The organism is Pseudomonas sp. Pseusp88, from assembly GCF_047303955.1.
Taxonomy (GTDB): Bacteria; Pseudomonadota; Gammaproteobacteria; order Pseudomonadales; family Pseudomonadaceae; genus Aquipseudomonas.
Genome location: NZ_JBGLYM010000003.1, coordinates 172,090 through 228,403, shown reverse-complemented (window position 1 = coordinate 228,403; position 56,314 = coordinate 172,090). Strand labels below are relative to the sequence as shown.

Annotated in this window: 52 protein-coding genes and 2 tRNA genes (2 of these 54 running past the window's edge); 22 read left to right on the top strand and 32 right to left on the bottom strand. The window is 60.0% G+C overall.

Features of this window, described 5'->3' with window-relative positions:
* The 8 genes from ACCD02_RS05570 to ACCD02_RS05535 form a co-directional block, all read right to left on the bottom strand.
* Nucleotides 1-1,169, bottom strand: the 5' portion of a protein-coding gene (locus tag ACCD02_RS05570; protein ID WP_413299231.1) for an APC family permease. Its footprint begins 511 nt before the window's first position; 1,169 of the gene's 1,680 nt are visible here — the first part of the coding sequence; the start codon lies at nt 1,167-1,169; its stop codon lies off the left edge, out of view.
* Nucleotides 1,170-1,355: 186 nt separating this feature from the next.
* Nucleotides 1,356-3,698, bottom strand: a complete 2,343-nt coding sequence (locus ACCD02_RS05565; RefSeq protein WP_413299229.1) for a DUF1989 domain-containing protein — start codon at nt 3,696-3,698, stop codon at nt 1,356-1,358.
* Nucleotides 3,699-3,702: 4 nt separating this feature from the next.
* Nucleotides 3,703-5,064 carry an NAD(P)-binding domain-containing protein gene (locus tag ACCD02_RS05560; protein WP_413299227.1) on the bottom strand — a complete coding sequence of 454 codons (1,362 nt, stop codon included), beginning with the start codon at nt 5,062-5,064 and terminating at the stop codon, nt 3,703-3,705.
* Nucleotides 5,065-5,190: 126 nt separating this feature from the next.
* Nucleotides 5,191-6,054 (bottom strand): formyltetrahydrofolate deformylase, encoded by an 864-nt coding sequence (purU, locus tag ACCD02_RS05555; RefSeq protein WP_413299225.1) that lies wholly within the window; start codon nt 6,052-6,054, stop codon nt 5,191-5,193.
* Nucleotides 6,055-6,084: 30 nt separating this feature from the next.
* Nucleotides 6,085-7,215 carry an aminomethyltransferase family protein gene (locus ACCD02_RS05550; RefSeq protein ID WP_413299223.1) on the bottom strand — a complete coding sequence of 377 codons (1,131 nt, stop codon included), beginning with the start codon at nt 7,213-7,215 and terminating at the stop codon, nt 6,085-6,087.
* Between the two features lie 34 nt (nt 7,216-7,249).
* Nucleotides 7,250-8,266: a heme-dependent oxidative N-demethylase family protein gene (locus ACCD02_RS05545; protein ID WP_413299221.1), complete on the bottom strand. Its 1,017-nt coding sequence runs from the start codon at nt 8,264-8,266 to the stop codon at nt 7,250-7,252.
* 139 nt (nt 8,267-8,405) lie between these two features.
* Entirely contained in the window at nt 8,406-9,338 is a 933-nt protein-coding gene (locus ACCD02_RS05540) for a PDR/VanB family oxidoreductase (RefSeq protein WP_413299219.1), read from the bottom strand.
* Nucleotides 9,335-9,892 carry a dimethylamine monooxygenase subunit DmmA family protein gene (locus ACCD02_RS05535; protein ID WP_413299217.1) on the bottom strand — a complete coding sequence of 186 codons (558 nt, stop codon included), beginning with the start codon at nt 9,890-9,892 and terminating at the stop codon, nt 9,335-9,337. Before ACCD02_RS05535 ends, ACCD02_RS05540 begins: the two co-directional genes overlap by 4 nt.
* A 214-nt stretch (nt 9,893-10,106) precedes the next feature.
* Between ACCD02_RS05535 and ACCD02_RS05530 the strand changes: the two genes are divergently transcribed.
* Genes ACCD02_RS05530 through ACCD02_RS05520 form a run of 3 tightly spaced genes read left to right on the top strand, consistent with a single transcriptional unit; the run spans nt 10,107 to nt 12,590 of the window.
* Entirely contained in the window at nt 10,107-11,222 is a 1,116-nt protein-coding gene (locus ACCD02_RS05530) for a sensor histidine kinase (RefSeq protein WP_413299215.1), read from the top strand.
* Entirely contained in the window at nt 11,191-11,841 is a 651-nt protein-coding gene (locus ACCD02_RS05525; protein ID WP_413299213.1) for a response regulator, read from the top strand. The genes ACCD02_RS05530 and ACCD02_RS05525 overlap by 32 nt, the downstream gene beginning before the upstream one ends.
* Nucleotides 11,841-12,590, top strand: a complete 750-nt coding sequence (locus tag ACCD02_RS05520; RefSeq protein ID WP_413299211.1) for a PAS domain-containing protein — start codon at nt 11,841-11,843, stop codon at nt 12,588-12,590. The genes ACCD02_RS05525 and ACCD02_RS05520 overlap by 1 nt, the downstream gene beginning before the upstream one ends.
* 186 nt (nt 12,591-12,776) lie before the next feature.
* On the opposite strand, the gene ACCD02_RS05515 is transcribed toward ACCD02_RS05520, so the two are convergent.
* The 6 genes from ACCD02_RS05515 to pbpG form a co-directional block, all read right to left on the bottom strand.
* Entirely contained in the window at nt 12,777-13,931 is a 1,155-nt protein-coding gene (locus ACCD02_RS05515; RefSeq protein WP_413299209.1) for an ABC transporter ATP-binding protein, read from the bottom strand.
* A 19-nt stretch (nt 13,932-13,950) separates the two neighbouring features.
* A complete protein-coding gene (locus ACCD02_RS05510; protein ID WP_413299207.1) occupies nt 13,951-14,760 on the bottom strand; it encodes an ABC transporter permease in 810 nt (269 codons plus the stop codon).
* Between the two features lie 5 nt (nt 14,761-14,765).
* Nucleotides 14,766-15,680: an ABC transporter permease gene (locus ACCD02_RS05505; RefSeq protein WP_413299205.1), complete on the bottom strand. Its 915-nt coding sequence runs from the start codon at nt 15,678-15,680 to the stop codon at nt 14,766-14,768.
* Nucleotides 15,665-16,690: an ABC transporter substrate-binding protein gene (locus tag ACCD02_RS05500; protein ID WP_413299203.1), complete on the bottom strand. Its 1,026-nt coding sequence runs from the start codon at nt 16,688-16,690 to the stop codon at nt 15,665-15,667. The genes ACCD02_RS05505 and ACCD02_RS05500 overlap by 16 nt, the downstream gene beginning before the upstream one ends.
* A 300-nt stretch (nt 16,691-16,990) precedes the next feature.
* Nucleotides 16,991-17,449 (bottom strand): DUF2214 family protein, encoded by a 459-nt coding sequence (locus ACCD02_RS05495; RefSeq protein ID WP_413299201.1) that lies wholly within the window; start codon nt 17,447-17,449, stop codon nt 16,991-16,993.
* Nucleotides 17,450-17,688: 239 nt separating this feature from the next.
* On the bottom strand, nt 17,689-18,624 hold the full coding sequence (pbpG, locus tag ACCD02_RS05490; protein WP_413299199.1) for a D-alanyl-D-alanine endopeptidase: 936 nt from the start codon (nt 18,622-18,624) through the stop codon (nt 17,689-17,691).
* A gap of 311 nt (nt 18,625-18,935) precedes the next feature.
* Here pbpG and ACCD02_RS05485 point away from each other — a divergent pair, with 311 nt between their 5' ends.
* Nucleotides 18,936-19,496: a hypothetical protein gene (locus tag ACCD02_RS05485; RefSeq protein WP_413299197.1), complete on the top strand. Its 561-nt coding sequence runs from the start codon at nt 18,936-18,938 to the stop codon at nt 19,494-19,496.
* A 114-nt stretch (nt 19,497-19,610) separates the two neighbouring features.
* On the opposite strand, the gene ACCD02_RS05480 is transcribed toward ACCD02_RS05485, so the two are convergent.
* From ACCD02_RS05480 to ACCD02_RS05470, 3 genes are all read right to left on the bottom strand, one after another.
* Nucleotides 19,611-19,793, bottom strand: a complete 183-nt coding sequence (locus ACCD02_RS05480) for a hypothetical protein (protein ID WP_413299195.1) — start codon at nt 19,791-19,793, stop codon at nt 19,611-19,613.
* Between the two features lie 153 nt (nt 19,794-19,946).
* Nucleotides 19,947-20,141 carry a hypothetical protein gene (locus tag ACCD02_RS05475; RefSeq protein ID WP_413299193.1) on the bottom strand — a complete coding sequence of 65 codons (195 nt, stop codon included), beginning with the start codon at nt 20,139-20,141 and terminating at the stop codon, nt 19,947-19,949.
* A gap of 163 nt (nt 20,142-20,304) precedes the next feature.
* Nucleotides 20,305-20,649, bottom strand: coding sequence for a hypothetical protein (locus tag ACCD02_RS05470; RefSeq protein WP_413299191.1), 345 nt, complete (start codon nt 20,647-20,649; stop codon nt 20,305-20,307).
* 224 nt (nt 20,650-20,873) lie between these two features.
* On the opposite strand from ACCD02_RS05470, the gene ACCD02_RS05465 reads away from it, so the two are divergent.
* Entirely contained in the window at nt 20,874-21,686 is an 813-nt protein-coding gene (locus tag ACCD02_RS05465; protein ID WP_413299189.1) for a shikimate 5-dehydrogenase, read from the top strand.
* Nucleotides 21,687-21,746: 60 nt separating this feature from the next.
* Here the strand turns inward: ACCD02_RS05465 and ACCD02_RS05460 are convergent, their stop codons facing one another.
* Entirely contained in the window at nt 21,747-22,394 is a 648-nt protein-coding gene (locus tag ACCD02_RS05460; protein ID WP_413299187.1) for a YceH family protein, read from the bottom strand.
* A 118-nt stretch (nt 22,395-22,512) separates the two neighbouring features.
* On the opposite strand from ACCD02_RS05460, the gene ACCD02_RS05455 reads away from it, so the two are divergent.
* Both ACCD02_RS05455 and ACCD02_RS05450 read left to right on the top strand, forming a co-directional pair.
* A complete protein-coding gene (locus tag ACCD02_RS05455; RefSeq protein WP_413299185.1) occupies nt 22,513-23,022 on the top strand; it encodes a DUF1993 domain-containing protein in 510 nt (169 codons plus the stop codon).
* 146 nt (nt 23,023-23,168) lie between these two features.
* On the top strand, nt 23,169-24,320 hold the full coding sequence (locus tag ACCD02_RS05450; RefSeq protein ID WP_413299183.1) for an MFS transporter: 1,152 nt from the start codon (nt 23,169-23,171) through the stop codon (nt 24,318-24,320).
* On the opposite strand, the gene nhaR is transcribed toward ACCD02_RS05450, so the two are convergent.
* Entirely contained in the window at nt 24,302-25,219 is a 918-nt protein-coding gene (nhaR, locus tag ACCD02_RS05445) for a transcriptional activator NhaR (protein ID WP_413299181.1), read from the bottom strand. The two genes, ACCD02_RS05450 and nhaR, sit on opposite strands and share 19 nt — an antisense overlap.
* 133 nt (nt 25,220-25,352) lie before the next feature.
* Between nhaR and ACCD02_RS05440 the strand changes: the two genes are divergently transcribed.
* Nucleotides 25,353-26,114 (top strand): TerC family protein, encoded by a 762-nt coding sequence (locus ACCD02_RS05440; protein WP_413299179.1) that lies wholly within the window; start codon nt 25,353-25,355, stop codon nt 26,112-26,114.
* A gap of 58 nt (nt 26,115-26,172) precedes the next feature.
* Here ACCD02_RS05440 and ACCD02_RS05435 read toward each other — a convergent pair whose 3' ends face one another.
* Nucleotides 26,173-26,349, bottom strand: coding sequence for a hypothetical protein (locus ACCD02_RS05435; RefSeq protein ID WP_413299177.1), 177 nt, complete (start codon nt 26,347-26,349; stop codon nt 26,173-26,175).
* 217 nt (nt 26,350-26,566) lie between these two features.
* On the opposite strand from ACCD02_RS05435, the gene ACCD02_RS05430 reads away from it, so the two are divergent.
* A complete protein-coding gene (locus tag ACCD02_RS05430) occupies nt 26,567-27,256 on the top strand; it encodes a peptidase C39 family protein (RefSeq protein WP_413299175.1) in 690 nt (229 codons plus the stop codon).
* Nucleotides 27,257-27,435: 179 nt separating this feature from the next.
* Here the strand turns inward: ACCD02_RS05430 and ACCD02_RS05425 are convergent, their stop codons facing one another.
* A complete protein-coding gene (locus ACCD02_RS05425; RefSeq protein ID WP_413299173.1) occupies nt 27,436-28,719 on the bottom strand; it encodes an NAD(P)/FAD-dependent oxidoreductase in 1,284 nt (427 codons plus the stop codon).
* Nucleotides 28,720-28,902: 183 nt separating this feature from the next.
* Here ACCD02_RS05425 and ACCD02_RS05420 point away from each other — a divergent pair.
* Nucleotides 28,903-28,979, top strand: a tRNA-Val gene (locus ACCD02_RS05420).
* 288 nt (nt 28,980-29,267) lie between these two features.
* Here the strand turns inward: ACCD02_RS05420 and ACCD02_RS05415 are convergent.
* Nucleotides 29,268-29,726 carry a hypothetical protein gene (locus ACCD02_RS05415; RefSeq protein WP_413299171.1) on the bottom strand — a complete coding sequence of 153 codons (459 nt, stop codon included), beginning with the start codon at nt 29,724-29,726 and terminating at the stop codon, nt 29,268-29,270.
* Nucleotides 29,727-30,344: 618 nt separating this feature from the next.
* Between ACCD02_RS05415 and ACCD02_RS05410 the strand changes: the two genes are divergently transcribed.
* Nucleotides 30,345-30,421: transfer RNA gene (locus tag ACCD02_RS05410), tRNA-Val, on the top strand.
* 144 nt (nt 30,422-30,565) lie between these two features.
* Nucleotides 30,566-30,814, top strand: coding sequence for a hypothetical protein (locus ACCD02_RS05405; protein WP_413299169.1), 249 nt, complete (start codon nt 30,566-30,568; stop codon nt 30,812-30,814).
* Nucleotides 30,815-31,293: 479 nt separating this feature from the next.
* Here the strand turns inward: ACCD02_RS05405 and ACCD02_RS05400 are convergent, their stop codons facing one another.
* From ACCD02_RS05400 to ACCD02_RS05390, 3 genes are all read right to left on the bottom strand, one after another.
* Complete coding sequence (locus ACCD02_RS05400; protein WP_413299167.1) at nt 31,294-31,650, bottom strand: NUDIX hydrolase; 357 nt, start codon at nt 31,648-31,650, stop codon at nt 31,294-31,296.
* A 196-nt stretch (nt 31,651-31,846) separates the two neighbouring features.
* Nucleotides 31,847-32,215, bottom strand: coding sequence for a hypothetical protein (locus ACCD02_RS05395; RefSeq protein WP_413299165.1), 369 nt, complete (start codon nt 32,213-32,215; stop codon nt 31,847-31,849).
* Nucleotides 32,216-32,340: 125 nt separating this feature from the next.
* The gene (locus ACCD02_RS05390) at nt 32,341-32,964 is read right to left on the bottom strand and encodes a DUF5666 domain-containing protein (RefSeq protein ID WP_413299164.1); all 624 of its coding nucleotides are present in this window, start codon (nt 32,962-32,964) and stop codon (nt 32,341-32,343) included.
* Nucleotides 32,965-33,215: 251 nt separating this feature from the next.
* Here ACCD02_RS05390 and ACCD02_RS05385 point away from each other — a divergent pair, with 251 nt between their 5' ends.
* The 3 genes from ACCD02_RS05385 to ACCD02_RS05375 all read left to right on the top strand — a co-directional run bounded on the left by ACCD02_RS05385 (nt 33,216) and on the right by ACCD02_RS05375 (nt 37,928).
* Nucleotides 33,216-36,101 (top strand): EAL domain-containing protein, encoded by a 2,886-nt coding sequence (locus tag ACCD02_RS05385; protein ID WP_413299162.1) that lies wholly within the window; start codon nt 33,216-33,218, stop codon nt 36,099-36,101.
* Nucleotides 36,102-36,268: 167 nt separating this feature from the next.
* Complete coding sequence (locus tag ACCD02_RS05380; RefSeq protein ID WP_413299160.1) at nt 36,269-37,165, top strand: alpha/beta fold hydrolase; 897 nt, start codon at nt 36,269-36,271, stop codon at nt 37,163-37,165.
* A 169-nt stretch (nt 37,166-37,334) separates the two neighbouring features.
* Nucleotides 37,335-37,928, top strand: coding sequence for a hypothetical protein (locus ACCD02_RS05375; protein WP_413299158.1), 594 nt, complete (start codon nt 37,335-37,337; stop codon nt 37,926-37,928).
* Nucleotides 37,929-37,978: 50 nt separating this feature from the next.
* On the opposite strand, the gene ACCD02_RS05370 is transcribed toward ACCD02_RS05375, so the two are convergent.
* The 3 genes from ACCD02_RS05370 to ACCD02_RS05360 all read right to left on the bottom strand — a co-directional run bounded on the left by ACCD02_RS05370 (nt 37,979) and on the right by ACCD02_RS05360 (nt 40,817).
* Nucleotides 37,979-38,932, bottom strand: coding sequence for a 2-hydroxyacid dehydrogenase (locus tag ACCD02_RS05370; RefSeq protein ID WP_413299156.1), 954 nt, complete (start codon nt 38,930-38,932; stop codon nt 37,979-37,981).
* 149 nt (nt 38,933-39,081) lie between these two features.
* The gene (locus ACCD02_RS05365; RefSeq protein ID WP_413299154.1) at nt 39,082-39,915 is read right to left on the bottom strand and encodes an NAD-dependent protein deacetylase; all 834 of its coding nucleotides are present in this window, start codon (nt 39,913-39,915) and stop codon (nt 39,082-39,084) included.
* Nucleotides 39,916-40,094: 179 nt separating this feature from the next.
* Nucleotides 40,095-40,817: a pirin family protein gene (locus tag ACCD02_RS05360; RefSeq protein WP_413299152.1), complete on the bottom strand. Its 723-nt coding sequence runs from the start codon at nt 40,815-40,817 to the stop codon at nt 40,095-40,097.
* 379 nt (nt 40,818-41,196) lie between these two features.
* On the opposite strand from ACCD02_RS05360, the gene ACCD02_RS05355 reads away from it, so the two are divergent.
* From ACCD02_RS05355 to ACCD02_RS05345, 3 genes are all read left to right on the top strand, one after another.
* On the top strand, nt 41,197-41,559 hold the full coding sequence (locus tag ACCD02_RS05355) for a response regulator (RefSeq protein ID WP_413299150.1): 363 nt from the start codon (nt 41,197-41,199) through the stop codon (nt 41,557-41,559).
* A 4-nt stretch (nt 41,560-41,563) separates the two neighbouring features.
* Nucleotides 41,564-47,113 (top strand): AAA family ATPase, encoded by a 5,550-nt coding sequence (locus tag ACCD02_RS05350; protein WP_413299148.1) that lies wholly within the window; start codon nt 41,564-41,566, stop codon nt 47,111-47,113.
* Between the two features lie 127 nt (nt 47,114-47,240).
* A complete protein-coding gene (locus ACCD02_RS05345) occupies nt 47,241-47,507 on the top strand; it encodes a hypothetical protein (protein WP_413299146.1) in 267 nt (88 codons plus the stop codon).
* 131 nt (nt 47,508-47,638) lie between these two features.
* On the opposite strand, the gene ACCD02_RS05340 is transcribed toward ACCD02_RS05345, so the two are convergent.
* Nucleotides 47,639-48,268 (bottom strand): LysE family translocator, encoded by a 630-nt coding sequence (locus ACCD02_RS05340; protein WP_413299144.1) that lies wholly within the window; start codon nt 48,266-48,268, stop codon nt 47,639-47,641.
* Nucleotides 48,269-48,442: 174 nt separating this feature from the next.
* Here ACCD02_RS05340 and ACCD02_RS05335 point away from each other — a divergent pair, with 174 nt between their 5' ends.
* The gene (locus ACCD02_RS05335) at nt 48,443-49,288 is read left to right on the top strand and encodes a PhzF family phenazine biosynthesis protein (RefSeq protein ID WP_413299142.1); all 846 of its coding nucleotides are present in this window, start codon (nt 48,443-48,445) and stop codon (nt 49,286-49,288) included.
* A gap of 49 nt (nt 49,289-49,337) precedes the next feature.
* Here the strand turns inward: ACCD02_RS05335 and ACCD02_RS05330 are convergent, their stop codons facing one another.
* Nucleotides 49,338-50,924: an aldehyde dehydrogenase (NADP(+)) gene (locus ACCD02_RS05330; protein WP_413299140.1), complete on the bottom strand. Its 1,587-nt coding sequence runs from the start codon at nt 50,922-50,924 to the stop codon at nt 49,338-49,340.
* Between the two features lie 552 nt (nt 50,925-51,476).
* Between ACCD02_RS05330 and ACCD02_RS05325 the strand changes: the two genes are divergently transcribed.
* Entirely contained in the window at nt 51,477-52,481 is a 1,005-nt protein-coding gene (locus tag ACCD02_RS05325; protein WP_413299138.1) for a hypothetical protein, read from the top strand.
* A 143-nt stretch (nt 52,482-52,624) separates the two neighbouring features.
* Here ACCD02_RS05325 and ACCD02_RS05320 read toward each other — a convergent pair whose 3' ends face one another.
* Together ACCD02_RS05320 and ACCD02_RS05315 are read right to left on the bottom strand one after the other, a co-directional pair.
* Nucleotides 52,625-53,464: a TIGR03915 family putative DNA repair protein gene (locus ACCD02_RS05320; RefSeq protein WP_413299136.1), complete on the bottom strand. Its 840-nt coding sequence runs from the start codon at nt 53,462-53,464 to the stop codon at nt 52,625-52,627.
* Nucleotides 53,461-54,681 (bottom strand): putative DNA modification/repair radical SAM protein, encoded by a 1,221-nt coding sequence (locus tag ACCD02_RS05315; protein ID WP_413299134.1) that lies wholly within the window; start codon nt 54,679-54,681, stop codon nt 53,461-53,463. Before ACCD02_RS05315 ends, ACCD02_RS05320 begins: the two co-directional genes overlap by 4 nt.
* A gap of 216 nt (nt 54,682-54,897) precedes the next feature.
* On the opposite strand from ACCD02_RS05315, the gene ACCD02_RS05310 reads away from it, so the two are divergent.
* Entirely contained in the window at nt 54,898-55,821 is a 924-nt protein-coding gene (locus ACCD02_RS05310) for a LysR family transcriptional regulator (RefSeq protein ID WP_413299132.1), read from the top strand.
* Between the two features lie 210 nt (nt 55,822-56,031).
* On the top strand, nt 56,032-56,314 hold the start of the coding sequence (locus ACCD02_RS05305) for an MFS transporter (RefSeq protein ID WP_413299130.1). Its footprint extends 1,028 nt past the window's final position; only the first 283 of its 1,311 coding nucleotides appear in the window; it begins with the start codon at nt 56,032-56,034; the stop codon falls past the right edge of the window.

Sequence of the window (56,314 nt, the reverse complement as noted above, 5' to 3'; positions counted from 1 at the left end):
GGCAGCCAGCCATCGACCGAGGCCTGATACAGGGTACGGGATGAACCGGACATCGAAGTCATGATCGCCAGCAGGGTCGCCAGTACCAGCATGATCAGGACGATATTGCCCACCACCTTGCCGCCGCCGATACTTGCTGCCATGGCCTGGCCAACGCCCATGCCGCTGTAGATCGCCGGGTCGAGCAGGCCGCTGTACACCGCAGGTGTAGTAATGACGCCACTGGCATCGACCACCGCCGGGGTAACCAGTTGGCCGAGGCCAAGACTGGCCTGGAAGGCCATGGGTACCAGGGTGAAGACCACGATGCACAACAGGCCGGCGAAGAAGATCGCTTTGAAGGTGTCGCGTTTCGGATCCTTGAATTCCCGGGTGTAGCACACGGCGGTTTCGAAGCCGTAGGTCGACCACGCAGCGATAAACAGCCCGCCCGCCATCAGCGACCAGCCGGAGATATCCCATTTGCCGTCGATCACGGCGCCTTGGGCGTCATGGGCCAGTGGCGCCAGCGGAAAAAAGTTGGCTTGTGTCGCATCGCCTGTCAGCAGCGGCACGACGCCCACCAATAGCAGCGGGATCAGCGAAGTGACGCCGAGGATCAGGGTCAGCCGCGCCGAACGCAGGATGCCGCCATGCTGTACGGCAAACACCCCGAGCAGGATCAGCACGCCGAGTACGAACGTGGCGTTGAGGCGCAGGGACAGGCCGCTCTTGATCCAGCCCAGGTCCAGCAAAGTGAGTTGCCAGGTGTTGATCACGGCATCAGCGGGGAATAACGCAGTCAGCACATAGCCCGCCGCCAGGCCGGAGCCGATGGATAGCACCGGCGACCAAGCCAGCCAGTTGCACCAGACCGACACCGGGGCGATCAGCTTGCTGTAGCGCACCCAGGCAATGGCGCCGTACACCGAAGCGCCGCCGGATTTGTGCGGGAACAGCCCGGCGATTTCAGCGTAGGTAAAGGCCTGGATAAAGCCGAACAGGATCGACACGATCCAGACGATCCACGCCGGTTTACCCACAGTGGCGGCAATGGCGCCGATGGAAAACAGCACCAGCGCAGGCACGCCGCTGGCCACCCAGAACGCACCCCGCCAATCAATCTTGCGATGCAGGCCCTCGGTTGCCGGGCTTGCTGGCGATACGCTGTCGAACGAAGTCGCTTCCATTTCGGTAGTCCCATGGTTGAGTGAGAGGTAGTGCGGTGTGACATGGGCAGGCTGAAAACAGCGTGTGGGAGCGAATCCATTCGCGAAGAGGCTGGTACATCCGGGCCATTTTCTTTGCCTGAAATACCGTTTTTGCGAATGAATTCGCTCCCACCAAACAAATCAATTCATATGGTTTTTGTTAGATCAGCTCCTGACGCGGCTCTTGTCCGGGTCATAGAAGATCGGTGCCGTGACCACCGCATCGATGCGTTTTTGCAGGCCGTCGATCTTGCCCACCTGGACCTGGGTGCCGATTTCGCTCTGGCTGGTATCGATCCGACACAGGGCGATGTTGCTGGCCAGCAGGGGTGAGCGGCAGGCGCTGGTGATCACGCCGATCTGGGCACGGCCCTGATAGACGCCATCGCCGTGATGGGCGCCTTCGTTGCCTTGCAGCTTGAGGCCCACCAGCTTGTGCTGCGGATGAGCGCTGCGGCGCAGCAGGGCGTCGCGGCCGATGAAGTCGTCGGTCTTGCTCTTGAGCGGCACGCTGAAGCCGATCCCGGCTTCGAAAGGGTCGGTCTGGTCGCTGAATTCGTAACCGGCAAAGATCAGCCCGGCTTCGATACGCAGCATGTCCAGGGCTTCCAGGCCCAAGGGGACGATGCCCAGCGGCTCGCCGAGCTGCCAGATGCGGTCCCAGACCTGCTCGGCATCACGGGGATGGCACCAGACCTCATAGCCCAGCTCACCGGTATAGCCGGTGCGGGATATCATCAGCGGGCAGCCGTCGTAGTCGCCCATACGACCGACCAGAAAACGGAACCAGCCGAGGGTGTCGACCCCCGGCTGGGTGGCCGGTGTCCACACCAGCTGCTTGAGCAGATCGCGGCTGAGCGGGCCTTGCACCGACAGGTTATGGATCTGCTCGCTGGCGGACTTGACCCAGACTTTCATGCCGAGCTTCTCGGCCTGCTCGCGCAGCCAGACCCCGGCGTAGTCCTCGCCGCAGATCCAGCGGAAATTGTCCTGGCCGAGCCTGAGCAGGGTGCCGTCGTCGAGCATGCCGCCGTGTTCGTGGCACATGGCCGAGTACACCACCTGGCCGATGGCCAGGCGTCGCACGTCACGGGTCAGGCAGTACTGCAACAGGGCTTCGGCGTCGGGGCCGATGATTTCGAATTTGCGCAGGGCGGTCAGGTCCATTACCGCGACCCGCTCGCGGCAGCCATAGTATTCGTCGATGGCGCCAAAACCGTCGTAGCGCAGCGGCAGCCACCAGTTGCGATAGTCGCTGAAGCTGCCGGTCAGGGCGCGGGTGCGGGAGTGGAAGCCCGACTCGCGGGTCAGGGTCGGATCGGCGTCGGCGGTAGGTCGGCTGGCCATGGCGATGGAGAAGCGCTCCTTGTCGGAATACACACGGATATGGATGTCGGTGGGGTTCCAGCCATTGGCCGGGTCGATATCGTCGGGGCACGAGCTGCTGGCGCAGACCAGATCAGTCATGGCCCGCAGCAACACGTAATCGCCGGGGCGCGACCAGGGCTCGTCGAGGGTCATCTGCTGATGGGCGTCGATGCCGGTATTGAAGAAGAAATTGATCGCTGGCCAGCCCGTGCGGGCCTGCACGCCATAGCTCTGCAAGACGGCGCTGATGTTGTCGCTGCAATTGTCATGGCCGAAATAGCCATGGCTTTCGTAGTAACGGGCAGCGCAGGCGAGGGCGAAGGAGTCGTGACGGCCAACGGTGTCCTGCACCACTTCGAGCATGGGTTGAAACTGGCGGTCGAAGAATTTGCTGAATAGCCCGGGTGCCGGGTAGGCGTTGCCGTTGAGAGTGCGGGTAACGGTCTGGTCCAGGTCGAGTTCCTGGCCCAGGTCCAATGCGCGCCGGTTCAAAGCGACGAAGTCCGAACACTGGCGCCCGGCCACATCGAGCACCTGAATGTACTGGCCCTTGCCCACGGTGTAGCTATGGGCGGTGCCGGCGCGAATGGTGAACTCGTCGATGGGCTCGGCCAATGGCTCCGGCAGATTGGGCAGCAGCAGGGCCGATGGGTTGGCCCGCTGTACCACCACCCGCAATTCGCTGGCGGTGGCCTGGCGGTCGACTGTTGCCGGGGTGTCTGGTGCGGCGATCAGCACCAGCAGTGGCGCCGATGCGACGAAACGACGGCTGAAACCGGCGGGAGAGTCGGCATCCCACAGCGATGCCGCGCCCTTGGCTTGGGCAAAGTCGATGCCGCGTTTATTCAGCGCCTGCTGGATGCGCCGGGCCTGCTGGCCGGGGCGCGACAGGTAGTGCGCAATAAAGCGGCAGCCACCGTCCACTGTCAGGCCGAGCAGCGCCAGGGCGTCCCGGCCCTGGGTGTCGAAGGCCATCAGCTCGCAGGGTTGCAGGCCTTCGAGGTCGATGATGTGCAGACTGTCGCCGCTGTCCAGGTTGATCAGGGTGAGGCCGCCACCGGCGACCCGGTACCGCTCCTGGGCCGGGGTACGGGCGAACAGCCCCGGTTCCCAGGGCCGGGAAATGCTCGGTGCGTTCATGGCCTCAGGCCCGCCGCTGGCTGGCGGGGTCGCCGAGATAGGCGGCCATGGAGTCGTCCAGAGCTTCAAGCCACGGCGTATGGTGCGGCGGCGACTGGGTGCCGGTCATCAGCGAGCGATAGGACTTGTCGCGGTAGCCCATGATGTTTTCCGCCTTGTCGTGCTTCCAGTGCAGGAAAGTGTCATTGACGGCGGCAATGTCGAAGCTGGGATAGTCCGTGGCGTCCACCAGTTGCTGGATATAGGCGCCCTGGTACTCGAACATCTGCTGGTTGGTTTCCAGGGTCTGCTCGCGCTCATGCCATTGCTGACTGTCGGCGACCATGGCGGCGTGGTCGGGCAGGGCGATACGGCCAAGGATCACGTCCCGTGCATACCAGGCCTGGGCGTCGAACATATTGAAGGAGTACCACTGGTCCTGCATGCCGAGGTAAATCAGCTGCGGGTTGGCTTCCCAGAAGATGCCTTTGTAGAGGTTCATCGGCCACAAACGGTTATCGGTTTCAAGACGCAGCTCGTCAGGCAGGAACGGGAAGTGGTGCTGGTAGCCGGTGCACAGGATCACGGCGTCGATGTGTTTGTGGCTGCCATCGACAAAATAGGCGCGGTTCTTTTCCAGGCGTTGCAGCAGCGGTTTCTCTTCCCAGTTCTGCGGCCAGCTGTAGCCCATGGGCGCGGTGCGGTAGCAACTGGTGATGCTGCGGGCGCCGTATTTGTAGCATTGCGAGCCGATGTCTTCGGCCGAGTAGCTGCTGCCGATCAACAGCAGGTCCTTGCCCTTGAATTCCAGGGCGTCGCGGAAGTCATGGGCATGCAGGATGCGCCCGCCGAAATGCTCGAAACCCTTGAAGTACGGCATGTTTGGCGTGGAGAAATGGCCGCAGGCATTGATTACGTAATCGTAGGTTTCACAAGTGTCGACGCCGCTGTCGTAGTCATGGGCGACCACGCTGAATTGGCGGCTGTGTGCATCGAAACTGACCCGGCGCACGGCATTGTTGAAGCGGATGTAATCACGAACCCCGGCTTTCTCGACGCGACCCTTGATGTAGTCCCAGAGCACTTCCCGTGGTGGATAAGAGGCGATGGGCCGACCGAAATGCTCCTCGAAGGTGTAGTCGGCGAATTCCAGGCATTCCTTCGGGCCGTTGGACCACAGGTAGCGGTACATGCTGCCGTGGACCGGTTCACCGTTTTCGTCCAGACCTGTGCGCCAGGTGTAGTTCCACATGCCACCCCAGTCTTTTTGTTTTTCATAGCAGACCAGTTCCGGGATATCCGCGCCTTTGTCCCGCGCCGACTGGAAGGCGCGCAGTTGCGCCATGCCACAGGGGCCGGCGCCGATGATTGCTACACGTAGGGTCATGGGATGTGCCTCTCTGAATTTAAAGATGTTCCCTGCAGGAGCTGGCGAAGGCTGCGAAGGCGGTGTGTCAGCTGTATCCATTCGCGGCCTTCGGCAGCTCCTGCATGATTGGTGTCCGTGATCCGCTCAGCGAAAAATCACGGTCTTGTCCTGGTTGATGAACACCCTGTGCTCCAGGTGGTATTTCAGGGCTTTGGAGAGGGCGACGGTTTCGGTGTCGCGGCCGATGGCGACCAGGGCGTCGGGGGCAATGGTGTGGTCCACGCGCTGGACTTCCTGTTCGATGATCGGCCCTTCGTCCAGGTCGCTGGTGACGTAGTGGGCGGTGGCGCCGATCAGTTTTACGCCGCGCTCGTAGGCTTGGTGGTAGGGCTTGGCGCCCTTGAAACCGGGCAGAAACGAGTGATGGATATTGATCGCCCGGCCCGAGAGCTGGCGGCACAGGTCGTCGGAGAGGATCTGCATGTAGCGTGCAAGCACCACCAGGTCGGTCTCGGTTTCTTCGACGATGCGCAGCAGTTCGGCTTCCTGGCGCGCCTTGGTTTCCTTGGTCACCGGCAGGTAGACGAAGCGGATGCCTTCGCGTTCGGCCATGGGCCGCAGGTCCAGGTGATTGGAAACGATGGCGGTGATCTGCATGTCCATCTCGCCTTTGCGGTGGCGATACAGCAGGTCGGTGAGGCAGTGATCGAACTTGCTGACCATCAGCAGCACCCGCGCCGGTTTCGCCGAGCTGAACAGTTGCCATTGCATGTCAAAACCACCGGCCAGGGCGGCGATGCTCTTTTCCACGGCAGTGAGGTCGCCGCTCACCCCCTGGTTGAAGCGAAATACAGCGCGCATGAAGAAGCGCCCGGTGAATTCATCGTCGAACTGCGACAGTTCGCTGATATAGCAGGCCTGTTCGGCCAGTGACGATGTCACGGCGGCGACGATGCCCGAGGTGGCGGGGCAACTGATCTTGAGAATGTAGTGTTGTGGCGTGTCCATCGAGGTCTCCCGGAATGTTGGCGGCGTGGCTCAGCCCTTGGCGGTGCGCTTGGTTTTTTGTGGGTCGTCGAAGGGCAGGGCATGGCTGGCGGCGCTGGCTTCCAGGCTGCCGCGCACTTGCAGGGCGACACCTGGCGTGGCGCAGTCGACGCTGACCCGGGCAATGGCCATGGAGCGCTTGCTCAGGCGCGAGTACATGGCGCAGGTGATTACCCCGACCTGCTTGCCGTCGTGCCACAGGCTGTCGCCGGCGTCGGCGCTGCGGGCGGCGTCGATCAGAATGCCGGCGATCTTGAAGCGCTCCTTGCCCTGCAACCGCGCATGCTCCAGGGCTCCACGGAATTCCTGCTTGCCCGGCGAAACGGTGAAGTCCAGGCCGAGTTCCCAGAGGGTGTCGCCAGCCTTCTCGTTGGCGAAGGGGTACATCTGCGAGTTGTCATAGGGGAAGAACATCAGCGCGCTTTCCACCCGCAGCCAGTCCAGGGCAGTAAAGGCGCAGGGGATGATGCCCATGCCCGCGCCCCGTTCGAGAATCTGGTCCCACAGCGCCGGAGCGTCGGCGGCCTTGCAGAAAATTTCGTAGCCACGTTCGCCGGTGTAGCCGGTGCGGGAAATCATCACCGGGCGGCCGAACAGTTGGGTCTGCATGTGATGGAAGTACGGCAGCTGGCGAATGCCCGGCACGTGCTCGGCGAGAAAGTCCACGGCCAGCGGGCCTTGCAGCGACAGGTCGTGGAGGTCGTCGTCGAATAGCACGGCGACCTGGCGGCCCTGGGCCGAACGTACCAGCATGTCGTAGCCGGTCCCGGCGCCGTGCACCACCATGAAGGCGTTGGGGCCGGTGCGGTAGACGATGCAGTCGTCGATGAACTTGCCGTCGTCATCGAGCATTGAGGCGTATACCGACTTGCCGGGATACAGCTTGGCGATGTCACGAGTCGTCGCCCATTGCAGCAGGCTTTCGGCGTGGGGGCCGACGTAATGGACCTTCTTCAGGCCCGAGACGTCCATCAGCCCGGCCTTGGTGCGGATCGCCTGATGGTGGTCGGCCAGGTCGCTGGCGTAGGTCCAGGCGGTGCCCATGCCGTTCCAGTCTTCCAGGTTCGAGCCGAGGGCACGGTGACGTTCGGCCAGTGCGGAGATGCGCCAGGAGTGAGCCATGTGAGGATTCCTTGTGGTGGGAAAGAGGAAGAATTCAGGCCTGTTCGTCGAACTGGCTGAGCCACTGCACCAGGGTCTGGCGGTAGCGGGTCATGCCCTTGTAGTCGGCGATCGGGTCCGGCAGGTCGCGCAGCACCCGGTGCAGGCGCTGGCCCCAACCGGGGTGGGTGACCAGTTCGTTCATGCTGATCAGGTAGGTGCGGATGCTGAACATCAGGCCGTTGCTGCGCGGCAGGCGGACCATGAATTGCAGTTCAACGCGCAGATGCACCGCGCTGCCAACATTGTCCGGGGTGATCTGGCCGCGGTCGGCGCCCCATTCGTGGAAGGTCTCGGGGGACGAGTCCAGGCGCGGATTGATCGTCAGGGTCCAGTTCAGGCGGCGTACCGGCTGGTTGACCTGGATCGCCAGCAGGTACTTGAGGGCACGGTCGAACACGCCCATCTGGTTGGCCATGGGCACCGGCGAGTGCCACTGCTTGAAGCTCATCCCGGCGTCGAAGGCCAGGGACCAGTCGGCGGGCGAGGTGACCATGCCGGCGTCCATGAACAGGTCATTGTCGCGTTGGTCAAGTAACGCTATATCGCCCTGGACCTGACGGGTAATGAACTCCAGAGGCTCACAGGGCAGGGTGCTGGCGTCGCCGAAGGTAAAGCGCTGGTCGATGTCCAGGGCCTTGTTGCGCCAGTGCCAGTGGTTGCCGTCGCAGTCCAGTTCGAACCATTGTGGATAGTCGGCCGACAGGTGCTCCATGAACAGTTGCAGAGCGTCCCAGGAGGCCAGCTGCATGTGCGGCATAACCAGGCAGCGGCGCGGATCCTTGTCCAGCACCAGGGCGCGCTCGGCCATTTCCGAGCGGTAGTGCTCGTCGATGTCGAACCAGTGCTGATACACCGAACCAGGGGCGCGGGGCGTGGCCGGTTCGATGTTCACTGAGTACATGTAGCTGTCTTCGGTGAAGGGGAACGGAAAACGGGCAATGGCCTGGGGGCTGTTACGGAAGGTGAAGTCGTCCCGATAGCTCTGTGGCGCGGTGAATTGCACGGTCATGGCGGTTCCTCTTATCAAACATCGGTCTGAATTTGGCTGAGATTTGTGGGACCGGCTTCAGCCGGGAAAGGGGTGCTGCATCCGCCGCATGTTCTTGATCAGGTCGGACGCATTCCCGGCTAAAGCCGGTCCCACTGGGTTACAGATCCAGGATCAGCGCTGTCCCGCAGCCCCGTGACACACAGGGCATCAGGTACTGCTGCTGTTCTTCGGCGCTCAGGCAGTGGTCGCGGTGTTCGATGTCGCCTTGCAGGTGGCGGGTCGCGCATTGCCCGCAGGCGCCGCCGCGACACAGGTTGGGAATGGCGACCCCTGCTTCCTCCAGGGCTTCGAGCAGGCTCTGTTCGGCCTCGACCTGCAGGACGCGACCGCTGCGGGCCAGTTCAAGGCTGAAGGGCACACCCGGTTGCGCGCTGCTGAAGGCTTCCCAGTGCACCCGCGCGTCGGGCCAGCCGAGGGCTTTGGCTTGTTCGCGCACGCCGTCGAGCAGACGCTGCGGGCCGCAGGTGTAGACATGGCTGCCCATGGGCCGGGCGCCGAGGATGGCCTTGAGCTCCATGACCTGGCCGGCGCTGCCGTCGTAGCGGTGCAAACGGCTGCCCAGGCGTTCCTGCAAGTCATCGACATAGGCGTCGGTCAGGCCCTGGCGGTAGGCGTAATGCAGTTCGAATGAAGCATCGCAACGCTCCAGGCTGTCGAGGTAGGCCATGAACGGAGTGATACCGATGCCACCGGCAATAAGGATGTGATGGCGGGCGGTCAGGTCCGGGGCGAACAGGTTGGCCGGGGGCGACAGGGTCAGGGTATCGCCGACCCGCACCTGATGATGCAGATAGTGCGAGCCGCCACGGGAGGGTTCCTGCAAACGTACGGCAATCTGGTAGTGGCGAGTGTCGGCCGGGTCACTGATCAGCGAGTAGGCATTACGCGCCGTGCGTTGTTCCAGAGGCAGGTGCACCTGCACATGGCTGCCCGAGGAGAAGCCCGGCAGATCACCGTCAAGAGCGGTAAAAGTGAACTCGCGAACCACTGGAGTCAGTTGGCGGATGGCGCTGACGCGGACCTGCATCATGGCTGCACCTCGCCTTGCTGTAGCCCGGTCCGCTGTACTTGAGCGTAAGCCTGATCGGGGTTTTCACAGACGCCCATATAGGCGCCCAGGCGTTTGGAGAAGTGCTCGCGAACTCCCAGTTGTACCTGGCACCCGGTGCAGTTCAGCTGTGCTACGGCGGGGGCGTCCTGAATCAGGCCGCAGTGCACGCAGAACACCCGGCGCTGAGCCGGACCGCAGTCGATCAGGTCGATTTCTTCGCTGAGCATTCCCGCGCCCTGAGCGGTGACATGCACACGCCAGAGGAACGCTTCATCGCCCAGGACATACAGATGGCTGCCGATCGGCGCGGCGTAGAGCAGGGTATCCAGGTGCTTGTCGAAGCCTTCGCTACGGGCGCTGAGCAGGATCGGGCGGGGCAGGTCGCGGACAAAGGCCTGCAGGGATTCGGGCAGCTCATCGACCGTGGTCTGCAGCACCAGCAGATGATGCAACGCGCACGCTTTCGGGGCGGCCTGCCGATAGTGCGGCACGCTGAAGGGGCGGTAAATGTCGCTGTTGTGGGCGCTGCTCATGAAACTCTCCGCATCGTAGGTTTGTTTCCTGTTGGGGAAGATACTTTCTTAAAAGGAATTACCGCTCAATCCGGAAAAAGAGGTATCTCCTTGGGGGTAGCCCGCCGTAAAGACTGGTGGAGGCATGGAAGTTGCTCGCCTTTGCCCAGGCTCAAACGAAGGACAGGTAATGTCAGTGACAGCGCAAGCGAGGCCCACAGCGTGGCGACGATGGTTGTTGCGCTCGCGCCCGGACAAGGCCGGCGTCATACGCCGCCTGTTGGCCGAGTTGCCGTTGCGGCAGATGCACGCGGACGATGCCTTGTCGCACTTCATGGATCATTTCGAGGCACTGCTGGACGCCTGTCGCTTGGGCCTGGCTGTACCCGGAGAGGATTACGGTCCGGCGCGGCGGGCTTTGCTCAGCGTCTGCGAGGACGAAGCGGACTGTCCCTGGCGCAACGGCACCCTTGGCGAGCTGGCCAAGGCCTGTGGCGCCTGTCACCGCCGTGGCCAGTGCCGTGTGCTGTGCGCCGTAGCCAATGAGCCGAGCCTGCCCGCTGGCGTGTTGTTACTCGACAGTCCATACCCGGCCAGCCGCGCCTTGCGCCAGTTGCTTGAAGACAGCGCAAGGGTGGTCGGTGTCAGCGTGCAATTGTTGCGCTACAAGCGTGAGCAGCAACGCAAGGAAGCCACTTCCCAACACGGCGCGTTAGCCCGGGAGTTGCACGACTCGGTCGCGCAGCAGCTTGGCTATCTGTCGTTCCAGACCAGCCTGATCCAGGGCCGACTCAATCAGCCGGAGCAACTGACGCCCTTGCTGGCAGAGCTGCGTAGCGGTTTGAGCCAGTTGCAACGTCAGGTCCGCGAGCTGATCACCAGTGCACGCCTGACCATGGATGGTCGCTCCTTGCGCCAGGCTTTGGCCGATTCGGTGGCCGAGTTTTCCCGGCGCTGCATCATCGTCTTCGAGCTGGATAATCGCCTGGCCGATGACGCGCTGTCGCCGGAAGTGGAATTGCAGCTGTTGCAGATCATCCGCGAGTCCCTGGCCAACGTCGTGCGCCATTCCCATGCGCGCCATGTGCGCCTGGAACTGCGCCAGAGCCAGGAGGGCGAACTGACGGTCAGTGTCGAGGACGATGGCATCGGCCTGAGCCCCGCATCTGTGGACGATAACCACTATGGCCTGGCGATCATTCGTGAACGGGCGGCGAGCATCGGTGCGCAACTGAGCATCGACACCGTGCGACCCCACGGTACCCGCGTACAGCTGAACCTGAACCCTCTCTCTACCGCAGACTCGCCGAGGCGCCTCGATGAACAGTACGAGCTTATTGCTGATCGATGATCACCCCTTGTTCCGCCGGGGGCTGGCGCAGCTGTTCGACGCCAGCGACGACTTCGATGTGATCGGCCAGGCCGCCAGCGGCCGCGAAGGCATCAATCTGGCGGTGAATCTGGCGCCGCGGCTGGTCCTGTTGGACCTGCATATGCCGGGCTTGAGCGGCTTGCAGGTGCTCGACGAAATCAAACAGCTGGGCCTGGATTGCCAGATCGTCGTACTTACCGCCTCCATGGATCGTGGCGAACTGCTCACGGCCCTGCGCCTGGGGGCCAGCGGTTATGTGCTCAAGGAAACCGAGCCGGAGGCGCTGCTGACCTACATGCGCAATTGCAGCAAAGGGGCGATTGTCCTGGATGACGCCCTGGTGTCGCTGCTGGCCGAACCGCAGGTGCTGCCCGCGAAGATCGATGACAGCACCCTGACCGATCGCGAAAGCCAGACCCTGGCGCTGATCGCCTCGGGCATGAGCAACAAGCAGATCGGCCGCGAGCTGGGCATCAGCGACGGCACGGTGAAGATCTATGTGAAGAATCTGCTGCAGAAACTCAACCTGCGTTCGCGCCTGGAGCTGGCGGCGTGGGTGCACAAAGTGGCGTCATTGCGTAAAGAGGAGCGTCATTGATGATGGATAATCGTGCGGCAGCACTGGACCCATTGGCGAGTCCGCCGCTGGATGCGTTCCCCATTGCGCTGCTGGAGTTACGCGATAACGGTGAAATCGCCCGCTTCAATAGTACGTGGGTCGAGTTGATGGAGCGTCCCAAGGGTACGCGGATGCTCGTTGACTACGTGCATCAGGAAGACCGTCCGCTCTGGCGCCAGGCCCTGTACGAGTTGCGCCAGCGCCCGGCCATTGCCTTCAATCAGCGCCTTCGTTTCGTGCATCCAGCCGGGGAGTTGCGCTGGTTCGAGGTCAGCCTCAAGCGTCGTGAGCTGCATTTCTATCTGGTGGTGAACGATGTCACCGCCCATAAGCGCCGGGAAATCGCCCTGCAAGCCGGTCAGCGCAGTGCCATCAGTCTGCTGGACGGTATGCCGGGACTGATCTATCGCGGGCGTAATAATCGCGACTGGACCATGGAGTTCGTCAGTGCCGGTTGCCAGCAACTGACCGGCTACCCGGCTGAGCGGCTGATGGACAGCCACGACTGCACCTATAACAGCCTGATTCATCCGGACGATGCCGATTATGTCTGGCGCGAAGTGCAATATGCCCTGTCGCGGCAGCAGCCTTACGAGCTGAAATACCGCATCCGCTGCGCCGACGGCTCGATCAAGGTGGTGTGGGAGAAGGGCGTCGGTATCTATTCGGATAGCCGCGAGGTGCTGGGGATCGAGGGGGCGATTTTTGAGATGAGCCCTGTTTCCTAGTCCAAAGGCTGGAGCTTTCTCGTGCTGGCGAATGATGTGAGAGCGAATTGCGGGAGCCGATTGTGGGAGCGAATTCATTCGCGAAGAAGTCGGTACATTCAACGCATCTCCAGCGTCCGGAACGCATGTTCGCGAATGAATTCGCTCCCACAATTCGCTCCAATGGAGCTGATCGTAGCGGTTCTGCTACACCGCCACGGTGGTCTTGTTCAAATCACTTTCATTCCATTCGCTATACACACAGGCATCCGCCGCCGCCCAGCGCACCCGTACGTCACTGCCCGCAGGCAGCAGCGGCGAGCCATTGGTCAGGGCCTTGATGCTCAGAGTGCAGCCCTGGGCGGTCTTGACGCTGTAGGTCTGGCTTTCGCCGAGAAATACCACTTCCTCGACCCGGGCGCTGACTTCGTTCCAGCCGCTTTCCAGAGGCTGTGCGGTGGCCGCTGCGGCGGTCAGCACCTGAGCTTTTTCCGGGCGGATCATCAGCAGCAGGTCGGCACCAGGGCTGACGCCTGGCATGGGCCGCATGGCCACATCCCGACCTTCGAAACGTGCCACAGCATGGCCGCCAGCGGTGACCCGCAGGAAGTTGGAGTTGCCGAGGAACGAGGCGACGAAGGCATTGGGTGGGTTCTGGTAGAGGTCATAACCGCTGCCAAGGCCGACGATCTTGCCGTGGCTGAAGATGGCGATGCGCTGGGACAGGCGCATGGCTTCTTCCTGGTCGTGGGTGACGTAGACAATGGTGATGCCCAGGCGTCGATGCAACTGGCGCAGTTCGTCCTGCAGGTCTTCGCGCAGTTTCTTGTCCAGGGCGCCCAGAGGTTCGTCCATCAGTAGAATACGTGGCTCATAGACCAGCGCCCGGGCAATCGCCACGCGTTGTTGCTGACCGCCGGAGAGTTGGCTGGGGCGGCGTTCGGCAAAGGCTTCCAGTTGCACCAGCTTGAGCATTTCGTCGACGCGCTTGTTACGTTCAGCGGCATCACGTTTGCGGATCGACAGAGGAAAGCCGATGTTGTCGCGCACCGACAGATGGGGAAACAGCGAGTAACGCTGGAACACCATGCCGATATTGCGTTTGTGCGGCGGCACCTGGACCAGGGAACGGCCTTCGACCTGGATCTCCCCGGCGCTCGGGGTTTCGAAACCGGCGAGCATCATCAGGGTGGTGGTCTTGCCTGAGCCGCTGGAGCCGAGGAAGGTCAGGAATTCACCCTCCTGAATATCCAGGGCCAGGTCGTCCACGGCCTTGAAGCCGCCGTAGTGCTTGCTCAAGTGGCGCAGGCTGACCAAGGGTTTGGTGGTGTCGGACGGCAAAACGGATTGAGCGGATTTCATGGATGAGTCTCCTGCGCTCTCAGGCGCGTATCTCGTTACGGCGCTTGATCAGCGCGGCGATCAGCATCACGGCCAGGGACAGGCCGATCAGCAGGGTCGAAGCCACGGCAATCACCGGAGTCAGGTCCTGGCGCAGGGTGGTCCACATCTTCACCGGCAGGGTTTGCAGGGTCGGGCTGGCCATCATCACGCTGAGGACCACTTCATCCCACGACACCAGAAAGGCGAACAGCCCGCCGGCAATCAACCCCGGACGAATGGCCGGGAAGGTCACTTTGATCACCGCCTGCAAACGCGATGCGCCGCAGATCACCGCGGCGTCTTCAATCGAGCGGTCGAACAGCTTGAGGGAGTTGATGATGGAGATGACGGTAAAGGGCAGGGCGACGATGACATGGCTGACCACAAAAGCGAACAGCGTGCCGGTGTAGCCCAGCTTGAGGAACAGCGCGTATACCGCCACGGCGATGATCACCAGGGGCACGATCATCGGCAGAGTGAACAGCCCGTACAGGAAGTCGCGCCCGGCGAAACGCCCGCGCACCAGGGCAAAGGCCGTGGGCAGGCCCAGCAGCAGGGCGAAGACCGTGGTCAGCAGGGCAACCTTGAGGCTGGCCATGGCCGCGTCCATCCACTGCGGATTGGCGAAGAACTGCGCATACCATTTCAGCGTCCATCCCGGCGGTGGGAAGACTAGCCACTGAGAGGAGCCGAATGACAGCAGGACGATGAACACGATCGGCAGCAGCAGGAATGCGGCAATCAGCGCGGTGCTGACGAACAGCCCGCGACGCAGACCTTTACCCATGGCGTTGGCGGTCAATAACATCGGGATTACCTCGTGTTGCCGACCGGGGATTCCGGTTGCAGCTTCAGGTAGAAGTAAAACAGCACCAGGGTGATGACGATCAACAAGGCTGCTGCGGCGCTGGCCAGTCCCCAATTAAGGAAGGATTGCACCTGCTGGATAATGAACTCGGGCAGCATCATGTTCTGCGCGCCTCCGAGCAGCGACGGGGTGACGTAGTAGCCCAGGGACATGACGAACACCATAAGGCCGCCGGAAAACAGCCCCGGCCGGCACAGGGGCAGGAACACCCGATAGAAGTTGGTCCACTGGCTGGCCCCGCAAATCGAACCGGCCTGCAGCACCATGGGGTCAATGGCGGCCATGGTCGCCTGCAGGGGCAAGACCACGAACGGGATCATGATGTAGCTCATGCCGATCACCACGCCACTGAGGTTGTGCACCATTTCCAGGGGCTGGTCGATGATGCCCATGGCCATCAACGCCTTGTTGATCACCCCTGAGGACTGCAACAGCACCAGCCAGGAATAACTGCGCGCAAGCAGGCTGGTCCACATCGACAGCAGAACGATATTGAGCAGCCAGCGGCCCCAGCCACGGGGCACCAGGGTGATCGCCCAGGCCAGGGGGAAGCCCAGCAGCAGGCTGATCAGGGTGACCAGCCCGGCCACGGAAAAGGTGTTGACCAGTACCCGCACATAGGCCGAGTTGGCGAACAGCTGGGCGTAGTTGCCGAAACCGGGCGTCGGCTCCAGTACGCCGCGCAGTAGCAGGGCCACCAGGGGCAACAGGAAAAAAATGCAGAGGAAGGCCAGGGCCGGCAGCAGGTTGCTGAAACCCCGCCAGCGCAGGCTTCTTTCGTTGGCTGGCGGTGCAGCGGTGACGCTGGAAGCGTCACCCTGCCGGGAGCCAATGACCGATGAACTCACTTGACCAGCCATTCATTCCACCGTGTGGCGATTTCGGAACCGTGATCTGCCCAGTAAGCGAAGTTCAGGGTGACCTGATCCGCGACATGAGCGGTGGGCAGGTTGGACGCCAGCGCAGAATCCAGGCGCTTGACGCTGTCAACATTGACCGGCGCATAGGCGGTGAGGTTGGAGAAGTCGGCCTGGCCTTTTTCGCTGCTGGCGTTGGCCAGGAACTTCATCGCCGCATCCTTGTTCTTGCTGCCTTTAGGCACCACCAACATATCGGCCATGACCAGATTCTGTTTCCAACTTACCCCGACTGGCGCGGCGTCCTGTTGCAATGCATAGATCCGGCCATTCCAGAACATGCCCAGGGATGCTTCGCCCGAAGCCAGCAATTGTTGCGACTGCGCGCCGCCGCCCCACCAGACAATATCCTTCTTGATGGTATCGAGTTTCTTGAAGGCGCGGTCCAGATCCAGTGGGTAGAGCTTGTCCGGGGTTACGCCATCGGCGAGCAGAGCCAGTTCCAGTACGCCGGGGCTGGCCCACTTGTACAGAGCGCGTTTGCCGGGATAAGTCTTGGTATCGAAGAGGGTGCTCCAGGTTTCAGGTTCCTGACCTTTGAGCTTGTCCTTGTTGTAGCCCAGGACAAAAGAGAAGAAGAAGGAACCGACGCCATGGTCGGAGACGAATCGAGGGTCGATTTTGGTGCGGTCGATGGTTTTGAAGTCCAGCGGTTCAAGCAGGCCTTCCTTGGCGGCACGCAGGGCGAAGTCGGCTTCAACATCGACCACGTCCCACTGCACGTTGCCGCTTTCGACCATGGCCTTGAGTTTGCCGTAGTCGGTCGGGCCATCCTGTACCACGGTGATGCCGCTGCTCTTGCTGAACACATTGGCCCAGGCTTCTTTTTGCGCGTCCTGGGTACTGCCGCCCCAGCTGACAAAGTTGATGCTGTCAGCGGCCATTGTCGCGCCACTGCCCAAGGTGAAAACCAAACCTGCCAACGCTGCTGTTATACCTTTGCCAATTGCCATACTGTTGCCCTCGGTGAAAATCCTGGGATATCCGAATGCACCTCTTTGCGGGCACACCCGGCTAGAGCAGTAAAACGAAATCTGGCTGTTGCCGATAAAGCCTCCGCACGTCTCTTGTCTGCTCAAGGGGCTGGACGTTGTCGGTCAAAACATGGCTGAACCGTTGGAATGTCATATTATGGTATTCCAACATTTGTGCAAGCGTTTTGCTGTGCAAAGGGCCTGAATCCGGCGTATTCAAACGCAAAAACCGCCACGAGGGCGGTCTGTTTTACCGGTGAAATACTTGATTCAGAGCGCTTAGCTGATCAGGTCCCCACGGGCCATGCCGGTGGCGGCAATGACGATAATCACCATCAGCGCAGCCTCGGCGTGACAGATCCGTGCGAAGCGCCGGGAGCGGCTGGTATCTATGGGCATCTGATTCTTAAAGGCGATGCGCCATTTGATCAGGGCGAACATGGGCACCACTTCAATGGCGACGATGAGAACAAAGGCAAGGATTTTCAAGTGGAAGAGAGGTTGATGCAGGTAGTAGTAGGAGCCTTTTTCAATGCCGCCAAAGGCCCTGAAAGCACCGGTAATCAATAGCAGGGCAGCAGAAAGGCCCCAGATATTGTCGACCACGAACACATCCCGGAAGGAGCGCGCATCGTCGTTTCTCAGTCGCCGCAGTGCCCGCCCTCTGGCCAATACCGCCGCCAGGGCAAACCCGAAGGCCAATAGATGTACCGCAGCAAGCAGCCATTTGAAGAGCATGGACCTGAACTCCCGTAGGACGCCCCGAATGGTGCGGGCGATATCAGAGGTTTAGCTCATAAAGGACTGATTGCCCATCTAATTTTGCAGGCAATGTCGTGGATGAATACGGCATGGCGTCTTCTGTTGGTCGTATTGGTCTCTTCCCGGCTGAAGCCGATCCCACATCCATGGCGTGTATGTGGGACCGGCTTCAGCCGGGAAGGGCGCTCACCGTCAACTATATTCGAGTGTGCGCATTACTCTTTGACTTGCAGGCCGTTCTGCTTCATCACCAGGTTTTTCTCTTTCTTGTATTGCAGCGCTACTTCCGGCGCTGCACCGCTCTTGCCGGTTTCCAGCCACAGACGCAGACGACTGGCGTCGGCGAAGTGGGTGTATTTGCCGAACGCGTCAAGGATGACCACTGACACCGGGCGGTTGGCCATGGTGGTCAGCAGGACCAGGCAGTGCCCCGCCTGATTGGTGAAACCGGTCTTGGTCAGCTTGATGTCCCAGTTGGACTTGCGCACCAGATGGTCGGTGTTGCTGAAACCCAGGCTGTAGGTGGGCTTGCGGAAGGTGACGGTTTTTTCCTGGGTGGTGCTCAGTTCACTGAGCATCGGGTATTTGCGCGCCGCCATGACCAGTTTGGTCAGGTCGCGCGCGGTAGAAACGTTATAGATCGACAGGCCGGTGGGCTCGACATACACCGTGTGGGCCATGCCCAGGGCCTTGGCCTTGGCGTTCATGGCCAGAATAAATGCCTGATAGCCGCCTGGGTAACTGTGAGCCAGGCTGGCGGCCGCGCGATTTTCCGAGGACATCAGGGCAATCAGCAACATGTCGTGGCGGCTCAGTTCGCTGCCGAGCTTGACCCGGGAGAACACGCCTTTCATTTCTGCCGTTTTGGAAATATCCACCGGGATGTATTCGTCCATCGGCAGCTTGGCGTCCAGGGTCACCATCGCCGTCATCAGCTTGGTGACGGAGGCAATGGGCACGATGACATCAGGGTTGCTGGAATACAAAACCTTGTCGGTTTGCAGGTCAATGACCATGGCGCTACCGGAGGCCAGATGCAGTTGCGAAGGGTCGCGGCTGAAGGGGGCAGCATCATTGGCGTCAGCAAGAGGGGTAAAGAACGGGCCGGTAAGTGCAAATAATAGGCCCAGGACAGGAAGACGAATATTCAAAGGTGGCTCACTAAAAAAGGAATATAGATAAACCGCTGCATTTTATGCCGAATTTGCTGGATGTCGATGGGTGTTGTAGGAGGTTTCATCTATATCTGTAAGCTCTGGATCTCTCGTTGGAGCGAGGCTTGCCCGCGATGAGGTCGGTACAGTCGGAACATTTTTCATGTCTGAAAGATCGCTTTCGCGGGCAAGCCTCGCACCAACAAGTGTGTCATCTGGCGATGGATGAGCTTGAATATTCATGGTGTCAAACGCTGCCACCGATTAGCATCGCTGCCCATGCCTCAGCAGATTTAAGGAATCACGCAATGCCCAAGGGTTTTATCAGCAAGGATTACGTCGTTCTGGTGATAGTTGCAGTGGCGCTGGCTGCACTCCTGCTGGGGATGGGATCCTTCTCCAGACCTTCGGAATGGGCCAACTGGGTTCAAGCCACCGGGTTGGTCATCGGGATGATGATGGCTGTGCTAATCCCTGCGATTCAGAAAAAGCAGGACGCAGCCGCCCAGCACAAGCAGATGCGTGACAGGGAAATCGGTTATGCCCGGCGCATGCAATACCTGTGTGGCGAATTGAGCGAGGCCCTGGCCAGGATCAGTCTCAACCTCAATCACCTGCGCGCCACTGACCGTCATCGCTTGCAGAATGTGCTGCAGGATTACCTGCATCGCCTGTTCGAATCGCACAAGCAGGATCTTAACGATGACCGTATCGTCATTGCTTATGAGTTGCGCCAGGTTGCCGGTGATTTGGTCGACGAACTGGAAAGCGGCCGGGTTGATCGTGTGGTGTTCATCGCGCTTGAAAAGCGCCTGCAGAAGCTGACCCATCGGTGTCAGGTCAATGCGGCCATGGCCGAGCGCCTGTAAAAAACGTCTATAAACGACGCGCAAAAAAAGCCCGCACTCAGGGGAGGATGCGGGCAAGGGGGTGTGCGGAGCAACGCACGATTTTCGCTAAAGCTTGAAACGTGAAGAGGGCAATCAGCTATTCAGGTGACGGGCGTCCAGTTCTGCCGATGAAGCCTGGGCGTCGGGCAGCGATGCGAAGGGACCGCTGACCGGCTCGCCGTTGTGCATCAGGTACCAGCAAGCCAGCAGGCCGCGTTCGCGCAACTGGGCCGGTACTGCGCTGCCGACCACTGACATGATTTGAACCTTGTTCATTTAAGTGTCTCCACCAATCTATGGCGCTACTTTACGGCGCCATCGTCACGGGCAGAAATCACCGCTCTCGATAGTGGACATTGATGAACTGATGGCGGGAATGATTTGCAGCGAATGGCGGGGAAGGCGAGGCGGGGATGGAATCTCAGGTGGTCAATCGACCACCTGATCCAGCATCGAAACAATTTCCTGATCCGACAGCAAACCCTTTTCCACCAGGTTCTGTGCCAGCAGGGAGACGAACTTGGCGGTGCGGTGACCTTCCAGGCTCTTGAGTTCGGTGAGGGCGCTATAGACTTTGTTCGAGGTGCACAGACCATTGGCGTGATGGGGGTTCTGTGTCGGCATGGCATGGTCCTTATCGTTATAGGTCAATCAATCCAGCCATATCATGACCTGTTTTTCCCCGGTCATTGTTCTGGTTACGACCTTTGTACTAAAAATGCACTGGAAAAAGCAGTTGCCCGCAAACAACAACCCCGCCAAAAGGGCGGGGTTGTTGGTGCGGCGATTACCAGCGGCCACCGCCGTAGTAACCATGGGGACGACCGTAGTAATAGCCCGGTGGTGGGCCGTAGTACTGCGGACGGTAGTAAACCGGTGGCGGTGCCACGACAACAGGCTGCTGATAGTAGACCGGTGGTGGTGCGGCATATACCGGTTGTTGTACGTATACCGGAGCCTGCTGGACGTAGACGGGTCTAGGTCCCGAGCTGACTGCGGCGCCAACCACCCCGCCAACAATCGCACCCACTACAGCGGGACCAGCCCAGTTGCCGCCGCCATGGGCTTCGGCTTGACCTGCAAGGGCTAGGGCACCTATTAACAAGGCAACCTTGGGAATTTGACGAATCATGACTGTTCCTCGGCTTTCAACCCCGTTGTCGCTAGCCTGACTTCATCTCAAGCAATGCCACGGGATAACTCTATGACAGCGACTTTTGGCAAATCTTCGAAGCCGCTGCGTAAATTTTGTGTAAGGTAGCCGCCGATAGAGCCGGGCAGGGCGTTTCAATACCTTAACAGTGCCGATGATACGCCTGCCGGGCCCTCTTTATCTAATACCGTTGGAGAAAAAACATGCCCGTGACTGCGAACAAGGACACTCTTCTATGTATGTCTATGGCCGCCAGGCCCGGTAACTTCGGCGTGCGCTTTCATAACCACCTGTATGAACAGCTGGGTTTGAACTTCTACTATAAGGCCTTCGCTCCGAACGATCTGCCTGCCGCCATTGCCGGTATCCGTTCCCTGGGGATTCGCGGCTGCGGCGTGTCCATGCCGTTCAAGGAAGCCTGCATCCCCTTGGTCGATGAGCTGGATGCGTCTGCCGCTGCCATTCAATCGATCAATACCATCGTCAACACCAACGGTCATCTCAAGGCTTACAACACCGATTACATCGCAGTGGCTCAGTTGCTCGACAGCCATAAGGTGCCGCGCGGCCGTTTTGCCCTGCGCGGCAGCGGTGGCATGGCCAAGGCGGTCGTCAGTGCCATGCGTGATGCCGGATTCACTGATGGTCTGATCATCGCCCGCAACGAGCAGGCCGGTCGCGCCCTGGCTGAATCCTGTGGCTTGCAGTGGCAGGCGCAGTTGGGTGAAGAGCGCCCGGCGTTACTGGTCAATGTCACGCCCTTGGGCATGGCGGGTGCTCAAGCTGAGGAATTGGCATTCGACGAGGCAGCCATTAGCGCCGCCGAGACGGTATTCGATGTGGTCGCCACGCCTGCCGATACGCCACTGATCAAAGTTGCCCGCCGTTTGGGCAAGCGCGTGATCAGCGGTGATGAAGTGGCGGCGATTCAGGCTCTGGAACAGTTCGTGCTGTATACCGGGGTCCGGCCTGCTGATGACCAGTATCAGCAGGCCGCTGCTTTTGCCAGAAGCTAGCTCGGCAGTCCTAGGCTCTGTACGAAAAGTACCTGCGCTCGGCGACTTTTCGTACAGACCCTAGCTCTCCAGTCGGGTCAATCGTTCCTCCAGCGCAGCAATTCGCGCTTCCAGCTCGTCGATACGATCGCTGGAAGCCGAGCTGGGCGCACTGCGCTCCGGCGCGTTCTGCCGGGCGGCGAGGAGCTCTTCCAGGTCAGCCGGGTCGCCCAGGCTGTGCATGTAGCGGTCTTCACGCTGGCCGGACTGGCGCGGCAGCAGCGTGGCCAGGCCACGGGCGATCAAACGCTCCAGCTGGTGTACCACCTGATCGACGTCTTCGAAATCGTGCATGCGGTTGCTGCGGGTCAGTAGCTCGTTGACCGTCTGCGGCCCGCGCAGAAACAGCAGGCCGATCAGGGTGACCTGGGCCGGGACCAGTTCAAGGCCTTTATCCACCCGATGCTCATAGCGATCGGCACGGCTGCCCATGACCAGGCGGGCCAGACCGTGGCCTTCCAGGGCGCGCAGGCTCAGGCCGACCTGGCCCTGGGTCAGGTTCATCACCGGGTCGCGGCTGGTTTTCTGATTGCAGGCGATGATCAGCGCATTGAGAGTCAACGGGTAAGTCTCGGGGCTGGTGGCCTGTTTTTCGATCAGGCAGCCGAGGATGCGTACTTCCGTGCTGTTGAGTTGCAGGGCGTTGTCCGGGGTTTCGGCGGTGGACATGGGGCTTTCCCTATGGATGAAAAGGTTGTCAGCCTAGCAGAGTGGGCGAACGAAAAAGACAGGGTTTCTTAAAGCTAATTCATGTCTATAATCCCCGACCTTCAACCAAGGAACTGCCATGACCATCTCCCTGTATTCCGCTTCCGTTCCGGTTTTCCAGCACTCGCTCAAAGCATTGAGCGCGATCCTGAGCAAAGCCGAAGCCCACGCTACCGAGAAGAAGATCCAGCCTGAAGCGCTGCTGCAGTCGCGTCTGTTCCCGGACATGTTGTCGTTCACCCGTCAGGTGCAGATCGCTGTCGACTTCGCCAAAGGCGCGTCGGCGCGCCTGGCCAGGATCGAGCCGCCAAAGTACGACGATACCGAAGTGACCTTTGCCGACCTGCAAGCGCTGATTGCCAAGGCCCTGGCCTTTATCGGCGGCATCACGCCTGAGCAGGTCAACGGCAACGAAGAGATCGAAATTGTCCTGCGCCCTGGCACCGACAAGGAAAAGCGTTTCACTGGCCAGTCCTACCTGCTGACCTACAGCCTGCCGCAATTCTTCTTCCACGTGACCACGGCCTACGGCCTGCTGCGTCACAACGGTATCGAGATTGGCAAGCGCGATTACATGGGCGCACTGTAATCCTGGCTTGATTCTGCTGTAACAGGTCGCCGCCTCGGTGTTGAGGCGGCGATTCACTTTCTGCAACATCCCCGCCGTAGCGTTGTCCCTGCCTGTGTGCCTGTCAGATCCCCGCATTGATCTGCCGTGTTTTTCTGGAGTTTCTGATGTTGTTGCCCATTTTGCTGTTGTCGGCCGCCGGTTTTACTGTGCTGACCACAGAGTTCGTCATTGTTGGTCTGTTGCCGGCCCTGGCCCGGGACCTGGCGGTGACGATTCCCCAGGCCGGTCTATTGGTAACCCTGTTTGCCTTTACCGTTGCCACTTTTGGTCCTTTTCTCACCGCGTATTGCGCGCGTTTCCCACGCAAGCGGCTGTTTATCGGCATCCTCATGCTGTTCGGCCTGTCCAACGCCCTGGCGGCACTGGCGCCCAATATCGCGGTAATGGCCATTGCCCGGCTGATTCCCGCCCTTGGCCTGCCTGTGTTCTGGGCTCTGGCCAGTGAAACGGCGGTTGATATCGTAGGTCCCGACTTTGCCGGCCGAGCCATTGCCAAGATCGGCTTCGGGATTGTCTGCGCCACGGTGTTCGGTATCCCTGTCGGTACTTTGATCAGCGATGCGTTCGGCTGGCGCAGCGCCTTTGCCCTGTTGTCCGTGGTGGCCTTTGCCAAGGCTCTGCTGTTGGCGATTTACTTGCCGCCGACGCCACAAAAAACCCAGGCTTCATTGCTCAGTCAGTTCAGGATCCTGCGTGATCCGCTGATGCAGGGCCACGTGCTGCTTTCGGTACTGGTCTTCAGCGGTATGTTCACCGCCTACACCTATCTGGCCGATATGCTCGAGCGCCTGGCCGGGCTCAATGGCACCGTGGTGGGTTGGTGCCTGATGGGCTTCGGTGCTGTGGGTCTGTTGGGCAATTCCCTGGGCGGGCGCATGGTGGATCGTCATCCGCTGATTGCAAGCCTGGTGTTCTGTATCTTCATGGTTGCGGGTCTGGTGGCGGTGGTGCCGGGCATGCAGTCGACGCCGTTGCTGGCCTTGGCGTTGGCAATCTGGGGGATTACCCAGTCGGCGCTGTTTCTGGTCAGCCATGTGCGCTTGATCAAGGCCGCGCCCCAGGCACCGGCCTTTGCCGCGTCGCTGAATATTGCCGGGGCCAACCTGGGCATTGGTCTGGGTGCGATTATCGGTGGCCGGGTCATCGATAATCTGGGCCTGGGCAAGCTGGGTTTTGCTGCTGCCGTGATTATCCTGTTGTCGATCGCCTTGGCACTGCTGCTGATGCGCCTCAAGCCTCAACTGGTCGAGGCTTGATCTGTCGTGGTGAACAAGCTGTGCCGCGCCGCCTCGGTAATCGCCACGATGCCGGGGTGGCTGACCTTGCGTTCCACCGAGATGGCATAGAACGACTCGATAATGGCGTCGGTCTGACCGATCCACTCGACGCCATATTGCGCCTGCACTTCATCGCTGATCACGCTGGGCGCAATGAAAATGCCACTGCCGGACTTGCCGAAGGCCTTCATCAAGGCGCTGTCATCGAATTCGCCGACGATGCGCGGGCGAATATCCTGCTCGGCGAACCAGCGCATCAGACGGCTGCGCACCACGGTTTCCTGGCTGGGAATCAGCAGCGGAGCGCCGTGCATGCTGCGGGGAAAGTCCTGGCCGTAACGTTCGGCCAGCTCGCGGGTGGCAAAAAAACTCACCGGGCATTCGCCCAGCTTCTGGCTGTAGCCCTTTATATCCAGGTGGGAAGGCATCGGGCTGTCGGAAATTACCAGGTCCAGGCGTTGAATCGCCAGATCTGCCAGTAGCCGCTCCAGCTTGTCTTCACGGCAGGTGATGCGAATCGGCTCATTGAGCTCCATGGTCGGGGCAATCAGCCGGTAAACGATGGACTTGGGCACCACATCGGCCACACCCACGCGCAGGACAATCTGCTTCTCGTCCGGATTGGAACGCAGCATGGTCTCCAGTTCATCTCCCAGCTGAAACATCTGCTCGGCGTAGGGCAGGGTCAGGCGGCCGACTTCGGTCAGTTCCAGTTGCCGTCCGACGCGACGGAACAATTCGACGCCGAAAGTCTGCTCCAGCAGGCTAATCTGGCCACTGATGGTTTGTGGCGTGAGATTCAGTTGTTCGCAGGCACGCACGATACTGCCGGTCTTGGCCACCACCCAGAAGTAATGCAGTTGACGGTAATTGAGCATGTCTTGAAACACTTCGTAAAAAATGAAGTATACCGCTTATAAATACGAATTTTACTGAAGTGTTTCACTCTCTAGAATGCTCGTCTATCGGGCCGCTGCAGTTGCTGCCCCGAACCCAATCAAGGAGCACGCGATGGAATATCTTCTGGAACTGGTTTCAAGCCCCGCCGCCTGGGTTGCCCTGGCAACGCTGGTGGTCATGGAAGTGGTATTGGGTATTGATAACCTGATCTTCATTTCGATCCTGACCAATAAACTTCCCGAACATCAGCGACCCAAGGCGCGGCGTCTGGGTATCAGCATGGCGTTGATCCTGCGTCTGGCGCTGCTCGGCACCGTGGCCTTTATCGTCAAGCTGACGGCACCGGTTATCGAGGTAATGGGCCAGGCGTTCTCCTGGAAGGACATGATCCTGATCGCCGGTGGTCTGTTCCTGGTCTGGAAAGCCACCACGGAAATCCATCACAGCTTCGATCACAAGGAGGAAGGGGGCGAGAAAAGCGTGGGTTCCACCGTCAGCCTGAACATGGCGGCGGCCATCGGCCAGATCCTGATGCTGGATATCGTGTTTTCCATCGACAGTATCATCACTGCGGTGGGCATGACCGAACACCTGCCGATCATGGTCATTGCCGTGGTGGCTGCGGTGGTGGTGATGCTGGTGGCGGCAGAACCCTTGGCCAGGTTCATTAACGATAACCCGACCATTGTCATGCTGGCTCTGGGCTTCCTGATCATGATCGGCATGACCCTGATCGCCGAGGGGTTCGGCGCCCATGTGCCAAAAGGTTATGTGTATACCGCGATGGCGTTCTCGGCAGGTATCGAGGCCTTGAACATGATGTCGCGCCGCTCCCGGCAGAAGCGCGCTGCCGCACAGGCCGCGAAAGGGTAAGGAAGGTTGCAGGTCGACCCGGCTATCCGGGTCGATCCGCCAAGGCAAAATAGGCGTATCAATGGGCCGTCGCGTGACGGCCTTTTTGCGCTTCATCGCCAGCAGGCTCGGCGGCCGGGTTGCGCTCCACAGGATGGTGATGACGGCGAGAAATTCGCATCACACCCCAGAACATGGCGCTGGCAACGGCCAGCCATGCGGCGATCAGCATCACGATAGTCATTTCCAGGCTCATACGACCTCCGGTTCCTGCAATCGATGCAGTCTTACTAATCGACAGTCTAGTACCGGGCATGTTTCTGTAAGTTGACCAACGGCTCCGGAGCCGGATCATTTTGATCTATTGAGCGCTGCGGACTGCGTATCGAGGCTATACCGACGCCGTGCAGGGCTCTATGATCGTGTTCCGAGTCGGGTCGCGGGTTGCCCGACGCTTGTTTAAGTGAGCCAACATGCTGCCGGTCTTTTCTCGTTTTTCTACTGTCGGGCCCAAGTGCGCGGGCTTCGCTCTGGCCATGATGCTGGCGCTGGCGGGCTGTGCCGGGTCTGTCACGCCTGAAATCAAACGCCTGCCGGACCGGGTGGAAATCCCCGGCGTGCCGTTTTTCCGTGGCAATGACTACCAGAGCGCGCCGAACGCCATGGCCGCCATGCTGGCCAACCTGCAAGTGCAGATCACCCCCGGATTGCTGGGCAAGTCGATGAAGTTGCCGGGTGGCGAGGCGCGTATCGAGCAGAGCATGCAGGAACAGGCCCGGGCCTACGGCTTCGTGGTCTATCCGCTGGACCGGACATTCGACGCCTTGCTGACTCAGGTAGCGGCGGGCTACCCGGTACTGGTGCGTTTCGCTGATGGCATGGTTTTGAAGTCGCCGCGCTATGGCGTGCTGGTGGGCTACAACCGCATCAAGCAGACCGTGGTGGTGCAGGCGGGTAATGACCGTCACGACGTGATGAGCTTTTCCGGTTTTACCTCGGCCTGGGAAGGCGCTGGCAGCTGGGCGGTGCTGGTCCAGGGGCCACGGCAGTTGCCCGCCAATGTTGATCGCGAGCGCTGGCTGAAAGCCGCCAATGACCTGGGTCAGGCTGGGCAGGAGCAGGCGGCCGGTGAGGCAGTCAAGAGCTTGAACGCCAGGCGTTGAAACATAAACGGCGCCTGATAAAAGCGCTGTTGTCATTTGAAAATCGTACTTCGTCGATGGCGCCGGACCTGCAGGAGCTGCCGAAGGCTGCGAAAGCGGTTTGCCAGATAAACCCATTCGCAGCCTTCGGCAGCTCCTGCAAAATCTCATTCCAATGCGGATTGATTGGTTCTGCTTATTTAGAAGCCCAACTGGTCCCGCAAGCTGTAATACCAGGCGCCCAACGCCGTCAGCGGTGTACGCAGCAGCGTGCCGCCGGGGAAGGGGTAGTGGGGCAGCCCGGCAAAGGCATCGAAACGCTCGGCCTGGCCGCGCAACGCTTCGGCAAGGACTTTGCCCGCGACATGGGTGTAAGTCACGCCATGGCCGCTGCAACCCTGGGAGTAATAGATATTGTCGCCGAGACGCCCGACCTGGGGCAGGCGCGACAGGGTCAGCAGGAAATTGCCCGTCCAGGCGTAATCAATTTTCACATTGGCCAGTTGTGGGAAGGCCTTGAGCATCTTTGGTCGAATAATCGCTTCGATATTCGCTGGATCGCGAGCACCGTAGACTACGCCGCCGCCGAAGATCAGGCGCTTGTCGGCGGACAACCGATAGTAGTCCAGCAGATAATTACAGTCTTCAACGCAATAGTCCTGAGGCAGCAGGCTTTTGGCCAGTTCATCGCTCAAGGGTTCAGTGGTGATGACCTGAGTACCGCAGGGCATGGACTTGGCGGCCAACTCCGGGATCAGATTACCCAGGTAGGCGTTACCGGCAACGATAATGAACTTAGCCCGCACCCTGCCTTCAGCGGTGTGCACCACAGGGCTGGCGCCACGCTCGATACGTATGGCCGCCGACTGCTCATGAATCACCCCGCCCAGGGACTCCACCGCCGCCGCTTCGCCCAGGGCCAGGTTCAACGGATGAATATGGCCGCCGCTCATATCAAGCATGCCGCCGATATATTGGTCGCAGGCGACCACTTCGCGAATGCGGTTCTTGTCCAGCAGCTCAAGTTGCGCATGGCCGTAGCGCTCCCACAGGCGCTTTTGCGACTCCAGGTGGCCCATCTGCTTGTTGGTCAGGGCGGCGAATACACCACCGTCCTTGAGGTCGCACTGAATCTGATACTTGCTGACCCGGTCGCGAATAATGGCGCCGCCCTCGAAGGCCATTTGCCCGAGCAATTGCGCCTGCTTCGGGCCGACCGTACGCTCGATCACATCGATATCACGGCTGTAACTGTTGACGATTTGCCCGCCGTTACGCCCCGAAGCGCCAAAACCGACCTTGGCCGCCTCCAGCACCACCACGCGAAAGCCATGCTCGAGCAGAAACAACGCGCTGGAGAGCCCGGTATAACCGGCGCCGATTACACAGACATCCGTCTCCACTTCGCCTTGCAGGGCCGGGCGATCAGGGGCGGGATTGGCCGACGCGGCGTAATAGGACTGCGGATAAGGAGTGTTCGTCATCCTGTAAACCCCGTTTTATATTTTTTACGAAGGCTCAGATCCTATCCGAGATAATGGAGCGCCGCCAGTGAGGACGAATGGCGGGGAGGCTGCGGCGTTGAGTAAAAAGGTCATTAATTCAGAGGGTTAACGAAAATATCCGTTGACACGTCTGTCAATATCCGTAGAATGCGCTCCCACAGCAGGCACGTAGCTCAGTTGGTTAGAGCACCACCTTGACATGGTGGGGGTCGTTGGTTCGAGTCCAATCGCGCCTACCAAATAAAATCCGCTCTGCTGGGCGGTAAGAAAAGGGTCAACCGAGAGGTTGGCCCTTTTTTGTCGCTGGAGTGTAAAGAAACTGATCAGGGAGGTGTACAGAACTATTGTTAATGACATTTAGCGTTGTCGGGAGGCGTGATGGTTAAGTAACTTTTCGCTGTTATATAACCCTGGACGCATAAGGACATTTTTTATGCTCGTATCTGCACGAGCGTTCATGGTGGTAGTCCGCTTTCGATTGTCTGGGTTCTGTTTTTTTGCGTCTGCCAGCCGATGATATTAGTGCTTCAAAAACCGGGCTCGTCCGGTTCCTCTGGATTGTAACTCGAGGTTGAAACTCGGTCCAACGGGACTTCAATCTGTTTGGTTGAGTCATTTGGATTTTCAAGCGTAAGTAGATTCTTTGCATAATCAATGAATTTTAATTTCCCTTTTCGTAATGTCCCTGATGACGCTCCGTCGAAAGCGCCAACTAAAACAAGATCTGTGCCTGGAGGGGTTCGATAGAGTGATGGTTCAAACTCCATTTCCGGTTGGCAGCCTGGCGGGATACGCCACACTTCCCCGGTCCAGCCAGTGGTCGGCGGTGATGGCTTCGCGAAATCATCAATGAGAGGCGCGTCCTCAGGCATATCGATAGGATTGCCCGAAGAGTCCTGAGCTTCGATACGGGTCACATAAATCAGGTTTACCTCCTCCATTGTTTCGTAAGCGGAATTGTACAGCTGAGCTGTATCATTGTTCATGTTAACGGTCTTGAGGATTCCCTGATATAAGGTTCCACTCAGGCTGCCCGCGCTACTCCAAAGTCTCACAAAGGATCCACGGGGTGTTCTTGCGAGTATTTCTGTATTTTTGTGCATGGCGATAGTACCGAGAGTGTGCAATTTTTATGTTAACATGAGGTTCTTAGTAGTCAATATAAGTGACTTGTAATAACTATACCGTTTCGCGATTGACTGTCGGATATTAAGTATGGTTAGAGGTTTATTTATTCCGGTGGTCTATAAGGATTGTCACCTTTTATTTCGATGAGTCGCACAATGGTTTGTTTTCTCTCTGCCTCTTCTCGGCAGCTAACGCAGGTGAAAAGACGACTCCTACAGACACGCCATTTTAGTACGGTACTGAGCAGGGCCGTTTGCTGGCTGACAGCACACTCGGTAGATCAGCATGCGCTAGCCGTTCGATGTATAAATCTGAAAACTCTATGCATGGTGATTGAGCAGACGTGGGCCATGACCGCAGGTGGGCAAGGCAGGGCCGTCTACTAAAAGGGCACTAAAAAATCCGCATATTCATGGGCTTACTGCGAAAAAGCCGTTGACACATCTTTCAATATCCGTAGAATGCGCTCCCACAGCAGGCACGTAGCTCAGTTGGTTAGAGCACCACCTTGACATGGTGGGGGTCGTTGGTTCGAGTCCAATCGCGCCTACCAAACAAAATCCGCTCTGCTGGGCGGTCTAGAAGGGCAATCCGAGAGGGTTGCCCTTTTTTGTGCTCAATGGAAACGTTCAAAACCCAAGCCTTCGTTTGCACATGCGCTGGGCTTTTCTATCTATGTGATGAGAGGGATCCGGCTTTGGAATTTACAGCAGCAACGCTTTCGGCTGAGCTCAAGCGGCAGATCAACAGCAAGCTACCCGCAAAGTCCCTTGCAGGCGCAGCAAAACACCTGGTTGTCAGCGCTGGCGTAAAGTCTGCGGTCAGTTCGACGCTCTATTTCGAAGCCATCGGCATTCTGCTGCAGCAGCTTGCCGACGAGCATCCGGACTGGGAGATTGAGTTCGCCGGGGATCTGGATGATTTGACGATTACTTTCTCGAAGTAATCTGCATTGCCGCTGGTCGCTTGCAACGCACAACGGCAACCGTCCTCACCTCAAATCTGTACGGCCCAGAGCTGCTGGACCTCAGAAGCGAGGCGCATATGTCTACCGATTCGACTTTCCAATATGAAGCCCCGGGCCAGGCGCCACTGCCTGGCACGGACGAACCGTCTTTAGATCCGGAAAATCCCGATAATCTCGACCCCATGAGGCGCGGCCCCGGGGAGGAGCGGCCTGAAGACCGGGATCCGCCCGCTGAAGGCGTACCCGCTGCGGACGACGAGACGCCGCTTTCGGACGATCTGCGTTAGGCTGTCAAGCCCGGCCCTGGCGCCGGGCTTTTTATTGAGTCGTAGCCCGAAAACACAAAGCCCCGGCGATTCGTGGTCGCCAGGGCTTTCATTCCTCAAGCATCTCAACAGGCGGAATGTGAATTAAAGATAGCATGCTATCTAATAGCGTGCTTGCAATATTTGCCAGTTCTAGACGGCAAACGACTTCACAATCGACCGCGTCGCTTCGCTGGTTTTCAGCTCATCGACGTCCTTGACCTTGAGCCATTTGCACTCGGCAATTTCATTTTTCGGTGGCGGCCTGCCCCAGGCGGGGATCAGTGCCATGAACACATAGTGCATCACTTGCGCCTGTTCGTATTCTGCCAGGTAAATCAGCCCCAGGTTGTTCAGGCCGGTTTCTTCGCGCAGCTCCCGGGCAGCGGCCTGTTGCGGGGTTTCGCCAGCTTCGATTTTGCCGCCGGGCAGGGCCCATTTGGCTTTCGGCTTGCGCACGTAGAGGATCTGGCCGTCGCGTTTGCATATAACAGTTGCTCGTTCTTTCATCGGTATACCCACCCGTTAGCCGGTTGTGGCGCTGCGCCTGGTCAATATGAAGCTGGCGACGAAACGAGTATTGTCACAAAACCTTCACATATCTGTCTTATGCACGAATGATGCCGTAGGCGCTATCTGATGCAAGAGGATCGCGTGAGTTCAATATATAGCTGAGCCCGACAGGACGCCGGGCTCGGAGGGAAGGTCATTCGTGGTGGGTGAAAAAGTCAGGAGCGGCGACCTGCTGTTGCAGCTGACGGAAGGTGGATTCGTCGGCCTTTCCAAGTAATTTGCGGCCGTCCTTGAGGGTGATCCAGAAGCTCATCTGTACAACGCCCGGCCCGGCGGCGTTAGCGTTCAGCCCGAGCAACAGACTGTTTGTCAGCCCCGGCGTGTGGAACACGTCCAGTGGGTGAGTGTTCATCTCCCGGGCCGGGATGACCGAGCGGATTTCTTCTGCATTGATTCTGGCGCCAGGCCAGGGAAACAGGGCGGTTTCGACAATAATGGCACCACAGTGATATTCACCTTCGCCCTGAAGAAAATCCCCTGCCAGGATATGCATCTTGGCCATGGGTTGTCCTCCTTCGTTAAGTGAGCAGCTATCCATTGCGCGCCCCAATAAGGGGCGTGTCAACACTGTGCAGACGAAGGGCGGACAGCGCGTCCGGCTGCCTGGAGCCAAGCCTTGTGAGGGGTTTACATGGGCGGATTAACGCCGTTTTCACCGGCCGAAATGGCCTGGGCCGTCAGGCTGCCGTCCGCAGCTTTCTGGGCGAACAGCACTATTTTGACGCCGGGCTTGAGCAGGCTGCGATCGGCAGGCACCAGATTGACGATGGGTACGTCATCAGGGATGACGATGGTTTTCTGACCGCCCTTGTAGTTGACCGTGATGCTGCGGCCGTTGGTTGTTACCAGGTCACCCACTGAACCATTGGTCATGCTGCTGCCAGGGGCCAGATCGAAGGCCCGGTGCCCATCACCGGTACCGGCCAGTTGCGGTGGGAAGACATGGACTTCCAGGGCCTTGAGGGTGCCGTCAGCCTGAGGCACGGCGGCCGAGCCGATATAACTGCCCGGTTTGATGTCGGCGACATTGGCCAGGGTCACGCCGCGTACGGCGGTGTCCTTTTGCAGCTGGATGGTCAGGTCTTCGCCACGATTGGTGTGGACTTTCAGGCTATCGCCGTCCAGCGCGGTGATGGCACCACGCACGCCTATGCGTTGGGCAGGGGCATCTTCGGCATGGACCGGGGTGATCAATGCCAGCGAAGCCGCCAGCAGGGTGGTGTTCAGCAGTTTGCCAAGGGTGAAATGCATGGTCTCTTCCTTATAGTGACTTCGATGTTTACTGGGCGGTCATCAGCTTGGCGAGTGCCTTGAGTTGGCGATGATGCGCGAGTCTGCCGGGCGGTGTTTCAGGTTTGCCGCTGCCAGCCGATGGCATGGGTTGTGTATGGAGTTTGTGGGGGCGGCTTTATGTGTCTGTTGTTAAATCGAATATCTTGCTTGCCAGCGCCGGTTCGCCCCACGGAAGATAGGCGCAGTCAGTTTTTGGCCCTGGAGTTTTCATGAATGTCCCTCCCTCGATGGACGCAACGTTGCACGCGATGGATAGCGCTGATCATCGAGCGGTCGGGCCACCGGACATAAGCGGCGAATTGCCGCCGACACAGATCGAGGATGAGTCGCTTCAGGCCTTGCTGACCACTGCCCGTAATGAGTTGCACGACCCCGAGTGGGCGGTTTATGGCGCAGCTGATCAGATGCATTTGCTGGCTCAGGGTAATCCATTGGCGAGTTGGCCGGCGGATATTCCCCATGAAGAATTTGACAGCTTCTGCCTCGGGCTGGGTCTGCATCGCTGGCATACCGGACGGGGCGAGGGCGTGCTGGGCTGGCTGCTGGCGCCGATAAGTGCTGCCGACGATCCGGCCTTCGCGCAATTGGCGTTGCGTTTGGGCTACCGTATGCAGGCGGATGCTCTAGCGCGGGCGCAGACCACTCAGCGCGTGTTGTACGAAATTACCTATCTGGCCAGCTCCACCCGTGATCGCGGCGCGTTCATGGAAGGTGTACACCATCAATTGGCCAATCTGATCGATGTTGAAAACTTTTATCTGGCCTTGTACGACAGCCGCAGCGGCAAGATCACCTACCCGTATTATGTCGACAGCACCGACGTTGACGCCTTGGCTGCGGACGCCTACGAGTTCGTCGATCATGCGCGAATGTCCTTGACCGGCTACGTGCTGACCACGGAACAGCCGATGTTTGTCGATGCGGCGGGCATCCGTCTGGCCCATGAGGAACAGCGTTTTTATTGCGTCGGGCATGTTCCCGAATACTGGATGGGCGTACCGCTGAGGAATGCTTCCGATGAGGTGTTCGGCATGCTGGCGATGCAGGTCTACGACGCCGAGCGAATCTACAGCATCGAGGCGCGTGCGTTGTTTCAGGTTGTCGCGGGTCATGTGGCCATGGCTCTGGACCGTATCCTGCATCGTGCCGATCTTGAAGAAACCGTGCTGCTGCGGACTCAGGAACTCTCGGCTCTCAACACCGCGTTACGTCAGGAAGTAGCCGAACGCGAGCGTGCCGAGCATTTGCAGACGGCGCTGTTCCAGATTGCCGAGCTCTCGAGCCAGCCGGGGGACATGTCCGAGCTGTTCGGCAGCCTGCATGGCATCGTCGGCGAGCTGTTGTTTGCCCTCAACTTCTATATCGCGCTGTTCGACAACTCCACCGGCGAAGTGACGTTTCCCTATTACGCCGATGAGCGCATGGTCGACCGACCGTCGCCACGCCGCGGCCAGCGCGGCCTGACCGAATATGTGATTCGCCAGCGGCGCCCTTGTCTGATCGATATGGATGAAGCGACACGCCTGGAAGACACCGGCGAAGTGGACACCATCAGAACCCAGGCCCGCAGTTATTCGTGGCTGGGCATCCCGTTGTTCGAGGGCGACGATGTACGCGGTGTCCTGGCGGTGCAGAGCTACTCGCCCCATGTGGTCTATACCCTGCGCGACCAGGAGTTGCTGACTTTCGTTTCCCGGCATATCGACACGGCGTTGTCCCGACGCAGCGCCACCGAAGCCATCCATACCGCCAATCTGCGTCTGGAAGCCCGGGTTCAGGACCGCACGCGGGAGCTGGACCACGCCAACGCCAAGTTGCAGCACGAAAACTCCCATGACTCCCTGACCGGCCTGCCCAATCGCAGCCATCTGCAGCAGCGCCTGCATACCGGCTGGGTGGATTTTCGTAACCATGGCAAACCTCTGGTCGTAATGTTCATTGACCTGGATCGCTTCAAAATGGTCAATGACAGCCTGGGGCATCATTTTGGCGACCTGTTGTTGACCCAGGCCGCCGACCGCCTGCGCAGTTGCATGCGCGGCGGTGACCTGCTGGCGCGGTTGGGTGGTGATGAATTCGCGGTACTGGCTTTCGGTATGCCGATCGATGGTGCGGTGGTGATTGCCGAGCGCATCCTCGAAGCCTTCGACTTGCCGTTCTTCGTCGACGGCCATGCGGTGTTCTCTTCCTGCAGCATCGGCCTGGTGTGCGCCGACAAGCAATTCCACAACGACCCGACCGACCTGCTGCGCGACGCCGATACTGCGATGTACCGGGTCAAGAATGCCGGGCGCGACAGCTTTGCCGTGTTCAACCAGGAACTGCGCCGCGAGGTCTCGGACCAGATGGAGCAGGAGGGCGCATTACGCAATGCTCTCAAGCGCGACGATGAGCTGATCCCGTATTTCCAGCCGATCGTTTGTGTAGATAGCGGTCGCCTGCTGGCCATGGAAGCGCTTATTCGCTGGCATCAGCCGGATGGTCGGGTCGTGGCGCCGGGCAACTTCCTGCCGGCTCTGGAGGGGTTGCGCCTGATCGGCCGTCTGGACCTGTACATGTTGCAGCGGGTGGTCGCCATTCTTGCTTTGCCCGAAAACGCCCATTGGCCGACGGTACACGTCAATTGCTCCAGTTACAGCATCACCCGGCCCGAATTCGCCGGGGAAGTCCTGGCCCTGCTGGAACGCTTCGCCGTGCAGCCTTCACGGATCTGCCTGGAACTGACCGAGGGCGCGCTGGTGGCCGAACCCGAGCAGGCTCGCCAATCCATGAAAACTCTGGCCGATCAGGGCATGTCGGTGGTGCTGGATGACTTCGGCGCGGGTTTTTCCTCATTGAGCTACGTGCACCAGTACCACTTCAGCGGCTTGAAAATTGATAAGTCGTTCATTCTCGAACTCAGTACCAGCTCCCGTAGCCGGGCTATTGTCCGGGCCATTGTGCGTATGGCCGAGTCCCTGGACCTGACGGTGGTTGCCGAAGGCGTGGAGGATCAGGCGACCTGGGACCTGTTGAAGGAGATTGGCGCGGGGCAGGCCCAAGGCTACTTCTTCTCGGTGCCATTACCCATTGAGCGTTTGCCGAAGTGGCAGTGACGCACTAATACACTAGGCTCAAGTTCAGTTCCACAGCACAACGCTTGGCGACATGGTAGTTGGCTTTCATGGGATTTCCTCGGCGGCTCGTGGCTTTATGGCGACGCCGCTTCGTTGTCGATCACTGAAGGTCCGGCGTCGCTCACCCACGTTATGAGGTGAGTTCCATGGTTATGACTTATCGTTGGCAATGTTGGTTGGTGGCCTTGTTGTTGCTGTTTCCTGATGCGACGCAGTCGGCGTTTGCGGCAGCGCAGCAATATGTCCAGGCCGATTCACTCAAGATCGACGGCGGCCACCTGAAAAAGTGTCGTGTGGGCTATCGCACCTACGGCACCCTGGCCGCCGATCGCTCCAATGTCGTGCTGTTCCCGACCTGGGCCAGTGCCAGCACGGTGGACGTCGAAGAATGGATCGGTCCGGGCCTGTTGGTTGATCCCGCCAAATGGTATGTGATCGCCATCGATGCCGTTGGCAACAGCGTGTCCTGTTCTCCGTCCAACAGTTCATCGATGCCCTATATTGCCTTCCCGAGCTATTCGATCCGCGACATGGTCAGAGTGCAGCACAAGATCCTGAGTCTGAACCTGGGTATTGATCACCTGCACGCGATCGTTGGCCTGGGTATGGGTGGGATGCAGGCCTTGCAGTGGGCGGTCACCTATCCGGACTACGCCGACAACCTGATATTGCTCGGTACCAGCCCGCAACCGACCGAGGCGGATCATCAGCGCTGGGATGCCCAGCTGCGCAGCATGGAGTCGGGTGGACGGCCGTTGGCCACGGCCCTGGACAGCTACCGGCAACTGCAAGCCATACGCAATTTCGATCTGGTCGGCAGCGGCGACATGCCGACCCTGGCGAAGAAGATCAAGGCGCGCATGCTGATCATGACTTCCACCAGGGACACCTGGGTGGCTCCGGAACCGGCCCGGCAACTGGCGGCAAGTGCCCGAAAGGCGCGCTATCTGATATTGGAAGATCTGTGCACTGACCAGGCGCCGGGTTGCGAACGCCGCGAAGCTTCGGCAGCGGTGGCGAAATTTCTTGAACAAACGCCCTGACTGGCCGCAACCGGCAAAGCACTGCCGCTTTTGACGCGTTGCCTGCTGGCATTGGCGGATGCCCACCCGGATGTAGCCCTTGCCTGACAAGGCCTCGGCCGGGTTTCACGAATACTGGCACCGCTTTTGCTGCACTTGTCGGGCACGATAACCTTACAGGAGGTGTTCGATGAATATCGCCGGCAACACCGCGTTGCATCAATTGGTTGCCCAGGCAGTTCGCAAACTGCCGGTGGACACCACGAGCGACGCGTTCAGCAATATCAGTAACACCGCAGCAAACGCTTCGACGATGACCTCCGGCATTGCGCCGGTGACGTCGTCGAGCAGCGACAGCAGCCAGCAGGATTCGACGTATGACGAGTCTTTTGCCAAGTTGCTGGTGCAGTTGAAATCAGGGGCTGCGGCCTTTGAATCCAGCGTGGACTCCAACCTGGCGGCTGCCCAGGGTGCGTCCGATAACGCCAGCACTACGACCAGCACCGGCACTGTCGCCAGTACTGGGGATGATGCTGTAGCGGTGGATTCGACGACTTCGCAAAGCTCGTCATTGAAAGACTTTCTGGCCTACATGAACGAATCGGCTGCTGAAAAGCTGCGCGACAAGATGACTGGGGTCAGCAAGAGCGAGTACGACAGCATGACGCCTGATCAACAGGCGGCCATCGACAAGAAAGTCCAGGATTCACTGAAGCAGCAGCAGGAAACTGCCACTGCCGACGTAAACGCCAAGATCCTGGCGGCCAGACTGGCGCTGGTGTAAATCGGCACAGGAGCCAGGGGATATGCGCAGTGCACATCCCCTGGTTCGCTTTACGACAGGACCGGGGTAATCAGGGTCTTGTTATCGACAAAACTGGTCAGGTTGGCGAACACCAGGTCGGCCATGGCCTGACGGGTTTCATGGGTTCCGCTGCCGATATGGGGCAGCAGCACGACGTTGTCGAGCTTGAGCAGTTCTTCCGGGACATTGGGCTCATCGGCGAACACGTCCAGCCCGGCACCGGCAATTTCCCCTTCCAGCAAGGCCGCTACCAGGGCCGGCTCATCCACTACGCTGCCACGGGCAACGTTGATCAGGAACGACTTGGGGCCCAGGGCCTTGAGGACGTCACGGTTGATCATGCGCTCGGTATCCGGGCTGCCCGGCACGATCACCACCAGAAAGTCTGCGACCTTGGCCAGTTCTATCAGGTTGTCGTAATGCTTATAGGCGATGCCTTCATAAGCCTGACCGCGACGGTAGTAAGCGATATTCATATCGAAAGCCGCAGCGCGCTTGGCGATGGTCTTGCCGATCTTGCCCAGACCGACAATGCCGCACGTCTTGCCCGTCATGTCGTAGCCCAGGGGGAATTTGCCTTTGAGCCAGGCTCCGGAACGAACGAAACGCTCAGCTTCACTGATGCGCCGGGACACGTCGAGCATCAACGCCAGGGCGGTTTCGGCTACGGCATTGTTCAGCACGTCGGGGGTGTTGCTCAGCTTGATACCGCGCTTTTTCAGGTATTCGACATCGGTGCCGTCATAACCGACGCCGAAGCTGGTGACCACTTCCACGTTGGGCAGGCGCTCGAGGATGGCATTGTCGGTACCGTAAACCCCGCTGGTGACCACCGCACGAATGCTCTCGCCGTGCTCGTCGAGCCAGCTGTTCAGGTCAGGTATTTCCCAGCGATTGCAGGCGGTGAAGTCGCGGTTGAGTGCCTGCATCAGCGAGGGATGCATCTGACCCCAGATCAGGACGTTGCCTTTTTTGACGCTCATATTGTCTCCTTGTCAGCGCCAGGCGGCGTGTTGCGCAGTGGTCCACATTGCAGACTGAGCAGGCACGAGCCCGGGCAGGGGTGTTGTTATTGAGGCTGCCTTGCTTGTAGTTATACGTTGTCATACAACGTCAATTCAAGTCGCTTCTGTTAATCCGTATGTGCCAACAGTTGCTCGGCCAGTAGTGGCAGCACCGCTTCGCAGCCAGCTTCGATCTTCAGGCTCAGTAGTTCGTCAGCGCGAGTCTTGCCCAGATTGATGGCAATCACCGGCTTGCCCTGATCAACCATCTTTCGGCACAAACGAAAAGCCGAGAAGGCCATCAGTGAAGAGCCCACCACCAGCAGGCCCGCCGCCTGCTCCATGCTAGCCATGGCTTTGGCGGCGGTCTCAGTGGCGACGTTTTCACCGAAAAACACCACGTCCGGCTTCAGGCGTTCGCCGTTGCAATGTGGGCAGCGGGGCACCTGGAAGCGGGTTTCGAAGGCAGCGTCGAGCAGGGTATCGCCATCCGGCGCCTGGATCGCATCGACCCCGGCCAGATAGGGGTTCCGGGCTTCCATCAGCTCCTGGATCAGTTGACGGTCGCTACGCTGCCGACAATCCAGGCAGAGCACCCGGTGCAGGCTGCCATGCAGTTCGATCACGCCGTGGCTGCCAGCCTGATCGTGCAGGGCATCGACGTTCTGGGTGATCACTGCGCTGATCTGTTTCTGGCTTTGCAGACGGGCCAGGGTCTGGTGGGCGATATTCGAACGAGCCTGGCGAATGCGCGGCCAGCCCAGCATGGCCCGGGCCCAGTAGCGCCGCCGCGAATCGGCCTCGGCGATGAACTCCTGATACATCATCGGCGCCTTGCCCCGGCGCACGCCCTCGCTGTCGCGATAGTCCGGGATGCCTGAAGGCGTGCTGATGCCAGCGCCGGTCAAGACCGCGAAAGGCCCGACAGACATCCAGCGCGCAACGGTTTCGATGTCATTCATGAGGATCCCCAATGATTGAGTCATCGGGGGATCATGTTGGGAAATGGCCGAAGGGGCAAGGGTGCGCGCGCTGAATTGAACTGTAGGAGCTGCCGCAGGCTGCGAAGGCATTGTCTCAGACAAACCCGATTCGCAGCCTGCGGCAGCTCCTGCAGAAAACCTCATTGCAATTCAGGTTTTTACGGCATCCGCGGCAACTCATTCGGCCGCAGATCGAATACCAACACCTCGGCATCGATACCGCCGCTCAGGTGGATGGCCTGTTCTTCACGAACCCGCACACCGTCACCTTCCTCCAGGCGCTGACCATTGAGCTCCACCGAGCCACAGGCCACATGAACATAGGCGTAACGCTGTTGGCCCAGGGTCAGGGTCGCTTCCTCTTCGCCGTCGAACAGCCCGGCATAGACCCGCGCATCCTGACGCACACTCAGTGAACCATCGGCGCCGTCGGGCGAGATGATCAACTGCAGACGCCCGCGTTTCTGCTCCTTGGAAAAATGCTCCTGCTGATAACGCGGCTTGGCCCCGCGTTCGTTGGGTACGATCCAGATTTGCAGGAAATGCACCGGCGCCGTCTTCGAGTGGTTGAATTCACTGTGGGCCACGCCGCTGCCTGCGCTCATCAGTTGTACATCGCCAGGGCGGATGACCGAGCCTGTGCCCAGGGTGTCCTTGTGTTCCAGGGCACCTTCGAGCACGTAGGAGAAAATCTCCATTTCGCGATGGGGGTGTTGGCCGAAACCCATACCGGCGCTGACGCGGTCGTCATTGATCACCAGCAGATCGGAAAAGCCCTGTTCCCGAGGGTTGTGATACTGGGCGAAGGAAAAGGTGTGGAAGGACTTCAGCCAGCCATGGTTGGCGATGCCACGTTGCGATGCCTTGCGAATAGTCAGCATGATCTTCTCCGGTAAGGGCGAGCAGGGTGGTGAGCTCGCCTGACGCGTCTGGCGTCGATGTGGAGAAGGTTAATGTCCATCCATGGGTGTAAAAAGTAGTTGAAAAGTTAATTACTGTCCGCTTTAAGTTGACAAACGACCTGTTGGAACCGTGCTTGCCCGCGAACGCCGCGACGCGATCTGCCTGATACTCCGAGTTGCCGAATTCGCAGGCAAGCCTGGCTCCAACGATAAAAGCACAGGCAGACCAACGTGTCGCCGCAATGGGACTCACACTACGAGGCAGGGATGCGACACGGATGGCAAGCTACCGCATCTTTTGCGGATGCCTGCGCCCAGTGGGTAGCCTTCCTTGCCGTGACTGCGTGAAGATGCGTTTATGGTCCTGGTCTGCATCGTCGATGACGACACCTCTGTGCGAAAAAGCCTGGGCAACCTGCTCAGGTCCATGGGTTACCGGTCGCTGGCTTTTGCCCGCGGGGAAGATTTTCTTGCCTCGCCAGCGGTGGATCAGGCGGTTTGTGTTCTGCTCGACATGCGCATGCAAGGCATGCAGGGCCTGGAGGTGCAGCAGCACCTCAACGCTGAGGGCAAAGCCATCGCAGTCATCTGCATGTCCGCGCATAATGACGAAGAGGCTATCGCCCTGGCGTTACGCGCCGGTGCGCTGTGTTTTCTGGCCAAGCCTTTCTCCGAAGACGTTTTATTGTCCGCGATCAACCAAGCCGTTCTGCACAGGTAGCCCGATGAGCCAACTCCCTTCAATTCAGTCGCCAGCGCCGTTGACCGATAGAAGGGAGGTCGCGGACTTTAACCAGCACTGGTTGCAGCAACTGGACTGGGCATTGCTGCTGGTCGATGGCGAGATCGCCCGTTATCGGGTCCGTTCGCCCCAGGCCACCCGTGAATGGCTGGTGGTCAGGCCTGCAGCAAGGGCCACGGAAAATGTCTTTCGGCGTATTCAGCATGAGTACGCCATGCGCGAATGCCTCGACCCGGCCTGGGCCGTGGTGCCCGCCGCGCTGTTGTCGTCGGCCGACGGGCCGTTGTTGATCCTGGATGAATCCGGCGGGCGTTCGCTGCACGAAAATGCCACTGAAACGCTGTCCATCTCGGTGTTCCTGCGTCAGGCCATCGGTGCTACCCAGGCTTTGCGGCATGCCCACGCCAGTGGCCTGCTGCATCACGATATAAAGCCATGTAATTTCATCGAGGGCGAAGACGGCGCGATTCGCCTGACGGCATTTGCCCTCAGCAGCCACCCGGATATTCCCGGCCCCCGAGGCGTCGATTCCATCAGCGGCAGCCTGGCCTATATGTCCCCTGAACAGGCCGGGCGGGTCAATAATGAAATCGACGAGCGCAGCGACCTGTATGCCCTGGGTGTGACCTTCTACGAAATGCTGACCCATCGCCTGCCGTTCGAAGGTGATGATCCGGTTGAATGGCTGCATCAGCATCTGGCCCGGCAACCGAGCCCGCCCGAGCAGCATCGCGACGACATTCCCGGGCCCCTGAGTGCGGTGATTCTGAAGTTGCTGGCCAAGAATCCGGCCGAGCGTTACGCCTGTGCCCAGGATCTGGAGGACGACTTGCGCCTGTGCCTGGTGCAGTGGAACGAATTCCAGCATATTCGCGCCTTTGAACCCGGCAAGGACGGGCGTGCCGGCACGCGTCTGTTTCCCTCGGGGCTGATTGCCAGAGAGCAGCAACTGGCCGAACTGCACCGTTGCATTGCCCGGGTCGGCAGTACCGGCACAGGGGAGATCGTGCTGATCCGCGGCCAGACCGGCACCGGCAAAAGTGCCCTGGTACGGCGACTGCACCGTGACCTGGGCGGCAGCCAGGTGATGTTCGCTACCGGCAAGTTCGATCAGTCCCGCACCACCACGCCTTATGCAGCCTTGTCCCTTATCTTGCGGGCGTTGCTCCTGCGGGTGCTGGGTGAATCGCCGCGGACACTGGACATGTGGCGCCAGCGCCTGTTGCGCGGTCTGGCGGGCAACGGTCGCTTGCTGCTGCCACTGATTCCGGAACTGGAGCTGATGACTGGCCCCTTGCCCGGCATCCCGCAGATCAGTAAGGCCGACGCCGCCAATCGCTTCAACGACGCCCTGCGTGAGTACATTCTGGCCTTCGCCCGGCCTCAGGCGCCCCTGGTGATTTTCTTCGACGACCTGCAATGGCTGGACAACGACACCCTCGGTTTCTTCAGTTACATGGCTGCGCGGCAGCCGCGTCACATTCTGTTTATCGGTGCTTACCGTGAACTGTCCAGCGAGCACTCGGATGCCTTTCGCCAATTACTCAGCGATCTGCGTGATCGGCCCGACCCGGTAGTCGAGTTGAGTCTGACCTGCCTGGAGCCCTCGGCGACCGGAAAAATGCTGGGCGGGTTGCTGGGCTGGCACGATCCTTCCCTGACGCCCCTGAGTGATATCGTTCACCTCAAAAGCGGTGGCAATCCATTCTTCATCAACCAGTTGGTTCGCACCCTGCTGGAAGAGGGCCTGATCAGCACCGCAGGCACAAGCGTCGGCTGGCAGTGGGATCTTGACGCCATTCGCCGCTTCCCGGTGGCGCCCAATGTGGTGGAACTCATGGTGGCGCGGATCAGCCGCCTGCCCGAGGAAACCCGCTCTTTGTTGGGGTTGATGGCACTGCTCGGCAGCCGCGCGGACTACGCCGACATCGCCAGTGTCAGCGAACAGCGCATCGGCAGCGTACGCAAGCAACTGGTCGCCGCCATGGAGGCAGGGTTGTTGATCGAGGACAAGGCCGGCCTGCTGTTCAGCCATGATCGTGTACGCGAGGCCGCCTACCTGCTGATCCCCGCCGAGCAACGGGCCAGGGAGCACACCCGGATTGCCCGCCTGTTGATTCGCGGTATCAGCCAGCAGGAGCCTCAGGCCGTACTGTTTCGTATCGCCTTGCATATTCGTCAGGCTGCCCACGACACCTTGAGCGAAAGCGATACCAGTGAATTCATCAGCATTTTGCTCAAGGCCGCCCACCGGGCCCGGGACGCTGCCGCGCTGCCGTTTGCCTTGCAGTACCTGCGTCTGGCGCGGTCCTTGGGCAGCGAGTCGCGTTGGCTCAGCCATTACACGCAAAGCCACGCCGTCGAACTGCTATATATCCAGTGCCTGATTCGTCGTAGCGAATACGACGAAGCAGACGCCTGTATCAGCCAACTGCTTGAGCGGGCCCGTTCGTTGGCGGAGATATCCGCACTGTATGGCCTGAAAGTCGAATCCTTGTCGCTGTCTGGCCAGTACGTCGCGGCGGTGGAGGCTGCGCTGCTGGGGCTGCGCATGTTCGATATTCAGCTGTCCGGCGAACCGGGCGCTTTCGATGCCCGGCAGGCGTTTGCGCGGATCGAACAGCGCATGGGCGGACGCAGCATTGCTTCGTTACTGGAGCTGCCCGCGCTGGAAGACCCGCGAATCGAAGCGATCATGGGGCTTCTGGCCGGTATGGTCATGGCTGCGTCCTTCACTGATGACGACATGCTGTTTCAAGTGCTGTGCACAATGGTCGAAATCACCCTGGATCACGGCCGTTGTCCGGCTTCGGCCCTGGGTGTTGCCTGGTTTGGCGTTTCCCTGGCCCAACGCCTGGGCCTGTACGACCAGGGCGTACGCTATGCCGAGCTGGCCGGGCGCATGGTCAATCGTCTGGGCTATCGGTTGTTCGAGGGAGCGGTGCTGATGGCGCTGGGACAGGTCAGCGTGTGGATTCGACCCCTGGCGTTCTCTCTGGAATGCGCGGAAAAGGCCCTGATGTTCTGTCAGGCAGAAGGCAAGACTGCACTTTCCTGTTATGTCACGCATCAGCGGGCCTCCGGGATGCTGGTCATGGGCACGCCGCTGATGCAGGTGCAACAGTGTCTGGAGGATGGCCAGGCGTTGGCCGAGGTGCTGGATGCCGGGGATTGTCGCAACATCCTGAAGAACCAGGCGCTGTTCGCTCAGGCCCTGGCTGACGGGCGCGGTGTGCTGGCATCTGACTCAGCGCAGCGCCTGGGCGAGCAGATACTGGCGGGGGAAATGGTCCCGGCACAGTTCTGGTGGTGGTTTTTCCAGGGCGTAGCGGCGTTCTACGAGGTGCGTCATGACGATTCCCGGCAGGCGCTGGAGCAGGCGGCGAAGCTGGCCTGGAGCACTCCTTCGCATATTCATCTCATGGAGCTGCACATGTACAGCGCGCTGAATCTGACGGCGCTGAACGATACCGGCGATACTGAGGCAACCCTGGCGCGGTTGCAGCCGCATCTGACGCAGTTGCGCCTATGGGCCGACCTGAACCCTATGAGTTTTCTCGACAAGTTACTGATCGTCGAAGCCGAAGCCGCGCGTATCCAGGGCCAGCCGCTGATCGCCATGCGCCTGTTCGAATCGGCCATCGGCCAGGCCACCACGGGTGGCTTCGTACATATCAAGGCTCTGGCCCATGAGTTGGCCGGGCGCTGCCATCAGCAATCGGGCCTGCCGACCACTGCTTGCAGCCACCGACGCACCGCGCGGGAGGACTACCAGCGCTGGGGTGCCATGGGCAAGGTCCGCAGCCTTGAGGCAGAGCACCTGTATCTGCGTGATCAGCCGACGACTTCACGCTCGTCCATCGACCTGCGCGAAGGCCAGCAATATCTTGATCTGGTCTCGGTGATCAAGGCTTCACAGGCCTTGTCCCGCGAGATCGTTCTCGACCGCCTGATCGAACTGTTGGTGGCCAATACTCTGGTACATGCTGGCGCCAGTCGCGGTCTGTTGATCCTGATCGACAAGGGCGTTCCGATCATCGTTGCCACCGGACAGGCGCGTGAATCGGGGGTCATCGTCGAGCTGGCCAACAGCAGCCTGGACAGCGCCCGCCTGCCGCTGTCGATCATCTATACCGTGATTCGTACGCGCACCTCGGTGGCTCTGGATCAGGTCATAGAAGATGAACGTTTTGGCGGTGACAAGTTTTTCAGCGCAGCGGCAGGCGGTGCGGTGCTTTGCCTGCCGTTGCTCAAGCAGGGCGAGGTCACCGGTGTGTTGTATCTGGAGAATTCGCTCGCCTGCGGTATTTTTACCCAATCGCGTATCGCGGTGATCGAATTGCTCGCGGCGCAGGCGGCGATCTCCCTGGAAACCTCGCGCCTCTACGCTCAAGTGCTGGAGGAAAACCAGCGGCGCCGGGAGTCCGAGACGGAGCTGCGCAACATTCAGGCGCTATTGGCCATTGGCCAGAAGATCATTCATTCCGGTGCATTCCGCTGGGATACCACGACTGACCAGATGCTTTGGTCCGATGAGCTGTTTGCCATCTGGGGTATCGAAAAATCCGACAACCCACCGAGTAGCCCGGCCTTGATGGAGCGCGTTCATCCGGACGACCGGGCCCGGCTCAAGACCAGGCTCGAGCGTATCCGCCGCACGCGCCAGGCCTACCGCCACGGCTTTCGCGCGGTGATGCCCGACCAGTCGATCAAGTATCTGGAAACATTGGGCGAGCCCGCAGAGGGAGCGGTGTTTGTCGGCGTCACCTCGGACGTCACCGACCGCAAAGTCACGGAAACCGCCCTGAGCAACGCTCGACGCGAGCTGGCCCAGGTCAGCCACTCGACCATCATGGGCGAACTGGCCGCCTCCATCGCCCATGAAATCAATCAGCCGCTGGCCTCCATCGTCTCCAATGCCAGTGCCAGTGTGCGCTGGCTACGGCGCGAGGTACCCGAAGTCCAGGAGGCGCTGGAAGGGCTGAACGATATTGCCAAGGACGGCAAGCGCGCCGCCGATATCGTCCATGCCTTGCAGGCTCTGGCGAAACAGAAAGTCTCGAGTCGCAGCCCGTTGCTGATCGACGAGGTGATTGGCCGGGTGTTGCTGCTGACGGCCGGGGAGATCGAGCAGAAGTTGGTGTCGGTGCATACCCGGCTGGAGTCGTCGCCAATGCAGGTGCATGCCGACGGCGTACAGATGCAGCAAGTCATCTACAACCTGGTGATGAATGCTGTCGACGCCATGCTTTCAGTCAATCCACCGCACCGGGTGCTGACGCTGACGTCCAGCGTCCAGGCCGGGCGCCAGGTCGTGGTGACAGTCGAAGATACCGGGCCGGGTATCAGCCCGGCCCACGCCGACGAGATTTTCAATGCGTTCTTCACCACCAAAACCACTGGCATGGGCATGGGCCTGGCTATCTGCAAGTCGATCATGAGCGCACAGGAAGGCACTCTGCATATGCTTCAGGGGCGTGCCGGGCAGACCATCTTTGTCTTCACATTACCGGCAATTGGCCATATCGCATGAGCTGAATCTGTCGTTGGCCGAATGACGCACCTCATTGGCCGTCCTTGTCCCCATCCAGACGACAAGGCCTTGCCCGGACCTGCGACCATAAACAGGGTCAAGTCCGGAGCCAAAAGGGAGGGCGAGCATGTCCGATAACTCTGTGATCAACGAGATCGCCGCCGCCATGAGCGAAAGTGTCTGCCCGGGTGATCGCCTGGCCAGTTGGGCCTTTCGTTGGTCATTGCTGCGCGGGCAACTGATTTGCGCCCAGTGCCAGGCTTCGCAGTCGGCCAGTCAGGCTTGTGAAGCCTTCGTTCATCGTCCGACCTGCAGCGCCGGGCGCGACGATCCGTTTCCATGGCGGGAACTGGCCGGGTTGTTGGGGCGGGTAGGCTTGCCGTTGAAGTTGTAGAGCGTACCCGTTCGCCAGGCGAAAAATCAGACAGATCATGATTTGGATGAGAATTGTGGGCGCTGCCGAAGGCTGCGATTGCGGGGCATCAGATAGAACGCGATCTCAGCCTTCGGCGGCTTTCACAGATATCATGCCGGGCGATTCATCAACGCCAGGCGCAGCGCCAGCAGCGCTAGCACACTGGCCAGTACTCGAGGCTGCAGCCGGGAGAAGCGCCCGTCACTGCTCAGCAATCGCTGAAACACCCCGCCAAATGCGCCCAGCAGCGCATGAAACATCCACGCCAGTAAGGTCAGAACGGCGCCCAGCAATAAGATCTGCCCGGCAATCTGGCCTTTTTCCGGCACGACGAACTGCGGCAGGAAAACCAGGAAAAATAGCAGCGCCTTGGGGTTGAGCAGACTGTTGAACATGGCTCGGGTAAATACCGTCGTCAGGGCAAGACGCTCACCTGCACTGGCCTGGGCGGTGCTGCGGCTGCCCAGAGCCTTCCAGGCCATCCACAGCAGGTAGAGCGCGCCGCTGTAGCGAATGATATCGAACGAGGGCGGCCACGCCGCCACCAGACCGGTGACACCGGTTGCGGTCAACACCGTCAGTATCAGGTCCGCTACGGCAATCCCGCAGGCCGCTGCCATGCCGCCGCGCCAGCCGCAGCTGAAGCCATGGCTGAGCACGAACGCCATGCTCGGGCCCGGGGAAATCAACAGCAATATCACGGCACCGGTAAACAGCAGCAGAGTCTGGACGGCGAGCATGGCAGGCTCCTGAAAAGGCTAAAGCTCGACAGTAGCGTATTGCCCCGGCAGCTCGGCATTACAGTCATGGGCTAAAGTTGCGTAACACTTGCCTTGCGAGCTGCAAGTTAGAAGCTTGTAGCTTGTAGCTCGATGATGGAAGCTTGCCGCTTTCTTTCGGCACAGGCCAATCTCATGCCTCAGCTTCCCTTCAAACAGGTCGATGTGTTCAGCGATCAACCCCTGCTGGGCAATCCCCTCGCCGTCGTACTTGCCGCGGATGAACTGAGTGAAGCGCAAATGGGCGCTTTCGCCCGCTGGACCAACCTCAGCGAAACCACTTTTCTGCTCAAACCCACTGACCCGCGCGCCGACTACCGGGTGCGGATCTTCACGACCCTGACCGAACTGCCTTTTGCCGGGCATCCGACCCTCGGCAGCTGCCATGCCTGGTTGGAACATGGCGGTGTGCCAAAGGCAAAAGAAATCATTCAGGAGTGCGGCATAGGTCTGGTGCGGATTCGCCGTGACAGTGGGCAGCTGGCTTTTACCGCGCCGCCGCTGTTGCGCTTCGAGGCGGTGGAGGCCGAGTTGCTCGGGCGAATCCTTCCCGGTCTGGGGCTGACTGTTGATGCGGTGATGGATGCTCGATGGGTCGACAATGGCGCCGGCTGGCTGGCCCTCAGGCTGAAAGACCGTGCTACGGTGCTGGCCTTGCAACCCGACTATTCGGCGCTACCGCAAGGCTTGGCCATTGGCGTATTTGCGCCGTGGGATCCGCAGCGCGATGGCTGCGACGCACAGTTCGAAGTCCGCGCCTTTATTCCCGGCGACGGCATGCCGGAAGACCCGGTCACCGGTAGCCTGAATGCCGGCATCGCCCAATGGTTGCTGAACGAGGGACTGGCGCCGGACGATTTCATTGTTAGTCAGGGGACGGCCATGGGACGCCAGGGCCGTGTGTGTATTCAGCGCTCGGCGGAGGATATCTGGGTGGGCGGGGCTGTCGTGACCTGTGTCGATGGCAGCGTGACCTTGTAAGCGGGCGGCGATCTGTCGGTCGATGACAAATCGCCGCCAAACGGTGCAATCAGCGAATCAGCGCCTCACGACTGGCCGCGCCATCCACCAGACGTGAAATGCCCAGCGGATTGGCGTCCTTCAAGGCATCGGGCAGGAGTGAGTCCGGATAGTTCTGAAAGCAGATTGGCCGCATGAAGCGGTTGATCGCCAGCGTGCCCACCGAGGTGCCGCGGGCGTCGGAAGTAGCCGGGTAGGGGCCGCCATGGACCATGGCATCGCAGACTTCCACGCCCGTCGGGTAGCTGTTGACCAACAGGCGTCCGGCCTTGTGTTCCAGCAACGGCACCAGATGGGCGAAAGCGTGCAGGTCGGCGGGCTCGGCGATCAGGGAGGCGGTCAGCTGGCCTTGCAGGCTCTGTACGGCAGCCTGCAACTGGACGCTGTCAGCGACGGTGACGACGACGATCATCGGTCCGAAAACCTCATGCTGTAGCAGCTCGTCGCCATTGAGCAGCAGCTCGACATCGGCTTCGTAAACCTGGGCAAAGGCCTGGCCGCCCTGTTGCGATTGCCCGCCGCGATGATGCAAGCCGGGGTGATCGGCGAGGCGTTTCAAGCCGTCGGCGAAGTTACACAGACCGCCCGCGTTGAGCAGCGTATGGGGTGCATGGTTATCGATCAGATGAGCCAGCTTGTCGAGAAAATGGCTGAACTCCGGTGAGCGAATGCCCAGCACCAGGCCTGGTTTGGTGCAGAACTGACCGCCGCCGAGCACCACTGAAGCCGCCAGTTCGGCGGCGATTTTCTCGCCCCGCACTTTGAGTGCTTCGGGCAGCATCAGCATGGGGTTGATGCTCGACATTTCGGCAAATACCGGGATCGGTTCCGGGCGCGCCGCAGCCATATCGCACAGGGCGCGGCCGCCGCGCAGCGAGCCGGTAAAGCCCACGGCCTTGATTGCCGGATGCTGCACCAGCCAGGCACCAACGCTGCCGCCGTAGATCATGTTGAAGACCCCGGCCGGCATGCCGGTGCGCTCGGCGGCGCGGATAATCGCCAGTGCCGCCCATTCGGCGGTTGCCATATGTCCTGGATGCGCCTTGAACACCACCGGGCAGCCTGCTGCCAATGCCGCTGCGGTATCACCGCCCGCCGTGGAGAAGGCCAGGGGAAAGTTACTGGCGCCAAACACCGCTACCGGGCCGAGACCGATATGGTATTGGCGCATGTCCAGGCGCGGCAGCGGCTGGCGGTCGGGCAGGGCGCGATCGATGCGCGCGCCGTAGAAATCCCCGCGCCGCATGACGCTGGCAAACAAACGCATCTGCCCGCTGGTGCGAGCCCGTTCGGCCTGGATACGTGGCGCGGGCAGGGCGGTTTCGCGGCAGACCATGGCAATGAACTCGTCGCCCAGAGCGTCCAGCTCATCGGCGATGGCATCGAGAAACACCGCCCGCTGCGCGGCGCTGGTCATGCGATAGGCGGGGTAGGCGTTGCCAGCTGCTACAGCGGCGGCGTCCACCTCATCACGGGTTGCTTCCATGAAGGAAAGCGGCAATGCCTCGCCCGTGGTGGCATCCAGGCTTTGCAGGCTGACACTGCCTTGGGCGCTGCGACCACCGTTGATGAAGTTGTGTCCGAGAAGAGCGGTCATGGGATCTCCAGTGCGAGGTGGGATGATGGCTTAGGAAAGTAGACCATTAAGTTGAAGAATGCGTGAGTGCGCACGTTTGATTTCTTTATACACGACGCAACTACCTGAATTGGAATGCTATTTGTAAGCGCAGCCGAAGGCTGTGAAAGCCATGTATCAGGCCGATGCCATCCGCAACCTTCGCACGCTCCGACAGATCCGGTATATAGGTCGCATCCCAGAGCGCTGAAGCGCCACTGGCCTGTCAAATCAAGTCGGTTGTCCGCTGTTTTAAAGGCCTTACAACCGCATGGGTTAATTTCTATACCTTCGTACAATTACCGCGGAACGGCACTTCAGGTCTACTGGTCCTACACTTGGAAAGTTGCTTCCGGTATTCGTTCTATACTTGCCGTACCTCTGACAAAGCGCCTGTCATGGACGCCTCACTCTGGTGCGTTAGTTAGCGTTTGAAGTCGTTTGTGAACTTTGAGTCCTTTCAATTAATTGCCATTGTCTCTGGTTGCAAGTTGCCCTGGATGACTTAATGACACGCGTTCTTGGAGTACGACCATGAAATACAAGGCTTTTTCCGGAATTGTCCTGACCCTTGCCGCGCTTCATGGCACTGTGTTCATGGCCACGAGCGCCATGGCCGCTGAGCCTGCGAAGATCGCTGCAAACACCAAGGCTGCGCGCACGGCGGTCGCTTCGGATGGATCGGACCACACTAATGCATCAAAAGTAGCCGCTGATGGTGCAGATCATGTAGGCGCAGCCAAAGTAGCGGCAGACGGCGCGGACCATGTTGGCGCGGCGAAACTAGCGGCTGATGGCGCCGATCATGTAGGTGCAGCGAAAGTGGCGGCAGATGGCTCAGACCATGTTGGCGCAGCGAAAGTGGCGGCAGATGGCTCAGACCATGTAGGCGCAGCGAAAGTAGCGGCAGACGGCGCGGACCATGTAGGCGCAGCGAAAGTAGCGGCAGACGGCGCGGACCATGTAGGCGCAGCCAAAGTAGCGGCAGACGGCGCGGACCATGTTGGCGCGGCAAAACTAGCGGCTGATGGCGCCGATCATGTAGGTGCAGCGAAAGTGGCGGCAGATGGCTCGGACCATGTTGGCGCGGCGAAACTAGCGGCAGACGGCGCGGACCATGTTGGCGCGGCGAAACTGGCGGCCGACGGCGCCGATCATGTTGGCGCAGCAAAAGTAGCGGCCGACGGCGCCGATCATGTTGGTGCGGCAAAACTGGCGGCAGATGGCTCCGATCATGTAGGCGCAGCGAAAGTAGCGGCAGATGGCTCAGACCATATTGGCGCGGCAAAACTGGCGGCAGACGGCGCCGATCATGTAGGTGCGGCGAAAGTGGCGGCTGATGGTGCGGACCATGTAGGCGCAGCGAAAGTGGCTTCCGACGGCTCGGACCACACCAACGCATCACGAGTAGCGGCTGATGGCACCGACCATGTAGGCGCTGGACGCCTTGCGGCGATGGGACGTCGTGGTGGTGTCGGTTCTGATTCGGTGGCAACGCTTTACAGTTCGGATGAATTCAATCCTGGTGATAGCCAGTAGGGGCAGGGTTGATTTCGCTATCACGCAGCTAACCTATGTGGGACCGGCTTTAGCCGGGAAGAGGAAGGTATGATCAGTGCATTTGCGTTGCCTTTCATATTGCCTTCCCGGCTAAAGCCGGTCCCACGGAACACTGGGTTTTTTCAATTTCTATCGCCACCAATCCGCTTTCCTGGCCTTGCTGCAATCTGACTGGCCTGGCCGTCGCGCTGTTTACCGGTCCGGGCTTCGCTGATCAGGGCAGGGATCAATGGGCCTTCAGGCAGATTCTTCCAGAAACGCGCAGGGAGATGACCCTGCATAACCTTCTCGTTCAGCCTGGCCGGGTTGAAGATATGGCTGTAGTAGGCCAGCCATAGATCGCCGTGGGGATCGTCGACGTTTTGCGCCAGTTGCCGCCATGGGGCAGGGCACTTGCGTTCGTACAGCAGCTGTTCGCCGTCGTAATACACCCCGTCTTCAGGCGTTGCGATCAGCCAGCGATGTTGGCCCATGCGCCCGACGAAATGTTCGCTGGCGCTTTGCAATATGTCGTGGGCAGGTTCATGCCAGGCCACGTATTGCGGGCGAGTAAGGTCTTGCGGCGTACTGGCGGGCAGTTCGATGAACCGTACGAACGCATGCAGATGATGTGCTTCGCGGCTGACGCTTTTCAGGCGACGATGCAATTCGCTCCCGAGTTTGTCACCGGCCATCATCGCCGTGCGATCGCCATGGCTGACCCGCCATAGCACCTCATACAAGAGGCTCCAGCGTTGGTCGCCGCGATAGCAGGCGGCGTTTTTCAGCAGTTCCAGCAAGGTGAGGGGAATGCGCGCCTGGAAGGGGCCGGGCTGATCCAGACGGGGCGCTTCACTGGCGAACAGGTCGGCGTCCTGTTGCCCGGCCCAACTGACCTGGCTCGGATCGATTTCATGGCTGAGCAGCCAGCGAGCCTGCTGGCGCCAGGTATCGAACAGATCGTCACAATCGAGGCTGATCATCCCCACAGACCCATTTGCTGCGGCTGCGGCTTATCGCGCAGTTGCCCGTGGAGTATCGCGCTGCTGGTTTCGGCGAGCGGTGGATGGTAGTCACTGGTGATGATGAAGGGCCGGGCCTTGATCAGCACGCAGCGCATGCGGGTCAGGTCCTCGTAGCGGATCTTGCGCTGGCGGCGTAGCTCGATCAGACGCTGGGTAGTGCGCAGGCCGATACCGGGAATGCGCGCAATCAGGGTTGCTTCTGCACTGTTGAGGTCCAGAGGAAATACCTGGCGATTGTCCAACGCCCAGGCGAGCTTGGGATCGATATCCAGGGCCAGATCACCGGGGCCTTGAAGCAGCTCGCTGGCCCGGTAGCCGTAGCTGCGCAGAAGAAAGTCGGCCTGGTACAGGCGATGTTCACGCATCAGCGGCGGTGCAGCCAGAGGCACGCTTTTCGGGCTGTTGGGGATCGGGCTGAACGCCGAGTAATAGACCCGGCGCAGGCCGAAATTGCCATACAGCGCTTCGGCACTGTGCAGGATGGTGCTGTCATCGGTGGCATCGGCGCCGACGATCATCTGCGTGCTTTGCCCGGCCGGTGCGAAGCGCGGCGAGCGGGGCTCGTTGCGTACGGTCTGCTCGCCGACATGGATGGTCTGCATGGCCTGTTTGATCGAGATCACGTCCTTTTCCGGGGCCAGGGTCTGCAGGCCTGCGTCGGTGGGCAGTTCGATATTGACGCTGAGGCGGTCAGCATAGCGCCCGGCTTCCTCAATCAGCAGGGGATCGGCTTCGGGGATGGTCTTGAGATGTATGTAGCCGCGAAACTGGTGCTCCTCGCGCAGCAACCTGGCCACACGGATCAACTGCTCCATGGTGTAGTCGGCGCTGCGGATGATCCCGGAGCTGAGGAACAAACCGCTGACGCAGTTGCGCCGGTAGAAATCCAGCGTCAGGGTCACCACTTCTTCGGGGCTGAAACGCGCCCTCGGCACGTCACTTGAACGGCGATTGACGCAGTATTGGCAGTCGTACAGACAGAAATTGGTCAGCAGGATTTTCAGCAGCGAGACGCAGCGGCCATCGGGCGTAAAGCTGTGGCAGATACCCATGCCATTGGTCGAACCCAATCCGCCCTTGCCCTCGGAACTGCGCTTGGGTGCGCCGCTGCTGGCACAGGAAGCGTCATACTTGGCCGCGTCCGCAAGGATGCTGAGCTTGTCGATCAGCTCCATGAAATACTCCGATACTGTTTTTATGTACAGTATCGAGTGCTTGTGGATTGTACAAGCGGCAATCTGCCCAGTGGCACGAAATCCGCTAGTAGCGCGCAAGTGTTACCGCTGTGCATTCTATGGGACCGGCTTCAGCCGGGAATGCGCCTTCCCGGCCGAAGCCGCTCCCAAAGGCCCGCGCAAGATTTTGGATCGTACGTTTTTAAGGGGTTCACCTTGCAACTGGAATGGCTCGAAGATTTTATCGAACTGGCGCGTACCCGCAGCCTGTCCCGGGCGGCGGAGAATCGCTATGTGACTCATCCGGCGTTCGGGCGGCGGATCAAGGCGCTGGAGGACTGGGTGGGCGTGCCGTTGATCGAGCGCAAGCAGCCTCTGGCCCTGACACCAGCGGGGCTGTTATTTCTCGACGCGGCCAGTCAATCCATCGCCCTGCTCGGGGCGGCCCGCGCGCAGTTCCAGGGCTTGGGGCTCAATCGCGAGGCACCGCTGCGCATCGCCACCGGCCGCACGCTGGCGACGGCGTTTTTCCCGGACTGGTACGCCTCGCTCAAGGAAACCTTCGGCCACTTTCCGGTTTCCATTGTCACCAGCGGTTCCCAGGAAGCGATCACACGGCTGTCGGCCGGAGACGTGGATGTGCTGCTGATTTTCTCCAGCCCCCTGACCCAGATCCTCGTCGATCCCGAGCGCTGCGACACCCTGGTCCTGGCCAGGGAAGAGCTGTTGCCGGTCAGCGCGCCGAATGAAAAGGGCGATCCGCAGTTCCGCATCGATGCCGAGTCCTCGGCCTCGACCATTCCCTGGCTGGCGTTTTCCCCCACGCTGGCCCTGCGCGGCGTACTGGCCCAGCACCTGGCCCGATTGCCCCAGCGCCTGGCGCTGCGCATGACCTATCAGGCCGACTCCTACGATGCCATCGAACGCATGGCCCGACGCGGCAACGGCCTGGCCTGGCTGCCGCGCATGGTGGTCAAGGACTCCCTGGCCTCGGGGGAACTGGTGATTGCCGGCGGTCCGGAGTTGATCATCGGCTTCGATATTTCCCTGCATCGCCTGCGTTCCAACCAGAGCGAACCGCTGATGAGCATCTGGAATGGCTTGTCATCCCTGCACCAGGATGGGGCTTTGGCAAAATAATCTGCTGTTTTGCTCCTGTTAAAAGCCCTTTGCGCTGCGTGCTGTGCCGAAAAGGCTCGGGGTTGTGCTGAATCGGCAATTGTCCTGGCCCCGCTCGTATAGCACTTTGCTCCCAGGTTGAAGGCGTTTGCGTTCATCCACTCGCTGATAAAAACAACGCCGTCGCCACTGACGATGGCTGCCGAAACTGTGAATAAAATGGGGCCAACCATGACAGTGCAATCCACCGCCGCCAACACGGCACTCACGACCTCCCGACGCGGACCCTGGAAGGAGATCGTTGCCGCCAGTATCGGCAACGCCCTGGAGTTCTATGACCTGCTGATCTACGGCTATTTCGCCGTGGTCATCGGCAAGCTGTTTTTTCCCAGCGATAACGAAACCACCTCGCTATTGCTCAGTGTCGGTTCGTTCGGTATTTCCTTTTTGATGCGCCCGCTGGGTGCCATTGTTCTCGGTTCCTATGCGGACCGGGCAGGGCGCAAGGCATCCC

Coding starts and splice junctions, on each gene's coding strand:
- ACCD02_RS05375 (WP_413299158.1), top strand. CDS start 37,335: ATGAATATCGCCGGCAACACCGCGTTGCATCAATTGGTTGCCCAGGCA.
- ACCD02_RS05320 (WP_413299136.1), bottom strand. CDS start 53,464: ATGATCAGCCTCGATTGTGACGATCTGTTCGATACCTGGCGCCAGCAG.
- ACCD02_RS05545 (WP_413299221.1), bottom strand. CDS start 8,266: ATGACCGTGCAATTCACCGCGCCACAGAGCTATCGGGACGACTTCACC.
- ACCD02_RS05315 (WP_413299134.1), bottom strand. CDS start 54,681: ATGGAGCTGATCGACAAGCTCAGCATCCTTGCGGACGCGGCCAAGTAT.
- ACCD02_RS05475 (WP_413299193.1), bottom strand. CDS start 20,141: ATGCCGACACAGAACCCCCATCACGCCAATGGTCTGTGCACCTCGAAC.
- ACCD02_RS05330 (WP_413299140.1), bottom strand. CDS start 50,924: ATGACCGCTCTTCTCGGACACAACTTCATCAACGGTGGTCGCAGCGCC.
- purU (WP_413299225.1), bottom strand. CDS start 6,054: ATGGACACGCCACAACACTACATTCTCAAGATCAGTTGCCCCGCCACC.
- ACCD02_RS05325 (WP_413299138.1), top strand. CDS start 51,477: ATGAAATACAAGGCTTTTTCCGGAATTGTCCTGACCCTTGCCGCGCTT.
- ACCD02_RS05440 (WP_413299179.1), top strand. CDS start 25,353: ATGGAATATCTTCTGGAACTGGTTTCAAGCCCCGCCGCCTGGGTTGCC.
- ACCD02_RS05505 (WP_413299205.1), bottom strand. CDS start 15,680: ATGGCTGGTCAAGTGAGTTCATCGGTCATTGGCTCCCGGCAGGGTGAC.
- ACCD02_RS05525 (WP_413299213.1), top strand. CDS start 11,191: ATGAACAGTACGAGCTTATTGCTGATCGATGATCACCCCTTGTTCCGC.
- ACCD02_RS05455 (WP_413299185.1), top strand. CDS start 22,513: ATGACCATCTCCCTGTATTCCGCTTCCGTTCCGGTTTTCCAGCACTCG.
- ACCD02_RS05335 (WP_413299142.1), top strand. CDS start 48,443: ATGCCTCAGCTTCCCTTCAAACAGGTCGATGTGTTCAGCGATCAACCC.
- ACCD02_RS05480 (WP_413299195.1), bottom strand. CDS start 19,793: ATGAACAAGGTTCAAATCATGTCAGTGGTCGGCAGCGCAGTACCGGCC.
- ACCD02_RS05350 (WP_413299148.1), top strand. CDS start 41,564: ATGAGCCAACTCCCTTCAATTCAGTCGCCAGCGCCGTTGACCGATAGA.
- ACCD02_RS05500 (WP_413299203.1), bottom strand. CDS start 16,690: ATGGCAATTGGCAAAGGTATAACAGCAGCGTTGGCAGGTTTGGTTTTC.
- ACCD02_RS05425 (WP_413299173.1), bottom strand. CDS start 28,719: ATGACGAACACTCCTTATCCGCAGTCCTATTACGCCGCGTCGGCCAAT.
- ACCD02_RS05460 (WP_413299187.1), bottom strand. CDS start 22,394: ATGTCCACCGCCGAAACCCCGGACAACGCCCTGCAACTCAACAGCACG.
- ACCD02_RS05360 (WP_413299152.1), bottom strand. CDS start 40,817: ATGCTGACTATTCGCAAGGCATCGCAACGTGGCATCGCCAACCATGGC.
- nhaR (WP_413299181.1), bottom strand. CDS start 25,219: ATGCTCAATTACCGTCAACTGCATTACTTCTGGGTGGTGGCCAAGACC.
- ACCD02_RS05515 (WP_413299209.1), bottom strand. CDS start 13,931: ATGAAATCCGCTCAATCCGTTTTGCCGTCCGACACCACCAAACCCTTG.
- ACCD02_RS05365 (WP_413299154.1), bottom strand. CDS start 39,915: ATGAATGACATCGAAACCGTTGCGCGCTGGATGTCTGTCGGGCCTTTC.
- ACCD02_RS05535 (WP_413299217.1), bottom strand. CDS start 9,892: ATGAGCAGCGCCCACAACAGCGACATTTACCGCCCCTTCAGCGTGCCG.
- ACCD02_RS05415 (WP_413299171.1), bottom strand. CDS start 29,726: ATGAACAATGATACAGCTCAGCTGTACAATTCCGCTTACGAAACAATG.
- ACCD02_RS05550 (WP_413299223.1), bottom strand. CDS start 7,215: ATGGCTCACTCCTGGCGCATCTCCGCACTGGCCGAACGTCACCGTGCC.
- ACCD02_RS05510 (WP_413299207.1), bottom strand. CDS start 14,760: ATGTTATTGACCGCCAACGCCATGGGTAAAGGTCTGCGTCGCGGGCTG.
- ACCD02_RS05345 (WP_413299146.1), top strand. CDS start 47,241: ATGTCCGATAACTCTGTGATCAACGAGATCGCCGCCGCCATGAGCGAA.
- ACCD02_RS05430 (WP_413299175.1), top strand. CDS start 26,567: ATGCTGCCGGTCTTTTCTCGTTTTTCTACTGTCGGGCCCAAGTGCGCG.
- ACCD02_RS05495 (WP_413299201.1), bottom strand. CDS start 17,449: ATGCTCTTCAAATGGCTGCTTGCTGCGGTACATCTATTGGCCTTCGGG.
- ACCD02_RS05565 (WP_413299229.1), bottom strand. CDS start 3,698: ATGAACGCACCGAGCATTTCCCGGCCCTGGGAACCGGGGCTGTTCGCC.
- ACCD02_RS05540 (WP_413299219.1), bottom strand. CDS start 9,338: ATGATGCAGGTCCGCGTCAGCGCCATCCGCCAACTGACTCCAGTGGTT.
- ACCD02_RS05520 (WP_413299211.1), top strand. CDS start 11,841: ATGATGGATAATCGTGCGGCAGCACTGGACCCATTGGCGAGTCCGCCG.
- ACCD02_RS05370 (WP_413299156.1), bottom strand. CDS start 38,932: ATGAGCGTCAAAAAAGGCAACGTCCTGATCTGGGGTCAGATGCATCCC.
- ACCD02_RS05560 (WP_413299227.1), bottom strand. CDS start 5,064: ATGACCCTACGTGTAGCAATCATCGGCGCCGGCCCCTGTGGCATGGCG.
- ACCD02_RS05340 (WP_413299144.1), bottom strand. CDS start 48,268: ATGCTCGCCGTCCAGACTCTGCTGCTGTTTACCGGTGCCGTGATATTG.
- ACCD02_RS05465 (WP_413299189.1), top strand. CDS start 20,874: ATGCCCGTGACTGCGAACAAGGACACTCTTCTATGTATGTCTATGGCC.
- ACCD02_RS05395 (WP_413299165.1), bottom strand. CDS start 32,215: ATGGCCAAGATGCATATCCTGGCAGGGGATTTTCTTCAGGGCGAAGGT.
- ACCD02_RS05470 (WP_413299191.1), bottom strand. CDS start 20,649: ATGATTCGTCAAATTCCCAAGGTTGCCTTGTTAATAGGTGCCCTAGCC.
- ACCD02_RS05380 (WP_413299160.1), top strand. CDS start 36,269: ATGGTTATGACTTATCGTTGGCAATGTTGGTTGGTGGCCTTGTTGTTG.
- ACCD02_RS05390 (WP_413299164.1), bottom strand. CDS start 32,964: ATGCATTTCACCCTTGGCAAACTGCTGAACACCACCCTGCTGGCGGCT.
- ACCD02_RS05450 (WP_413299183.1), top strand. CDS start 23,169: ATGTTGTTGCCCATTTTGCTGTTGTCGGCCGCCGGTTTTACTGTGCTG.
- ACCD02_RS05355 (WP_413299150.1), top strand. CDS start 41,197: ATGGTCCTGGTCTGCATCGTCGATGACGACACCTCTGTGCGAAAAAGC.
- ACCD02_RS05400 (WP_413299167.1), bottom strand. CDS start 31,650: ATGAAAGAACGAGCAACTGTTATATGCAAACGCGACGGCCAGATCCTC.
- ACCD02_RS05385 (WP_413299162.1), top strand. CDS start 33,216: ATGAATGTCCCTCCCTCGATGGACGCAACGTTGCACGCGATGGATAGC.
- ACCD02_RS05485 (WP_413299197.1), top strand. CDS start 18,936: ATGCCCAAGGGTTTTATCAGCAAGGATTACGTCGTTCTGGTGATAGTT.
- ACCD02_RS05435 (WP_413299177.1), bottom strand. CDS start 26,349: ATGAGCCTGGAAATGACTATCGTGATGCTGATCGCCGCATGGCTGGCC.